The sequence below is a fragment of the Rhodococcus baikonurensis genome, assembly GCF_040489275.1.
Taxonomy (GTDB): Bacteria; Actinomycetota; Actinomycetes; order Mycobacteriales; family Mycobacteriaceae; genus Rhodococcus_F; species Rhodococcus_F baikonurensis.
Genome location: NZ_JBEUOQ010000006.1, coordinates 93,609 through 151,279 on the forward strand (window position 1 = coordinate 93,609; position 57,671 = coordinate 151,279).

Annotated in this window: 55 protein-coding genes (1 of these 55 only partly in view); 41 read left to right on the plus strand and 14 right to left on the minus strand. The window is 63.2% G+C overall.

Features of this window, described 5'->3' with window-relative positions; genetic code table 11:
• The coding region (locus ABWI03_RS15955; RefSeq protein ID WP_353804455.1) for a hypothetical protein at window positions 1-249 on the plus strand (249 nt) is incomplete at its 5' end.
• A 166-nt stretch (window positions 250-415) separates the two neighbouring features.
• Here ABWI03_RS15955 and ABWI03_RS15960 read toward each other — a convergent pair.
• The 3 genes from ABWI03_RS15960 to cofC are packed head-to-tail and all read right to left on the minus strand — an operon-like array spanning window position 416 to window position 4,404.
• Complete coding sequence (locus ABWI03_RS15960) at window positions 416-1,342, minus strand: NUDIX hydrolase (protein WP_095969214.1); 927 nt, start codon at window positions 1,340-1,342, stop codon at window positions 416-418.
• Between the two features lie 17 nt (window positions 1,343-1,359).
• Window positions 1,360-3,603, minus strand: coding sequence for an RNA degradosome polyphosphate kinase (locus tag ABWI03_RS15965; RefSeq protein ID WP_095969215.1), 2,244 nt, complete (start codon window positions 3,601-3,603; stop codon window positions 1,360-1,362).
• 51 nt (window positions 3,604-3,654) lie between these two features.
• A complete protein-coding gene (gene cofC, locus ABWI03_RS15970; RefSeq protein WP_353798997.1) occupies window positions 3,655-4,404 on the minus strand; it encodes a 2-phospho-L-lactate guanylyltransferase in 750 nt (249 codons plus the stop codon).
• Window positions 4,405-4,530: 126 nt separating this feature from the next.
• On the opposite strand from cofC, the gene ABWI03_RS15975 reads away from it, so the two are divergent.
• The 3 genes from ABWI03_RS15975 (at window position 4,531) to ABWI03_RS15985 (ending at window position 7,856) form a co-directional block, all read left to right on the plus strand.
• A complete protein-coding gene (locus ABWI03_RS15975) occupies window positions 4,531-5,529 on the plus strand; it encodes an NAD(P)H-dependent glycerol-3-phosphate dehydrogenase (RefSeq protein WP_019747941.1) in 999 nt (332 codons plus the stop codon).
• Window positions 5,526-6,677, plus strand: coding sequence for a cystathionine gamma-lyase (locus ABWI03_RS15980; RefSeq protein ID WP_298780354.1), 1,152 nt, complete (start codon window positions 5,526-5,528; stop codon window positions 6,675-6,677). Before ABWI03_RS15975 ends, ABWI03_RS15980 begins: the two co-directional genes overlap by 4 nt.
• 72 nt (window positions 6,678-6,749) lie before the next feature.
• On the plus strand, window positions 6,750-7,856 hold the full coding sequence (locus ABWI03_RS15985; RefSeq protein ID WP_298780351.1) for a D-alanine--D-alanine ligase family protein: 1,107 nt from the start codon (window positions 6,750-6,752) through the stop codon (window positions 7,854-7,856).
• Here ABWI03_RS15985 and ABWI03_RS15990 read toward each other — a convergent pair whose 3' ends face one another.
• The gene (locus ABWI03_RS15990) at window positions 7,857-8,549 is read right to left on the minus strand and encodes a DUF3515 domain-containing protein (RefSeq protein ID WP_095969219.1); all 693 of its coding nucleotides are present in this window, start codon (window positions 8,547-8,549) and stop codon (window positions 7,857-7,859) included.
• A gap of 77 nt (window positions 8,550-8,626) precedes the next feature.
• On the opposite strand from ABWI03_RS15990, the gene ABWI03_RS15995 reads away from it, so the two are divergent.
• The 3 genes from ABWI03_RS15995 to ABWI03_RS16005 are packed head-to-tail and all read left to right on the plus strand — an operon-like array spanning window position 8,627 to window position 10,878.
• Window positions 8,627-9,676 carry a thiamine-phosphate kinase gene (locus ABWI03_RS15995; protein WP_298780347.1) on the plus strand — a complete coding sequence of 350 codons (1,050 nt, stop codon included), beginning with the start codon at window positions 8,627-8,629 and terminating at the stop codon, window positions 9,674-9,676.
• Between the two features lie 9 nt (window positions 9,677-9,685).
• Window positions 9,686-10,207, plus strand: a complete 522-nt coding sequence (locus ABWI03_RS16000) for a gamma carbonic anhydrase family protein (RefSeq protein WP_007729328.1) — start codon at window positions 9,686-9,688, stop codon at window positions 10,205-10,207.
• Complete coding sequence (locus ABWI03_RS16005) at window positions 10,207-10,878, plus strand: uracil-DNA glycosylase (RefSeq protein WP_283377063.1); 672 nt, start codon at window positions 10,207-10,209, stop codon at window positions 10,876-10,878. Before ABWI03_RS16000 ends, ABWI03_RS16005 begins: the two co-directional genes overlap by 1 nt.
• A 66-nt stretch (window positions 10,879-10,944) precedes the next feature.
• Here ABWI03_RS16005 and ABWI03_RS16010 read toward each other — a convergent pair whose 3' ends face one another.
• Window positions 10,945-11,739 carry an enoyl-CoA hydratase-related protein gene (locus ABWI03_RS16010; protein WP_124566322.1) on the minus strand — a complete coding sequence of 265 codons (795 nt, stop codon included), beginning with the start codon at window positions 11,737-11,739 and terminating at the stop codon, window positions 10,945-10,947.
• 117 nt (window positions 11,740-11,856) lie between these two features.
• Entirely contained in the window at window positions 11,857-12,048 is a 192-nt protein-coding gene (gene rpmB, locus ABWI03_RS16015; protein WP_003942669.1) for a 50S ribosomal protein L28, read from the minus strand.
• Between the two features lie 347 nt (window positions 12,049-12,395).
• Here rpmB and ABWI03_RS16020 point away from each other — a divergent pair, with 347 nt between their 5' ends.
• The 24 genes from ABWI03_RS16020 (at window position 12,396) to trmD (ending at window position 40,711) form a co-directional block, all read left to right on the plus strand.
• Window positions 12,396-14,105 (plus strand): DAK2 domain-containing protein, encoded by a 1,710-nt coding sequence (locus ABWI03_RS16020; protein WP_298780337.1) that lies wholly within the window; start codon window positions 12,396-12,398, stop codon window positions 14,103-14,105.
• 73 nt (window positions 14,106-14,178) lie between these two features.
• Window positions 14,179-16,440 (plus strand): ATP-dependent DNA helicase RecG, encoded by a 2,262-nt coding sequence (gene recG, locus ABWI03_RS16025; protein ID WP_095969302.1) that lies wholly within the window; start codon window positions 14,179-14,181, stop codon window positions 16,438-16,440.
• Window positions 16,441-16,560: 120 nt separating this feature from the next.
• Window positions 16,561-19,965: a pyruvate carboxylase gene (locus ABWI03_RS16030; RefSeq protein WP_095969223.1), complete on the plus strand. Its 3,405-nt coding sequence runs from the start codon at window positions 16,561-16,563 to the stop codon at window positions 19,963-19,965.
• A complete protein-coding gene (gene rsmD / locus ABWI03_RS16035; protein WP_095969224.1) occupies window positions 19,962-20,528 on the plus strand; it encodes a 16S rRNA (guanine(966)-N(2))-methyltransferase RsmD in 567 nt (188 codons plus the stop codon). The genes ABWI03_RS16030 and rsmD overlap by 4 nt, the downstream gene beginning before the upstream one ends.
• Window positions 20,525-21,019, plus strand: coding sequence for a pantetheine-phosphate adenylyltransferase (gene coaD / locus ABWI03_RS16040; RefSeq protein WP_003942776.1), 495 nt, complete (start codon window positions 20,525-20,527; stop codon window positions 21,017-21,019). The genes rsmD and coaD overlap by 4 nt, the downstream gene beginning before the upstream one ends.
• Before the next feature lie 131 nt (window positions 21,020-21,150).
• Window positions 21,151-21,912 carry a DivIVA domain-containing protein gene (locus ABWI03_RS16045; RefSeq protein ID WP_166809806.1) on the plus strand — a complete coding sequence of 254 codons (762 nt, stop codon included), beginning with the start codon at window positions 21,151-21,153 and terminating at the stop codon, window positions 21,910-21,912.
• A 189-nt stretch (window positions 21,913-22,101) separates the two neighbouring features.
• Window positions 22,102-22,662, plus strand: coding sequence for a YceD family protein (locus ABWI03_RS16050; protein WP_007729319.1), 561 nt, complete (start codon window positions 22,102-22,104; stop codon window positions 22,660-22,662).
• A 2-nt stretch (window positions 22,663-22,664) separates the two neighbouring features.
• A complete protein-coding gene (gene rpmF / locus ABWI03_RS16055) occupies window positions 22,665-22,847 on the plus strand; it encodes a 50S ribosomal protein L32 (protein ID WP_007729318.1) in 183 nt (60 codons plus the stop codon).
• A 19-nt stretch (window positions 22,848-22,866) separates the two neighbouring features.
• Window positions 22,867-23,640, plus strand: a complete 774-nt coding sequence (rnc, locus tag ABWI03_RS16060) for a ribonuclease III (protein ID WP_124566320.1) — start codon at window positions 22,867-22,869, stop codon at window positions 23,638-23,640.
• Between the two features lie 8 nt (window positions 23,641-23,648).
• Entirely contained in the window at window positions 23,649-24,518 is an 870-nt protein-coding gene (mutM, locus tag ABWI03_RS16065; protein WP_095969227.1) for a bifunctional DNA-formamidopyrimidine glycosylase/DNA-(apurinic or apyrimidinic site) lyase, read from the plus strand.
• A 42-nt stretch (window positions 24,519-24,560) separates the two neighbouring features.
• Window positions 24,561-25,013 (plus strand): OsmC family protein, encoded by a 453-nt coding sequence (locus tag ABWI03_RS16070; RefSeq protein WP_296555437.1) that lies wholly within the window; start codon window positions 24,561-24,563, stop codon window positions 25,011-25,013.
• Window positions 25,013-25,936 carry an SMP-30/gluconolactonase/LRE family protein gene (locus ABWI03_RS16075; protein WP_298780328.1) on the plus strand — a complete coding sequence of 308 codons (924 nt, stop codon included), beginning with the start codon at window positions 25,013-25,015 and terminating at the stop codon, window positions 25,934-25,936. The genes ABWI03_RS16070 and ABWI03_RS16075 overlap by 1 nt, the downstream gene beginning before the upstream one ends.
• 5 nt (window positions 25,937-25,941) lie before the next feature.
• Window positions 25,942-26,226 (plus strand): acylphosphatase, encoded by a 285-nt coding sequence (locus tag ABWI03_RS16080; RefSeq protein ID WP_200315347.1) that lies wholly within the window; start codon window positions 25,942-25,944, stop codon window positions 26,224-26,226.
• Between the two features lie 26 nt (window positions 26,227-26,252).
• On the plus strand, window positions 26,253-29,840 hold the full coding sequence (smc, locus tag ABWI03_RS16085) for a chromosome segregation protein SMC (RefSeq protein ID WP_298780323.1): 3,588 nt from the start codon (window positions 26,253-26,255) through the stop codon (window positions 29,838-29,840).
• 42 nt (window positions 29,841-29,882) lie between these two features.
• A complete protein-coding gene (gene ftsY, locus ABWI03_RS16090) occupies window positions 29,883-31,313 on the plus strand; it encodes a signal recognition particle-docking protein FtsY (protein WP_298780320.1) in 1,431 nt (476 codons plus the stop codon).
• A 247-nt stretch (window positions 31,314-31,560) separates the two neighbouring features.
• On the plus strand, window positions 31,561-32,820 hold the full coding sequence (locus ABWI03_RS16095) for an ammonium transporter (protein WP_042450902.1): 1,260 nt from the start codon (window positions 31,561-31,563) through the stop codon (window positions 32,818-32,820).
• Window positions 32,821-32,876: 56 nt separating this feature from the next.
• A complete protein-coding gene (locus tag ABWI03_RS16100; RefSeq protein WP_003942772.1) occupies window positions 32,877-33,215 on the plus strand; it encodes a P-II family nitrogen regulator in 339 nt (112 codons plus the stop codon).
• Window positions 33,205-35,712: a [protein-PII] uridylyltransferase gene (locus ABWI03_RS16105; RefSeq protein ID WP_095969233.1), complete on the plus strand. Its 2,508-nt coding sequence runs from the start codon at window positions 33,205-33,207 to the stop codon at window positions 35,710-35,712. Before ABWI03_RS16100 ends, ABWI03_RS16105 begins: the two co-directional genes overlap by 11 nt.
• Before the next feature lie 115 nt (window positions 35,713-35,827).
• Window positions 35,828-37,405, plus strand: coding sequence for a signal recognition particle protein (gene ffh / locus ABWI03_RS16110; protein WP_003942713.1), 1,578 nt, complete (start codon window positions 35,828-35,830; stop codon window positions 37,403-37,405).
• 3 nt (window positions 37,406-37,408) lie between these two features.
• Entirely contained in the window at window positions 37,409-38,491 is a 1,083-nt protein-coding gene (locus tag ABWI03_RS16115; protein WP_298780314.1) for an amidohydrolase family protein, read from the plus strand.
• 209 nt (window positions 38,492-38,700) lie between these two features.
• On the plus strand, window positions 38,701-39,171 hold the full coding sequence (gene rpsP, locus ABWI03_RS16120; protein ID WP_298780311.1) for a 30S ribosomal protein S16: 471 nt from the start codon (window positions 38,701-38,703) through the stop codon (window positions 39,169-39,171).
• On the plus strand, window positions 39,168-39,410 hold the full coding sequence (locus ABWI03_RS16125; RefSeq protein WP_003939023.1) for an RNA-binding protein: 243 nt from the start codon (window positions 39,168-39,170) through the stop codon (window positions 39,408-39,410). The genes rpsP and ABWI03_RS16125 overlap by 4 nt, the downstream gene beginning before the upstream one ends.
• 14 nt (window positions 39,411-39,424) lie before the next feature.
• A complete protein-coding gene (gene rimM / locus ABWI03_RS16130) occupies window positions 39,425-39,997 on the plus strand; it encodes a ribosome maturation factor RimM (protein ID WP_021343908.1) in 573 nt (190 codons plus the stop codon).
• A gap of 9 nt (window positions 39,998-40,006) precedes the next feature.
• Entirely contained in the window at window positions 40,007-40,711 is a 705-nt protein-coding gene (trmD, locus tag ABWI03_RS16135) for a tRNA (guanosine(37)-N1)-methyltransferase TrmD (RefSeq protein ID WP_095969235.1), read from the plus strand.
• Here the strand turns inward: trmD and ABWI03_RS16140 are convergent.
• A complete protein-coding gene (locus ABWI03_RS16140) occupies window positions 40,708-41,283 on the minus strand; it encodes a dihydrofolate reductase family protein (protein WP_298780305.1) in 576 nt (191 codons plus the stop codon). The two genes, trmD and ABWI03_RS16140, sit on opposite strands and share 4 nt — an antisense overlap.
• A 69-nt stretch (window positions 41,284-41,352) precedes the next feature.
• On the opposite strand from ABWI03_RS16140, the gene ABWI03_RS16145 reads away from it, so the two are divergent.
• A complete protein-coding gene (locus ABWI03_RS16145; protein WP_095969237.1) occupies window positions 41,353-41,931 on the plus strand; it encodes a TetR/AcrR family transcriptional regulator in 579 nt (192 codons plus the stop codon).
• 4 nt (window positions 41,932-41,935) lie between these two features.
• Here the strand turns inward: ABWI03_RS16145 and ABWI03_RS16150 are convergent, their stop codons facing one another.
• Complete coding sequence (locus ABWI03_RS16150; RefSeq protein ID WP_095969238.1) at window positions 41,936-42,382, minus strand: GtrA family protein; 447 nt, start codon at window positions 42,380-42,382, stop codon at window positions 41,936-41,938.
• Window positions 42,379-44,577, minus strand: coding sequence for a hypothetical protein (locus ABWI03_RS16155; RefSeq protein WP_298780300.1), 2,199 nt, complete (start codon window positions 44,575-44,577; stop codon window positions 42,379-42,381). The genes ABWI03_RS16150 and ABWI03_RS16155 overlap by 4 nt, the downstream gene beginning before the upstream one ends.
• Window positions 44,578-44,749: 172 nt before the next feature.
• Between ABWI03_RS16155 and ABWI03_RS16160 the strand changes: the two genes are divergently transcribed.
• Entirely contained in the window at window positions 44,750-45,736 is a 987-nt protein-coding gene (locus ABWI03_RS16160; RefSeq protein ID WP_124566309.1) for a glycosyltransferase, read from the plus strand.
• The gene (gene rffA / locus ABWI03_RS16165; RefSeq protein ID WP_298780296.1) at window positions 45,726-46,868 is read left to right on the plus strand and encodes a dTDP-4-amino-4,6-dideoxygalactose transaminase; all 1,143 of its coding nucleotides are present in this window, start codon (window positions 45,726-45,728) and stop codon (window positions 46,866-46,868) included. The genes ABWI03_RS16160 and rffA overlap by 11 nt, the downstream gene beginning before the upstream one ends.
• A 26-nt stretch (window positions 46,869-46,894) precedes the next feature.
• On the opposite strand, the gene ABWI03_RS16170 is transcribed toward rffA, so the two are convergent.
• Window positions 46,895-47,881, minus strand: coding sequence for a serine hydrolase (locus tag ABWI03_RS16170; protein WP_166809669.1), 987 nt, complete (start codon window positions 47,879-47,881; stop codon window positions 46,895-46,897).
• Between the two features lie 75 nt (window positions 47,882-47,956).
• On the opposite strand from ABWI03_RS16170, the gene ABWI03_RS16175 reads away from it, so the two are divergent.
• The 6 genes from ABWI03_RS16175 (at window position 47,957) to ABWI03_RS16200 (ending at window position 53,652) form a co-directional block, all read left to right on the plus strand.
• Entirely contained in the window at window positions 47,957-50,296 is a 2,340-nt protein-coding gene (locus tag ABWI03_RS16175) for a Tex family protein (RefSeq protein WP_298780293.1), read from the plus strand.
• 104 nt (window positions 50,297-50,400) lie between these two features.
• A complete protein-coding gene (locus ABWI03_RS16180) occupies window positions 50,401-51,288 on the plus strand; it encodes a hypothetical protein (protein WP_003942742.1) in 888 nt (295 codons plus the stop codon).
• An 89-nt stretch (window positions 51,289-51,377) separates the two neighbouring features.
• Window positions 51,378-51,719, plus strand: coding sequence for a 50S ribosomal protein L19 (rplS, locus tag ABWI03_RS16185; protein ID WP_003942791.1), 342 nt, complete (start codon window positions 51,378-51,380; stop codon window positions 51,717-51,719).
• A gap of 55 nt (window positions 51,720-51,774) precedes the next feature.
• Window positions 51,775-52,578: a signal peptidase I gene (gene lepB / locus ABWI03_RS16190; protein ID WP_200315319.1), complete on the plus strand. Its 804-nt coding sequence runs from the start codon at window positions 51,775-51,777 to the stop codon at window positions 52,576-52,578.
• Window positions 52,579-52,628: 50 nt separating this feature from the next.
• The gene (locus tag ABWI03_RS16195; protein ID WP_095969243.1) at window positions 52,629-53,309 is read left to right on the plus strand and encodes a ribonuclease HII; all 681 of its coding nucleotides are present in this window, start codon (window positions 52,629-52,631) and stop codon (window positions 53,307-53,309) included.
• A gap of 37 nt (window positions 53,310-53,346) precedes the next feature.
• On the plus strand, window positions 53,347-53,652 hold the full coding sequence (locus ABWI03_RS16200) for a DUF2469 domain-containing protein (protein ID WP_003942715.1): 306 nt from the start codon (window positions 53,347-53,349) through the stop codon (window positions 53,650-53,652).
• An 84-nt stretch (window positions 53,653-53,736) separates the two neighbouring features.
• Here ABWI03_RS16200 and ABWI03_RS16205 read toward each other — a convergent pair whose 3' ends face one another.
• The 3 genes from ABWI03_RS16205 to ABWI03_RS16215 form a co-directional block, all read right to left on the minus strand.
• Window positions 53,737-54,918, minus strand: coding sequence for an RtcB family protein (locus ABWI03_RS16205; RefSeq protein ID WP_235171982.1), 1,182 nt, complete (start codon window positions 54,916-54,918; stop codon window positions 53,737-53,739).
• A 99-nt stretch (window positions 54,919-55,017) separates the two neighbouring features.
• Window positions 55,018-55,236, minus strand: coding sequence for a hypothetical protein (locus tag ABWI03_RS16210; RefSeq protein WP_124566304.1), 219 nt, complete (start codon window positions 55,234-55,236; stop codon window positions 55,018-55,020).
• Between the two features lie 82 nt (window positions 55,237-55,318).
• A complete protein-coding gene (locus tag ABWI03_RS16215; RefSeq protein ID WP_234036777.1) occupies window positions 55,319-56,326 on the minus strand; it encodes an iron-siderophore ABC transporter substrate-binding protein in 1,008 nt (335 codons plus the stop codon).
• A 252-nt stretch (window positions 56,327-56,578) separates the two neighbouring features.
• Here ABWI03_RS16215 and ABWI03_RS16220 point away from each other — a divergent pair, with 252 nt between their 5' ends.
• Window positions 56,579-57,286, plus strand: a complete 708-nt coding sequence (locus ABWI03_RS16220; RefSeq protein ID WP_296555472.1) for a helix-turn-helix transcriptional regulator — start codon at window positions 56,579-56,581, stop codon at window positions 57,284-57,286.
• Window positions 57,287-57,394: 108 nt separating this feature from the next.
• Here ABWI03_RS16220 and ABWI03_RS16225 read toward each other — a convergent pair whose 3' ends face one another.
• Window positions 57,395-57,671, minus strand: the 3' portion of a protein-coding gene (locus tag ABWI03_RS16225; RefSeq protein ID WP_095969306.1) for a hypothetical protein. Its footprint extends 458 nt past the window's final position; 277 of the gene's 735 nt are visible here — the last part of the coding sequence; the start codon falls outside the window, past its right edge; the stop codon is at window positions 57,395-57,397.

Here is a 57,671-nt window from a genome sequence, read left to right on the forward strand (position 1 = left end):
GCTCCCGCCAAGAAGGCTCCGGCCAAGACCGCAGCCAAGAAGACGGTTGCCACCAAGGCTCCCGCCAAGAAGGCTCCGGCCAAGACCGCAGCCAAGAAGACGGTTGCCACCAAGGCTCCCGCCAAGAAGGCTCCGGCCAAGACCGCAGCCAAGGCTCCGGCCAAGAAGGCTCCGGCCAAGAAGGCTCCCGCCAAGACCGCAGCCAAGAAGGCTCCGGCCAAGAAGGCTCCGGCCAAGCGCGCAAAGTAGTCGCGTTCGGGTGAAAAACCCGATGCCGTAAGACAAAGAGGTGCAGCCGCGGATCAGATCCGCGGCTGCACCTCTTTTTGCTGCCTGGGAGAAGTGTGAATTCTCCTGTGTTTCAGTGCTTTGCAAAACTACCGACTCGAGCTGGGTGTCGGTTGGTCCAAATCCCTCAGGAGTTGGCGACTTTGGGGAGCGGGCTGTCGAGGTGATCGGCGGCAACCAGACGGCCGTCGAGGAACGAGAGCACCCAAGTGCTCGCTTTACGGTTGCGTGCGGAGGGCAGTGTTACACCGGCCGTATCTGCCCACCAGCGCATCAAATCGGGGATGACGCCTCCTTGGCTGCAGATCACGGGAGTGCCCTCCAACGCGGCGATCTGCAGGGCACGTGCCCTGGCGGCCTCGGGATCGGCCTCGTAACCTTCTTCGGTCAGAAGAGGTTCCGTCGAAACTTCGACACCTAATGCCTCCGCCAATGGCATTACGGTGTCGACGCAGCGCGTACGGTCAGCCGCGAAAACCGAATCGGCTCCGAAGATTTTCAGCTGTTCGACCAAGGCGGCGGATTGCTCTTTGCCCTTGGCGTCGAGTGGACGCACATTGTCGTCGCCCTTGTACCGCTTACGGCTTCCAGCTTTTGCGTGGCGGACGAGCAATACCGTTTTCGTGTCCGGCCGAATGGAAACGAAGCGGCGAAGAATCATCCGATCCATCGGGTAGGAAAGGTGATCGGCGACCTCGGCGACCGGAAGCCAATAGAGAACATCTACTTCGTTGTTCGGCCCGAAATCTCCGTCTACTGCTTCGGCCGACCAGTATTCGACCCGTTTGAGTTTGCGATGTCCCGGGATCGGGTACGTCACGCCACCGAGGTGCCTTCCGAAACGTCCGGTGATCGAGGTCTCTTCGCGGACCTCGCGAACTGCCGCGGTCAAGAAGGTCTCGCCGGGATCGAGCTTTCCTTTGGGGAATGACCAGTCGTCGTACTTCGGTCGATGTACGACGGCGATCTCGATGGCGGAAGGATCCTGGGGAGCCTTCCGCCACAGAACCGCGCCTGCGGCAAAGATGTTGGCTTTGACCGGCTTGTCGCTCATTGTGTGATCCGAGCCCGTCAAGACCCGCTGGCGGTGCGGCTGCGCATCAAGGACTGTTGATGCTCACGTACGTCCTCGCCGCGTTCGGGGGCAGCGACCCAACTCCCGTCCGGATGCAGTACCCAGCAGCGAGTTCGGGGATCGAGCGCGGAGTCGAAGATGTCACCGAGCTGCTTCGACAGTTTCGGGTCCTTGACCTGCACCATGACCTCGACGCGGCGATCGAGGTTGCGGTGCATCATGTCTGCGCTGCCGATCCAGAACTCGTCGGCCGAGCGGAAATGGAACATTCGCGAGTGTTCCAGGAAGCGTCCGAGAATGGAACGTACTTCGATGTTTTCGCTGAGGCCGGGAACACCCGGCTTGAGCGCGCAGATTCCGCGGACCACGATCTCGACGGGGATACCGGCCTTGGACGCGCGGTACAACGCGTCGATGACCTGCTCGTCGACCAATGCGTTGGCTTTCAAGCGGATACCGGCCTCGCGGCCTGCGAGCTTGTGCGCGATCTCGTTGTCGATCCGCTCGATGATCCCGCGTCGAACCCCGTACGGCGCAACGAGAAGGTTGCGGTAACTCGTCTTTCGGGAGTATCCGGTCAGCGAGTTGAAGAGGTCGGTGAGGTCCGCACCGATCTCCGGTGCTGCGGTGAGCAATCCGACGTCCTCGTACATACGCGCGGTCTTCGGGTTGTAGTTGCCGGTGCCGATGTGGCAGTAACGACGAATGGTCGAGCCCTCTCGCCTGACGACGAGGCAAGTCTTGCAGTGAGTCTTGAGACCGACCAAACCGTAGACGACGTGAACGCCGGCCTGCTCGAGTTTGCGTGCCCACTTGATGTTGGCCTGCTCGTCGAAGCGCGCCTTGATCTCCACCAGCGCGACAACCTGCTTGCCGGCTTCGGCGGCGTCGATCAGTGCGTTGACGATGGGGGAGTCGCCGGAAGTGCGGTACAGGGTCTGCTTGATCGCGAGTACCTGCGGGTCGGCGGCGGCCTGTTCGATGAAGCGTTGAACGCTTGTGGAAAACGAGTCGTAAGGATGGTGGACGAGCACGTCGCCTTCGCGCAGGGTCGAGAAGACGCTCTTCGGAGTCTCGCGCTCACCGAACGCCGGATGCGTCGCCGGGACGAACGGCGCGTCCTTGAGAGCCGGGCGGTCGACGGCGTAAACCTGCCAGAGGCAGGACAAGTCGAGCAGACCGGAAACCTCGATCACGTCGGCCGGATCGACGTCGAGTTCACGCAGAAGCAGTTCGAGCATGTGCTCGGTCATGTCGTCGGCAACTTCGAGTCGAACGGGTGAACCGAAACGGCGACGCGCCAATTCACGTTCGAGTGCCTGCAGCAGATCCTCGTCCCGATCCTCTTCGACCTCGAAATCGGCGTTGCGTGTGATTCGGAAAGCGTGATGTTCGACGATTTCCATTCCGGGGAACAGCACGTCCAGATGAGCCGAAATCAGTTCTTCCATCGGGAGGAACGAATCGATGGTGGACGAAGACGTCGTGCTCTTGACTCGCACGAACCGGCCGACGTTGTCGGGAACCTTGACGCGAGCGAAGTGTTCGCCGCGGGTGACGGAGTCCTTCACCGTCACGGCGAGGTTGAGGCTCAGTCCGCTGATGTAGGGGAACGGGTGAGCGTGATCGACTGCCAACGGCGTCAGTACCGGGAAGACCTGCTCGTGGAAATGTGCCGAGAGTCGGCCGTGGTCATCGGCGCTGAGATCGGCCCACCGAACGATCGAAATGCCCTCTGCCGCCAGGGCAGGGCGGACCGAGTCGAGAAACACGTGTGCGTGCTTGTCGGCGAGTTCCTGGGTGCGACGCGCGATGAGCGCCAATTGTTCGCGTGGGGAGAGGCCGTCGGCGGACCTGACCGACAGTCCGGTCTCGTCGCGGCGCTTGAGTCCGGCGACCCGGACCATGAAAAATTCGTCGAGATTGGAAGCGAAGATGGCGAGGAACTTTGCGCGTTCGAGCAACGGCAGTGACTCGTCGGCGGCCAATGCGAGAACACGGGCATTGAAATCGAGCCAGCTGAGTTCGCGGTTGAGGTAACGATCCTCGGGGAGCCCGACGAGCAATTCGGGTAGCTCTGCCTTGGTAGCTGCAGGGGGCGCGCCCGGGATGTTGGTGGCGACCGCGACGGCCTGAGATCGCGGCGAGGTGGCCGCGCCGTTCTCGTGCCGGCCGGAGCTGTGGTCTCCGTCCGACTGGTCTTCGGAAATACGGTTTTCGAGTGCTTCGCCATTGCTCACTCGTCGATCATCCCCCACAATCGCGCGGTCCGACAATCGATGAAAGAAAATTCATCGGCTGTTCGACGGCGTGGCCTTGAGTCTGGTCAACGAAGCCGATGTCGCGGGGCCTACTCCCAGTGCTCGCACAGTGCTGAGATCGGCATGGGTGTCGACGTCGGTGCGCAGTCCCGGCCATTGGCCGTTGAGTGGACGAGCGCCTGAATTGGTATGTCCAAGTGCAGATTCCGGTCCGAATCGAGGGTCGAGCGCACTCTCTCCACACGCAAACAATGCGGAGGTGCCGGTGCCGTGATGATCGACGACGACGGAACGTCCGCCGCTTCGGGCGGCGGTCACGGCCTCCGTCAGTTCGCTTGGTTGCATGGCGGGCAAGTCGGCTTGCAGCACAACGAGGTCGACCACTCCGCGCTTGGCTCGGATATCGGCGGCCGCTGCACTCAGCGCCGCATTGAGGGTTTCTTCCGTGCGCGGTGTTGCGCCGTTCGTTCGGGCGCCGTCGGGAGCTGGATCGGCGTAGACCGTCACGCCGACGGAATATGCAAGTGCGGCAACGGTGGGGTCTGGGGTGACCACTGTAACGCTGTCGATGGCCGAGACGGCTGCGACTGTGGCGAGGGTGTCGTGAAGCATGGCCAACACCAGGTCTGCACGCGCATCCGAGTCGAGTTCGCCCGCGAGGCGGGACTTGGCCGATCTCAAGGACTTGACGGCCACTATCGCATGCATGGGGCGTTCGATCTCCGTGCGCGCATGCGGTGTCTCCACGACGTGTGGGTACGGGGGTTCCGCGCTGTCCATCCCTCGATCTTGCCAGTCATCACGCTCGGTGTCCGCGGCTGCCCACCGCAGTGCACCACAGGCGATACTCTGTGCAGACGATTTTTCTGGCGGCGACCCGCTTCGCCGGGTAGACGGGGTGAGCGTGTGAGTAAGGCAGCTGTATTGGGCGCAGGTTCGTGGGGAACGGCGTTGGCGAAGGTGATGGCCGAGGCCGGAACCGACGTGACGATGTGGGCCAGGCGTGAAGAGGTCGCGAAGCGCATCGACACCACACACGAGAACAGCGACTATCTGCCAGGCATTGCTTTGCCTTCGTCGATCCGCGCGACCCACCACCACGAGGAGGCGATGGCAGGCGCTGACTTCATCGTGCTGGCGGTTCCCTCGCAGTCGCTACGGGGAAACCTGGAGCAGTGGAAGGGCTCGATCGGACCCGATGCGACTCTGCTGAGTCTGGCCAAGGGAATCGAGACCGGGACGCTCATGCGCATGAGCCAGGTCATCGTGTCGGTGACCGGTGTGGAACCGGGGCGCGTCGCGGTGCTCTCGGGCCCGAATCTTGCACACGAGATCGCCAGCGGGCAGCCCGCGGCGACGGTGATCGCCTGCTCGGACTCCTCGCGTGCCCTCGCTCTCCAGGATGCTTGCGCTACCGGCTATTTCAGGCCGTACACCAATTCCGACGTCATCGGTTGTGAGATCGGCGGTGCGTGCAAGAACGTGATCGCACTGGCCTGTGGCATGGCCGCCGGTAGTGGGTTCGGCGACAACACGGTTGCCAGCATCATCACCCGCGGGCTCGCCGAAACAATCCGGCTCGGTGTTGCGCTCGGAGCCAAGGCGTCGACTCTCGCAGGCTTGGCGGGTGTCGGTGACCTGGTAGCGACCTGCACGTCCGAGTTGTCGCGAAACAGGACGTTCGGAGAGCGGCTCGGACGGGGCGGGTCGATGGAGTCGGCGCAGAAGGCAACCAACGGTCAGGTCGCCGAGGGCGTGAAGTCGTGCACGTCGGTACGCGCACTCGCTGCCGGATACGACGTGGAGATGCCGTTGACCGACGCGGTCCATCGGGTGTGCCACGAAGGCATGGCCGTCAGCGATGCGATCGGTCAGTTGCTCGGACGCCGGACGAAGCCGGAATGAGTGAAATTGGTATGAGTCATCGCGGGGACTACGGGGATTCGACGCGCAGCGTGAGCGCCGTCGCGCGCGAACACGCCGCGGGTCAGCCCATGCAGCTTGGGCCGATATTCGCTGCGCCGTACCAACTTTCGCCCGAGGAAGGCTCCGAGTCCGATACCTACGCTCGTGCATCGAACCCGGGTTGGCGCGGACTCGAATCAGCGCTCGCGGCGCTCGAAGGAGCGGACTACGCCCTCGTCATGGGATCGGGAATGTCCGCGATCACCGCGACCTTGCGCAGCGTGCTCGTCACCGGAGATACGGTCGTCGTGCCCTCGGACGGGTACTACCAGGTGCGGTTGTACGCGAACGAGCGCCTCGCGTCGTTGGGGATCACGGTTCGCGAAGTTTCGACTCTGCAGATGGGCGACGCGAGCTTCGCGGATCTGCTCGCCGCGTCGCCGGGCCGCGTGGTCGTCGTCGCCGAGACGCCGTCCAACCCGGTGCTGGACGTGGTCGACCTTCGCGTGCTCGCCGACGTGTGCCACCGATCGGGCGCGCTGCTGATCGTCGACAACACGACTGCGACACCGCTGGGGCAGCGCCCGCTCGAATTGGGTGCCGACATCGTCGTGGCCAGCGGTACCAAGGCCCTCAGCGGGCACAGTGACCTCCTGATGGGTTACGTCGCCACCTCCGATGCGGCTGTGAGTCAGCGAATCGAGCGTGAGCGACTACTTTCGGGAACAGTGCTCGGCCCCTTCGAGACGTGGCTTGCGCACCGCAGTCTCGGCACGGCAGGCCTGCGATTCGGACGTCAGTGCGACAACGCGCTGGCCCTGGCCGAGATGTTGGCGGGACACAAAGCGGTCCGGTCCGTTCGTTACCCGGGCCTTCGCGGTGACCCGTCCTTCGCAACGGCATCCGGTCAGATGAATCGATTCGGCGGACTGGTGAGCGTCGAACTGGATTCGGCTCAGGCATTCCACTCGTTCGTCGAAGCGAGCGCTCTCGTCACGGCCGCCACCAGCTTCGGCGGGATCCACACGACGGCGGATCGCCGTGCGCGCTGGGGCGATCCGGTCAGTGCGGGTTTTGTCCGAATCGCTTGTGGCATCGAGGACACCGCCGATCTTCTGGTCGACATCGAGCGTGCGCTCGACGCCTGAGCGGACCACGTCGATGATTTCGGGTCCGGCCCGATCGCGTGCCGAAGTCGATTCGGCGGTACGGTTTGACGCGTGAACAGCAGCCGTACCCGCGTGGCCGTGATCTTCGGTGGCCGGAGCAATGAGCATTCAGTGTCCTGTGTTTCCGCCGGAAGCGTCCTGAGCAACCTCGACCCCGATCGGTACGACGTCGTACCGATCGGCATCACCGTCGACGGTTCCTGGGTGCTCGGTTCGAGCGACCCCAACTCCCTCGCGATCAGCGGGCGCGCACTGCCGTCGGTCGACAAGGACGGAACGTCGGTGGTCCTCAGCGCGGACCCCACCCGCGAGGGCGAAGTCATCTCCTTCGACGGGTCGGACGCCGGTGCTGTGCTCGCGTCGGTCGACGTCGTGTTCCCCGTTCTGCATGGGGCTTACGGCGAAGACGGCACCATTCAGGGTCTGCTCGAACTTGCCGGGGTTCCGTACGTCGGACCCGGAGTCCTGGCCAGCGCCGCCGGCATGGACAAAGAGTTCACGAAGAAGCTTCTTGCTGCTGAAGGACTTCCCGTCGGAGTGCAGGTCGTGCTTCGACCGGGAACCGCAACGCTCACCGAAGAGCAGAAGGCTGAGTTGGGCCTTCCGGTTTTCGTGAAGCCCGCTCGTGGAGGCTCGTCCATCGGCATCACTCGGGTGAGCAATTGGGACGGTCTGGACGGGGCGATTGCTCATGCACGCCTGCACGATCCCAAGGTGATCGTCGAAGGCGCGATTATCGGCCGCGAGGTGGAATGCGGCGTCCTCGAATTCCCGAACGGCGACGTCGAGGCGAGTGTGGTCGCCGAGATCCGGATGCCGGATTCCGACGCCGATTCGGACGCGTTCTACGACTTCGACACCAAGTACCTCGACGACGTCTGTGAATTCGACATCCCTGCGAAACTCGACGAGTCGGTGAGCGACCAGATCAGGGAGCTTGCAGTCCGCGCGTTCAAGGCCCTCGATTGCCAAGGACTCTCGCGAGTCGACTTCTTCGTCACGGCCGACGGTCCGGTGATCAACGAGATCAACACGATGCCCGGGTTCACCTCCATCTCGATGTACCCGAAGATGTGGAACGCCACCGGAATCGATTACCGCACTTTGATTTCGACACTGGTCGACACCGCCATCGCTCGAGGCACCGGCCTTCGCTGATCAGGGAACCGCGACCGGTGCCGGGTCGAGAGGCTTCTGTTCGAGAGTCGCCGTGATGGTGTCGGAGATCTCCTGAATCGGCGTCGGGCCGGTCCCGTCGGGGATCGTGATACCGATGTACTCGCCGCGGTCTACGGCAAACCACGTGCTCGCCGCCAGACCGATGTCGGTTCCCGAGACCTGGAACCACTGCACGCCGTTGACGACCTGTAGCGCTGCCGCCTGATCGAACTCGGACGGACGGTCTAGTCCGCAGCGCAGCACGATCGGCTCACCTTCGCTGCGCTGCCAAGCGGCGGCTCCGACCGGAGCAGGCTCCACCAACTCGGCTTTCGTGAAGTCGTCGATCTTGTCGGGAAGCGCATCGAGAAGGGAAACGCAGGCCTCCGACTCTGCAGCCGGTGCCGGCACGGGACCGAGCGCCACGGGCGAGAGTTCGGGGTTGTTTCCCGCGACGACGGCTGCGATCACCACTCCGACGATCAGGGCCACCGGGAGCGCGATGGCGGTCGCGATCAGTGCCGGACTGCGGCGCTCGGACGGATCGTCGTCGCCGTCGGGGTCGATGTCGGTGTTGTCTGCGGTGGAAGTGTTTTCTGCCATGCTCAGTTCTTCGCTCGGGTCCTGGTCCAGTCGATCGGCGGTCTTGTCACTTCTGAGGACACGGCGGTGAATCGGTAGGATTGCCGACACACGCGTGAGCTTGCAGAAGCATTCACGACCACAGCTAGAAGGTACCGCAGGCCGCTTACGAGCGAATTGCGTCGGCATTGGAGACACTCATCGCATCATCGGAGTTCGCTGCATCATCGGAGTTCGCTGCATCATCGGGGCTCGCTGCATCATCGGAGTTCGGGTCAGAGCACACCGTCGAACAGGTGGGGGAGTTCGACGTGATCGCGCGCTCTCTCGTCGGCCGAATCCAACCGGTCACCACTGAATTGGGGCCGGGGGACGATGCCGCGATCGTGACCTCCGGTGACGGTCGCGTCGTCGTCTCGTCCGACATGCTGGTCGAGGGTCGACATTTCCGAATGGACTGGTCTTCGCCGCGGGACATCGGCCGCAAGGCGGTGGCCCAGAACGCTGCCGACGTGGTGTCGATGGGAGCGAGGCCGACGGCATTCACCGTGTCTCTGGGGTGCCCACCGTCGACTCCCGTCGACGTGGTCGACGGGATCTCGGCCGGGATCTGGGACGCGGCAACCGATCTGGGAGCCGGTGTAGTCGGCGGAGACCTCGTCCAATCACCGGTGATCGTCGTGTCGGTGACCGTCCTCGGCGATCTGGGCGGCCGTCCGGCAGTGCTGCGGTCGGGAGCGAAGGTCGGTGACAGAATCGCGGTCGCCGGGTTGTTCGGTTGCTCGGCAGCGGGTTTGGCCCTACTTCTCGACGAAGCGGAAGGTTTTCCGGATTTGCTTGCTTCTCATCGGATTCCGAATCCGCCCTATGAATCGGCTTGGGCGGCGGCAGGATCAGCACATTCGATGACCGACGTATCCGACGGATTGATCGCGGATCTCCGACATCTTGCAGAGGCATCGGACGTGCGGTTCGACATCTTCTCGGCGACGGTTCCGACCTCACCCGACGTCGCGTCGGCGTCCGAGGTCCTCGACGTCGATCCGCTGGACTGGATCCTCTCCGGTGGTGAAGATCACGGATTTGCAGCAACTTTCGGGCCGGAAGTCGAGATTCCTTCGGGGTGGACTGTGATCGGTGAGGTCGTCGGCGGGTCCGGTGTGACGGTCGACGGTTCCCTCCGCGAGAGCGGCGGAGGTTGGCACAGCTTTTCGACCACCGGCACCACCGCGGTATAGGTTGCTTTCATGGCTGTATATGCACTTGGAGACAGAGTTCCGGACATCCATCCGGACGCGTACGTCCACCCGGACGCGGTGGTGATCGGCGCCGTGACTCTCGCGGCGGGAACCTCTATCTGGCCGCAAGCGGTATTGCGTGGTGACTACGGAACCATTTCGGTGGGAATCGGATCCAACATCCAGGACGGAACTGTCATCCACTGCACCGCCATCGATGCAACCGTCATCGGCTCCGGTTGCGTCGTTGGCCACAACGCGCACATCGAGGGGTCGACCATCGAGGACCACTGCCTGATCGCATCGGGGTCAGTTGTTCTCAACGGTACGGTGATCGGGACGGGGTCGATCGTCGCCGCTGGTGCGGTGGTGGCCAACAAGATGCAGGTTCCGCCGCGCAGCATGGCACTCGGTGTGCCGGCCAAGGTCCGTGCGGGATACGAGGTTCCGCTCGGTCACCTCGACGGGAACGTCAAGATGTACGCAGCCAATGCGGCGTACTACCGCGACGCGTTGCGCAGGCTCGACTGATGGCGCCGCTTGCAGAGATCGTCGATCCAGGGTGGGCGCGGGCACTCGAACCGGTCTCGGAGCAGATCTCCGCGATGGGTAAGTTCTTGCGCGACGAGATCGCTGCGGGACGGGAGTATCTGCCTGCGGGAGAGAAAGTCTTGCGTGCATTCACGAACCCGTTCGACGACGTTCGGGTGCTGATCGTCGGTCAAGACCCCTATCCGACGCCCGGTCATGCTGTCGGGTTGAGCTTTTCGGTTGCCCCGGACGTGCGGCCGGTTCCGCGAAGCCTCGGCAACATCTACAAGGAGTATCACCAGGATCTCGGGTTGCCGATACCGCCGAACGGCGATCTGACGCCGTGGTCGAAACAAGGTGTGCTGCTTCTCAATCGCGTTCTCACCGTGCAGCCTGGGCAAGCCGCTTCTCATCGCAAGAAGGGCTGGGAACCGGTCACCGAGCAGGCTATCCGCGCTCTGGTCGCGCGGTCGTCGCCGATGGTGGCGATCTTGTGGGGTCGGGACGCGGCCACCCTCGCGCCGATGCTCGGCGACACACCGATCATCGAATCCGCGCACCCGTCACCGCTTTCGGCCTCGCGCGGTTTCTTCGGTTCGCGCCCGTTCAGTCGTGCGAACGAACTCTTGACCGGACTGGGAGCCGATCCGGTCGACTGGAATCTGGGCTGATCGAACTGCGTCTGCACTCACCTGGCATGCCGAACGTCGTGGCGCGACGTTCGGCATGCCGCTGACTTACGCCTGCTTTGCGGAAGTGAAATCGGGGCGACGCTTTTCGACGAATGCGTCGACACCTTCGCGGCCGATCGGGCTGTTCGCCGCGAGGGCGATGGACGCAGCTTCGGCGTCGAGTTGCTCGGCAAGCGAGTTCGTCCGTGACGAACGCAGCAGCGCTTTGATTCCCGAGTACGACGTGCTCGGCCCGTTGGCCAAGGCGCGGGCGAGGCGAGCCGCCTCTTCCTGAACCTCGTCGTCGCCGACGAGTCGCGTGAGAATCCCCAGGCGGACGGCTTCGTCGCCACCGATCACCGAATCGTTGAGAAGAATCTCGCGAGCGCGTGCCGCACCGACGATGCGGGGGAGCGTCCACGACATCCCGCCGTCCGGGGTGAAACCGATGGAGGGGTAGGCAGGGCGAAGCTTGGTGCCGGTTCCGCCGATCGCGACGTCCGCGAGGCAGACCAGGCTCATTCCGGCGCCGGCTGCCCATCCGTGGACTCCGGCGACCACCGGAGCGGTCGCGGCGTCGAGCGCGCGTACGAACACGTGGAAGACGCGGGCAACTTCGGCCACGTACTCGCCGCGGTCGGGGGCTGCTGCGAATGCACGGACGTTGCCGCCGGCACAGAAGTTTGCGCCCTCGCCGACCAGAAGGATGCTCCCGATGTCGTTTCCGACTGTCTCGAGCGCCTGCGCGCCCTGAACCAGTCCTTCGTCGTCGAGTGAGGTGCCGTTGGCGGCGGTGGAAATGGTGATGCGGAGTACGCCCTCGTCGAGGGTCACTTTGCTCAGGTCATCGATAGAAGTCACTCAACGCACATTACGGGTGCCTGACAGCCAAACGAAACACGGGGACACATAGATACAGCTCTGCCCCCGTCACCGAAGTGACGGGGGCAGAGCCTGCAATAGTTTGTGCTCGGGCAATCAGCCCCGAGCGACCTTGCCTGCCTTCAGGCAGGAGGTGCACACGTTGACCTTACGGGTGTTACCCGGGGCAACCTCGGTACGAACAGACTGAATGTTCGGGTTCCAGCGACGATTGGTACGCCGGTGCGAGTGCGAGACCGACTTACCGAAGCCGGGCCCCTTGGCGCATACGTCGCAGACGGCAGCCATAGTCGCGAACTCCTTGTTAGAAATGAATATTGAAGTGGTTACCCTACACGGTAGGGCAGCCAGAATTACAATCCGAATATACTCGACTTCGAACCGATCCTTGACCGCTCACTGTGCAGTCGAACGTGAAAACAGTCAATCAGCAACAAACAATGTGCAGCATTATTTCGTGTAGCCCGTTCGAGGCAACCGTGTAAGAGTAACCGCTTCCGGCCCGAATGGCCAAACCGCCCGGTAGTCACGGTTGCGCCGAAGCGTCGGACTACCCTCGACTGCACCGATCGCCGATCTCGTTTTCGTCGCGGTCAGTCAGTCGTCAGTCTTTCCGTCGTGGAAGGGAACCGTCAGTGGGGGAAGTGCAACGCGTCGCCGGTGAAGTGGAATCCGTCGCGGACGGCCATCTGCTGCGGCGCTGGGCCCGTCGGGCGGTCGACAGCCTCCAGAAACGTCGTGGAGAGATCAACAGCCTCAACGTCTTTCCCATCCCTGATTCGGATACCGGCACCAACCTGTTGTTCACGATGCGAGCTGCCCTCGATTCCGCCGAGACGATCGAGGACGACGTCCGCAGTGCCGGTCGCGTCGCCAACGCTCTGGCTCGGGGCGCGGTATCGGGTGCCAGGGGCAATTCCGGAGTGATCTTGTCCCAGGTGATCCGGGGCATTGCCGAGAGCGTCCACGGCGAGCACATCGACGGCCGCAGCTTTGCGAACTCGCTGACAACGGCGACGGCGCTGGCCTCTCGGGCTGTCTCCGATCTGGTGGAAGGCACCATCGTCACGGTTTTGCGCGCGTCGGGGGAGGCGGCGCAGGAGTGCGTCGACACCAGGACGCCGAGTGGCGAGGACCTTGCTTCCGTGGTTGCCGCCGCTGCCGATGCGGCTGCGGTCGCGTTGAACAAGACCCCGGAGCAACTGGACGTTCTGGCCTCCGCCGGTGTGGTCGATGCCGGGGGATTCGGACTCGTTCTGATTCTCGACGCATTTGTCGAGGTGGTGACCGGGAAAGCGCAGGTTCGCGAGGATCTGGGGACGCCGGACCCGAAGTCGAGCGCAGTTGTCGACGTCAGCGCTTTCGATCACGATTGGGCTCACAAGAGCCCGATCGAATGCGGTGATCACTCGGAACAGGATTTCGAGGTCATGTACCTCGTCGACGACTCGGACGACGATCGCATGACGGCGCTGCGCACGCGGCTGTCCGTCCTCGGGGATTCGACGGTCATCGTCAGCGACGGCTTCGGTGGCTGGTCGGTGCACGTGCATTGCTGCGATGCCGGCGCTGCCGTCGAGGCAGGTCTCGAGGCCGGGAAGGTACACGGTATTCGCATCAGCAGTTTTCTCGTCGACGAACGAGACCAGCTGGTGGCACGGGCGGAGAGGCGATTCCCCGGCGCCGGCGCGCGCGGCGTACTGGCTGTCGTTGCCGGTGACAGTGCGGCGGCGTTGTTCGAGAGTGAGGGCGCGACGGTTCTTCGGTGCGACGACGCGCCGGTGACACGCGCGCAACTGCTCGGCCGCATCCGTCAGATGGAGCGAAGCGAAGTTCTGGTGCTTCCGAACGGAGCTTTGACCGCTCAGGAACTGGTCGCAGTCAGTGCCGCTGCCCGCGATCCGCTTCACCAGGTTCTGCTGCTGTCGACATCGTCGATGGTCCAGGGCCTGGCGGCCCTCGCCGTTCACGACGCTCAGCGCAACGTCGCCGACGACGGCTTCACGATGTCCGAGGCCGCAGCTGCGACTCGCTGGGGATCGCTGCGCATTGCCGTCGAACGCTCGCTGACGTACGTCGGGACCTGTGACCCGGGTGACGCGATCGGTCTGATGGGGCACGAGGTGGTGCTCATCGGACCCGACGTCGCGGAGTCGAGTGCGAGACTGGTCGACCTTGCGCTCGGATCCGGTGGCGAACTCGTGACCCTACTCATGGGTGCGGACGCGCCGGACGACCTGGCCGGGCAACTCGAGGCACACGTGACCGCGCATCACCCGGGCGTCGACGTGCTCGTCTATCAGGGCGATCAGCCGGGTGACCTGTTCCAGTTGGGTGTGGAGTGATCGAACCGGGTCTGTCGGTGACTACTGATATACGAACACATGTGCTTACCGCGACACTGTGCTGGAGGAACTGATGGCGACGCTCGCCGACCCGCTCGATCGGCTGCTGGGAAAGAAGACCGCGGACGCGCTCGACGAGGCTTTCGAGATCCGGACGGTCGAGGACCTGCTGCGTCACTATCCACATCGGTACGCGTCGGCAGGCAAGGAACTTGCCGAGAAGGAGCCGCCCGAGGGTGAGCACATCACCATCATCGCGCGGGTGGCGTCGGCGGCCGTCGTGAAGATGAAGAACCGTCCGGGGCAGATGTTGCGAGTATCGCTGGCCACTGATTCGCAGACCGTCGACGTCACGTTCTTCAACCCGCAGAAGGTGCGGCACGTCATCAAGCCCGGCGTGCGGGCGATGTTCTCCGGGACGGTGAAGTACTTCCGCGGCAAGTGGTCTCTCACTCATCCGAGCTACCTGATCCTGCCGGAACCTCGTGTCGGCGAGGAGGATTCGGTGGTTCCCTTGGCGTCTATCAAGGGAGCCGGTGACCTTGCGGGCCTGGCTCGCGCAAATCAGGATCCCGGCGCCGAACTCGATCTGTCCGTCTTCGACCGCGCATTGATCCCGCTGTATCCGGCGACCCGCGAGGTCGAGAGTTGGACCATCATGCGGTGCGTGCGGCAAGTACTCGACCAACTCGATCCGATCGAGGAGCCGTTACCTGACGAGACCAGGGCGGAACACGGATTCATCGGTTTGGACGAGGCGCTGCGTACCGTTCACCTCCCGGATACCAAGGAAGACATCGAACGAGCACAGGATCGTCTGCGTTTCGACGAGGCGCTGTCTCTGCAGTTGGTCCTCGCGATGCGTCGTCACGACAACTCCGAGCGTGTGGCTCCGGCCTGCGCTCCGGTTGCCGGCGGGATCGCGGATCAGTTCGAGGAGATGCTCCCGTTCACTCTGACGGAGGGACAGCAAGCAGTCGCCGAGGAGATCTCCGGCGACCTCGCCCGCCCACACCCGATGAGCCGGCTTCTCCAAGGCGAGGTCGGGTCAGGCAAGACGATCGTGGCTCTGCGCGCGATGCTGCAGGTCGTCGATGCGGGGTATCAGTGCGCGTTGCTCGCACCCACCGAGGTCCTGGCAAACCAGCACGCGCGATCACTGCGCAAGATGATGGGCCCGCTGGCCGCAGGCGGTGAGCTCGGTTCGGCGGAACATTCCACCCGGATCGCCCTTTTGACCGGCTCGCTGCCTGTGGCTGCGAAGCGCGCAGCGCTGCTCGAAGCCGTGACCGGCGACGCCGGGATCGTCATCGGTACCCATGCACTCATTCAGGACAACGTGGAGTTCTTCAACCTCGGCATGGTTGTGGTCGACGAGCAGCACCGCTTCGGCGTCGAGCAACGTGATCAATTGCGATCACGTGCCCGCGAAGGACTGAGTCCGCATCTGCTGGTGATGACGGCAACGCCGATTCCGCGAACCATCGCCATGACGGTGCTCGGCGACCTCGAGGTATCGACCCTGCGAGAGCTTCCGCGTGGGCGAACCCCGATCAAGAGCAGTGTCGTGCCCGCGAAGCAGAAGCCGCAGTGGGTGGATCGGGCATGGGAACGAATCCGTGAGGACGTCGCGGACGGTCGTCAGGCGTATGTCGTGTGCTCGCGGATCGGCGACGGTGAGCAGGGTGCCGGTGAGGACCAGTTCACCGAGGAGAAGCAGCCGGAGACCAAGTCGGCGGTCGACGTCTTCGAGGAGCTGTCGAGCGGCCCGCTGGCCGACCTGCGAGTGGGGTTACTGCACGGTCGACTGCCTTCCGACGAAAAAGACGTCGTGATGAGCGCGTTCAACGTCGGTGACATAGACGTCCTTGTCTGTACGACCGTTGTCGAAGTCGGTGTCGACGTTCCGAACGCGACGGTGATGGTGATCGTCGACGCCGAGCGGTTCGGCGTCAGTCAGCTCCATCAGCTGCGCGGACGAGTCGGTCGAGGCAAACACCAGGGACTGTGCATCCTCGTCACCGGAAGCAATCCCGGCGGACCGGCGTACGAGCGGCTCTCGGCGGTGGCAGCGACCAACGACGGGTTCGAACTGGCTCAACTCGACCTCGCGACCAGACGTGAAGGAGACATCCTCGGTGCGGCGCAGTCGGGCACAACCTCGAATCTGCGACTGCTTTCCCTCATGGCCCACGGGGACATCCTCGAGTCCGCCAGGGAGTTCGCTCAGGGAATCGTCGACTCCGATCCGTCGCTCGAGGGTCATCCCGCCCTCGCTTCCATGGTGACCGCTGCCCTGGACTCCGACCGGATCGAGTACCTCGAGAAGTCGTGACGGGTATGACGACAAGCTGAAATCGAATAGCACGAGGACCGCCGGGTTGGTTTCTCGATTCAGTCCGAAATATGAGACTCCGCATGTAGACGCAAGATGAAATCGGGGTAGTTTTCTCGAATGTTCTCCAAAGTGCTCGTCGCGAACCGCGGCGAAATTGCGATCCGTGCCTTCCGCGCCGCCTACGAACTAGGTGCCGGAACCGTCGCGGTGTTCCCGTACGAGGATCGGAACTCGATCCACCGTCTCAAGGCAGACGAGAGCTACCAGATCGGGGAGAAGGGTCACCCCGTTCGCGCCTATCTCTCGGTCGAGGAAATCGTCGCCGCCGCCAAGAGCGCCGGAGCCGACGCCATCTACCCCGGTTACGGCTTCCTCTCCGAGAACCCGGATCTGTCGGCGGCGTGCGCCGAGGCAGGCATCAAGTTCGTCGGCCCGTCCGCCGAGATCCTCGAGTTGACTGGTAACAAGGCTCGGGCCATCGCAGCGGCAAAGGCTGCCGGCTTGCCGGTGCTCGCGTCCTCGGAGCCGTCAGCGGACATCGACGAGTTGCTCGCGGCCGCCGAGGACATGACCTTCCCGATCTTCGTCAAGGCTGTCGCAGGCGGCGGTGGACGCGGAATGCGCCGCGTTGCGGAGCGCTCACAACTCAAGGAAGCGATCGAAGCCGCAGCGCGCGAAGCGGAATCGGCCTTCGGCGATTCGACGGTCTTCCTCGAGCAGGCCGTCATCGACCCCCGCCACATCGAGGTGCAGATCCTCGCCGACGAGCAGGGCAACGTCATCCACCTCTTCGAGCGTGACTGCTCGCTGCAGCGTCGCCACCAGAAGGTGATCGAGCTCGCTCCGGCGCCCAATCTCTCGGAAGAGTTGCGCGCCAAGATCTGTGCCGACGCCGTCGCCTTCGCGAAGGAGATCGGGTACACGTGCGCGGGCACCGTCGAGTTCCTTCTCGACAAGCGCGGCAACCACGTCTTCATCGAGATGAACCCGCGAATTCAGGTGGAGCACACCGTCACCGAAGAAGTGACGGACGTGGACCTCGTCCAGTCGCAGCTCAAGATCGCGTCCGGTTCGACGCTTGCAGAACTTGGTCTGTCACAGGACACGATCAAGCTCCGCGGCGCCGCACTGCAGTGCCGCATCACGACCGAGGATCCGGCCAACGGATTCCGCCCCGACACGGGCCGCATCACCGCGTACCGCACCCCGGGCGGAGCCGGTATCCGACTCGACGGCGGCGCCACGCTCGGAGCCGAGGTCGGAGCGTACTTCGACTCGATGCTGGTCAAGCTCACCTGCCGTGGTCGCGACCTCGAAGCCGCTGTCGCGAGGGCTCGCCGCGCGGTCACCGAGTTCCGCATTCGTGGCGTCTCGACCAACATTCCGTTCCTGCAGGCGGTTCTCGACGACCCGGACTTCCGTGCCGGACGCGTGACGACCTCCTTCATCGAGGAACGTCCGCAGCTGCTGACCCTGCGTTCCTCCGCCGACCGAGGCACCAAGATCCTGACCTACCTCGCCGACGTGACGGTCAACAAGCCGCACGGTGAGCGACCCTCGGCGGTGTACCCGCAGGACAAGCTGCCCAAGATCGATCTTTCGACGCCTCCTCCTGCCGGTAGCCGTCAGCGCCTGCTCGAACTCGGACCCGAAGGTTTCGCGAAGGCACTGCGCGAACAGAAGGCCGTGGGCGTCACCGACACCACCTTCCGCGACGCGCACCAGTCGTTGTTGGCCACGCGAGTTCGAACCAGCGGACTGCTCGGAGTTGCCGGGCACGTTGCCCGGCTGACTCCGGAACTGCTCTCGATCGAAGCCTGGGGCGGCGCCACTTACGATGTGGGACTTCGCTTCCTGCACGAGGATCCGTGGTACCGGCTCGCCGCACTGCGCGAGGCGATTCCCAACATCTGCCTCCAGATGCTTCTTCGCGGTCGAAACACGGTGGGCTACACGCCGTATCCCGAAAAGGTCACGCGCGCATTCGTTCAGGAAGCCACGGACACCGGCATCGACATCTTCCGAATCTTCGACGCGCTCAACAACGTCGACCAGATGCGCCCTGCCATCGACGCGGTGCGTGAGACCGGAACGGCCCTCGCCGAGGTGGCGTTGAGCTACACCGGTGATCTGTCGGATCCGAACGAAACTCTGTACACGCTCGACTACTACCTGAAGCTGGCCGAAGAGATCGTCGACGCCGGTGCTCACGTGCTCGCGATCAAGGACATGGCAGGCCTGCTGCGTGCTCCGGCGGCTACCAAGCTGGTGACGGCTCTACGCAGCAACTTCGATCTGCCGGTTCACGTTCACACACACGACACTCCCGGTGGACAGTTGGCCACGTACTTCGCAGCATGGCAGGCGGGCGCCGACGCGGTCGACGGTGCTTCCGCGGCACTGGCCGGAACCACCAGCCAGCCTGCTCTCTCGGCCATCGTTGCCGCCGCTGCGCACTCCGAGTTCGACACCGGGCTGAACCTGCAGAACGTGTGCGACCTCGAGCCGTACTGGGAGGCGCTGCGAAAGGTGTACGCGCCGTTCGAATCCGGACTGCCGGCACCGACGGGACGCGTGTACACGCACGAGATTCCGGGCGGCCAACTCTCCAATCTCCGGACCCAGGCCGTTGCTCTGGGTCTTGGCGACCGGTTCGAAGAGGTCGAAGCCAAGTACGCCGACGCAGACCGCATGCTCGGGCACCTTGTGAAGGTGACGCCGTCGTCGAAGGTCGTCGGCGACCTCGCGCTCCATCTTGTCGGCGCCGGCGTGCCTTCGGAGGAGTTCGCCGCAGATCCGGCGAAGTTCGACATCCCCGACTCCGTGGTGGGCTTCCTGCGCGGTGAACTCGGTACGCCTCCCGGTGGCTGGCCGGAACCGTTCCGCAGCAAGGCCCTCGAAGGACGTGGCCAGGCCAAGCCGGAAGCGACGCTCTCCGCCGAGGACGAGGTGCTGCTCGAGGGCTCGTCGAAGGACCGTCAGGCGACGCTGAACCGTCTGCTGTTCCCCGGCCCGACAAAGGAATTCCTCGAGCACCGCGAGAAGTACGGTGACACGTCGCGGCTTTCGGCAAACCAGTTCTTCTACGGGTTGCGGCGCGGCGACGAGCACCGCGTCGAGTTGGCTCCCGGCGTGGAGCTGATCATCGGCCTCGAAGCGATCTCCGAGCCCGACGAGCGCGGCTACCGCACTGTCATGTGCATCCTGAACGGCCAGCTGCGCCCGGTCTCGATCCGTGATCGCTCCATTGCCAGTGATGTACCGGTGGCGGAGAAGGCCGACAAGAACAACCCGGGCCACGTGGCGGCGCCGTTCGCGGGTGTCGTGACGCTCGCGGTGAAGGAAGGCCAGAAGATCGAGGCCGGCGACACCGTGGCCACGATCGAAGCGATGAAGATGGAAGCGGCGATCACCTCGCCGCGCGCCGGCGTCGTATCGCGGATCGCGATCAGCGCCGTCCAACAGGTCGAGGGCGGAGACCTGCTGGTAGTCGTCTCGACGGGGGAGAGCGCCGCAGAGTGACACGCATCATCTCGGGACTCGCGGGCGGTCGACGCCTGCGAGTCCCGCCGAGCGGCACCCGTCCCACGTCGGATCGGGTTCGCGAGGCGCTGTTCAGTGCTCTCGAAGCGCGCATCGATCTCGAAGGGTGCGCGGTTCTCGACCTCTTCGCGGGTTCGGGTGCTCTGGGCCTCGAAGCGCTCTCGCGGGGGGCCGAGCACGTCGTTCTCGTGGAATCGGATGCCAAGGCTGCTGCCGTCATCAAGGCGAACATCGGCACTGTCGCGTTGCCGGGAGCGACGGTTCGCGCCGCTCCGGTCGCGGCCGTGGTCTCGGGTCCGAGCGCCCGTGAATACGACATCGTGATCGCGGACCCGCCGTACGCGGTGACCGACGATGCCGTCGTGTCCATGCTCACTGATCTGCAGGCCAACAAATGGGTGGGGGAGGGCACGATCGTCGTACTCGAACGTTCGTCGCGCTCGCCGGAGACCGTGTGGCCGCAGGGCTACGAGCCGATCAAGGCCAAGAACTACGGTGAAGCCCGCATCGAGCTGGCCACCTGCTACGGTCTGGACTCATGACTGGCGCCGTCTGCCCCGGATCCTTCGACCCCGTGACCAACGGTCACCTCGACGTAATCGGAAGAGTTGCTGCGCAATTCGACGAGGTCGTGGTCACCGTGCTGATCAACAAGAGCAAGCGTGGCATGTTCACGATCGACGAGCGGATCGAGATGCTCGAAGACGCGACGAGTCACCTGCCCAACGTTCGCGTCACGTCGTGGCACGGACTGCTGGTCGACTATGCGAAACAAGAAGGCCTCAGCGCGATCGTCAAGGGTCTGCGCGGCGCGAACGACTTCGATTACGAGCTGCAGATGGCTCAGATGAATCAGAAGCTCACGGGCGTCGACACACTGTTCGTCGCCACGAATCCGACGTACAGCTACCTGTCGAGTTCTCTGGTGAAGGAAGTCGCGACCTTCGGCGGCGACGTCTCCGACATGTTGCCTGCCAAGGTGCATTCTCGGCTACTCGCGCGTATCGCCGAGCGAGCAGCCGAAAACAGCTGATCCCCGACACACCGACCACGACGACACCCCGTTGGCTGTTCTTCCGGCAAACTTGGACAGGAACGGGCACAGGTCCGAGTGGACCGGTGACGATGTGGGCCGATTTCGGCCGGTAGAGATTGGGGTTGCTTGTGTACCGCGTATTCGAGGCACTGGACGAACTGGTCGCAATTGTCGAAGAGGCGCGCGGTGTTCCCATGACCGCGGGGTGTGTTGTGCCTCGCGGTGACGTACTCGAGCTGCTCGACGACGTCCGGGACGCAATTCCGAGTGAGCTGGACGACGCTCAGGACGTCCTCGATCATCGGGACAAATTGGTCGGTGACGCGCGAGCAACCGCCGAGAAGACGGTCAGCAGTGCCAATGCCGAGGCAACGTCGACTGTCGAGAATGCACGCGACGACGCCGACCGGATTCTGTCCGATGCCAAGGCTCAGGCCGATCGCATGGTTGCCGAAGCACGTGCACACGCCGATCAGTTGGTCGAGGACGCCGAGGCAGAAGCGGAACGGACCGTCACCGACGGCCGTCGTGAGTACGACGCCGTCACCGGCCGGGCGCGTGCCGAGGCCGATCGGATGATCGAGTCCGGCCAGGCATCGTACGAGCATTCGGTGGCGGAGGGAACGGCAGAGCAGGCTCGTCTGGTGTCGCAGACCGAGGTAGTCCAGTCAGCTCACGCGGAATCCGCGCGAGTGATCGATGCCGCTCACGCGGAGTCCGACAGGATGCGTTCGGAGTGTGACCTGTACGTCGACACCAAATTGGCCGAATTCGAAGAGTTCCTCACCGGAACCGTTCGATCGGTCGGGCGTGGTCGCCAACAGCTTCGTACGGGTTCGGGAGTTCCCGATTACCAGGACGACGATCGTCGTTCGGAGCGTCGTCGCTAGAGCGAACGAGACAGTCGAAGGTGGGTCGTCCGATATGGGGCGGCCCACTTTTTCGTGGACGGAATTGGGATTTGCCTTGTCGCTGCCGTATTGTGGAGTGGTTGCCCATACCAGTTTCAACAGTTAGGTGAGTTCTCTTTGTCAACGCATCGTCGTAGTTCGTCGCATCAGTCAAGTGATGCGGGATTTTTGCTGGACACGGTCAAGCTCGGTCGTCGTCCAGGGTCGATGCGTACCGTCGAGAGAACAATTCAGTCCCCGAACCGTATCGGTCTCGATCTGATCGCGATCGAAGCGGGCGCGGACATAGATCTCGATCTTCGTCTCGAAGCAGTGTCCGAAGGTGTTCTCGTCACCGGAAACGTGCATGCACCCACCAAGGGTGAATGCTCGCGGTGCCTCGAACCTTTCACCGACACCGTGGACATCTATCTCACGGAGTTGTTCGCATACCCGGACAGCACCACCGAGGAGACGACGGAAGAGGGAGAGGTCTACGCGGTCGAAGACGACGAAATCGACCTCGAACCGGTCATCGTCGATGCAGTCGGGCTGGCGCTTCCGCTCCAGCCTCTGTGCAGTGACGATTGCCTGGGATTGTGCTCAGAATGTGGCATTCGCCTGGCGATTGCGGAATCTGGGCATGGGCATGACATACTTGATCCTCGCTGGGCTGGTCTCGCGGCCAAATTTGGCGTGGAATCAAACACCAGCGAAAATCTTGTGATCACCGAAGCCGAGGAGAAGTAGAAGTGGCTGTCCCCAAGCGCAAAATGTCGCGATCCAACACGCGGTCGCGTCGTAGCCAGTGGAAGACCACTGTGCCCACCCTCGTTACCTGCCCCAACCGTGGCTGTGGCGAGCAGACCCTTCCCCACATCGCATGCCCGTCATGCGGTACTTACAAGGGCCGCCAGGTAACCGCTGCTGTCTAGTTCTCCCCGGAGAAAGACTATGACGAGCGAAAATACAGTTTCAGCCGCCGGCGGCGAGGGCAATCACGACAAGCTCCTCGCCGCTGTCGGCGTAGATATAGAGCCCGGTCTTCTGACCCTGGCTCTCACGCACCGCTCGTACGCGTACGAGAACGGCGGACTGCCCACGAACGAGCGCCTCGAGTTTCTCGGGGATTCCGTTCTCGGCGTCACGGTGACCGAAAATCTCTATCTGTCCCACCCGGACAAATCCGAAGGTGATCTGGCGAAGATTCGTGCCAGCGTGGTCAACATGCATGCACTCGCCGAGGTTGCCAGGACTCTGGGTGAAGGTGGACTCGGAGCGCACCTGCTGCTGGGTAAGGGTGAGGAAATGACGGGTGGCCGTGACAAGCCGTCCATCCTCGCCGACGGTATGGAGTCGATTCTCGGCGCCATCCACCTGCAGCACGGCATCGAGACCGCGCGACGCGTTGTTCTCGATCTGTTCGACGATCTACTTACTCGCGCACCGCTTCTGGGCGCGGGTCTGGATTGGAAGACGAGTCTGCAGGAACTGACCGCAGAACACGGTGCCGGAGTTCCCGTCTACGAGATCACCGCTACCGGACCCGATCACGACAAGGAATTCACGGCCACCGTTCTCATCAGTGGCAAGCCCTTGGGCGTCGGTGTCGGTCGTTCCAAGAAGGAAGCCGAGCAGAAGGCAGCAAGTTCGGCATGGAAGACGATGTCGGAGAATGCCGCTGCAACCGCAGTCGCTGCTGACGGCCCGTCTGATCTCGCCGGCTGAGTTCACTCTTGCCTGAACTTCCCGAAGTCGAAGTCGTTCGCCGCGGCCTACAGTCTCATGCTGTAGGTGCGGCGATCGAGGCCGTCGAGGTACTCCATCCCCGCGCGATCAGGCGCCACATTCTCGGTTCCGATGACTTGATCGGCCAACTCACCGGGCAGACCATCGCTTCGGCAGAGCGTCGCGGCAAGTATCTGTGGCTGGTTCTCGAGCCTGCCGGTGTCGGACTGGTGGTTCATCTCGGGATGAGCGGACAGATGTTGGTCCAGCCCCCGACAGTCGACTGGGAAAAGCACCTACGCATTCGGTTGGCCCTCGATTCCGGGGCTGATCTCCGATTCGTCGATCAGCGAACCTTCGGTGGCTGGTCGATTTCCCCCCTCGTCGAGGTCGACGGAACGATGCTGCCCGAGTCGGTGGCGCACATCGCTCGCGATCCCATGGATGCTGCGTTCGATCTCGAATCCGTCGTGAAAGTCCTGCGGGGCAAGCACACCGAGATCAAGCGCGCGATTCTCGACCAGACGGTGGTCTCCGGAATCGGAAACATCTACGCCGACGAATCATTGTGGCGAGCAAAGATTCACGGCAACCGAATCGCCGAAACGCTCACCAGGCCCAAACTTCGAGAACTGTTGACCGCGGCGCACTCGGTGATGGGCGAAGCGCTCGATCAGGGCGGTACGTCCTTCGACGCGCTGTACGTGAACGTCAACGGGGAGTCCGGCTACTTCGACCGGTCACTGTCGGCGTACGGGCAGGAGAATCTTCCGTGCCCGCGATGCGGCGCGCCGATCAAGCGTGAGAAGTTCATGAATCGATCGTCGTTCAGCTGCCCGCGGTGTCAGCCGACCCCGAGGGCACGGCGAATCGCCTAGGTCTCCCGCCCCGTCGGTTCGGCGGAGTGGCAAGATTGCGTCATGGCTGAACAGACTGCTGACAACGCTGCAACCGCCCCGGCTCACACGGAACTCTGGGTCGAGCGCACCGGAACCCGCCTCTACACCGGCAAGAGTTCGCGTGGCGCAGAGGTTCTCATCGGCTCCGAATCGGTGCCAGGAGTGTTCACACCCGGGGAACTTCTCAAGATCGCTCTGGCTGCCTGCACCGGTATGAGCTCCGACTTCCCGATCTCTCGCCGCCTCGGTGACAACTACGACGCGACGGTCCGAGTGTCCGGTGCCGCCGATCGTGAGAACGAGGTCTATCCGCAGCTCGACGAGGTTCTCGAACTCGACCTCAGCGAGTTGGATGCCGAAGCGCAGCAGCGCCTCATCACTCTCGTCGAGCGTTCCGTCGACAAGGTGTGCACGGTCGGGCGCACTCTCAAGGCCGGAACCAAGGTCACACTGTCGTTCGACACGGAAGCCTGATGTTCCGCGCGGGCAGCGTTGTCGCTGCGATCGCACTGGGTTCCGTTGTGGCGGTGAGTGCTCCGGCGCAGGCCTCGGTGCCGGCCGGCGGCTCACCCGGAGGTTGCGGTTCGTGGACGTCGAGCGTCGTGACGAGTGGTGCGGGCATGCTCGAGAATCTCGAGTTCGACGGAAACGGATCGATGGTGTTGTCGCAGTCCGCACTGATCGGGCCGGGTGCACTGCTGAAAGTGGCGCCGGACGGAACACGGACACCTTTGGTCGGTGACGTCACAGGGCCTGGCGGACTGGTCGCGCGTGACGGTTCCGTGTACTTCACCACGGGCAACTCGACTGTCTCGGGGCTGTTCGGAATCGCCGACGGCAACCTCCGCAAGGTCGACGTGGCAGACGGATCGGTGACAACGATTGCCGACGGACTGGTGATGCCGAACGGGCTTGTGTCGCTGGACGATAACCGCTTCCTCACTGCTCGCACACTCACCAGGCCGGGGCTCACGGTCGTCAACGGTGACGGAACGAGTTCGATCGTTCGTGAAGACCTCGGCACCGTCGACGGCCTCGCACGCTCCGGTTCGACGATCTACGTGACGACGACCTTCGACATGGTGACTGCCGTCCACGTCCTCGACGCAGACGATCTGAGCGGGCCGGTGCGAACGATCACGCTCCCCGGATTCGGTCCGGCAAACATGGCGGACGATCTGACCGTCGGACCGGACGGCGCGCTGTACGTCGCATTCAATGCCGGCGGCAAAGTTGTTCGCGTCGATCCGAATTCGGGATCTTCGTGTGAGATCGCCTCAGGTCTTCCGTTCACGTCCGCGGTGAAGTTCGGCGCCGGCCCGGGCTGGGATCCCAACTCGCTCTACACCACCGGATTCCTGGGTGAGGTTCACCGTCTCGAACGTGTGGCGGGCTGAATGTCATGACTGAGACACCGCCTGTGCGACTGACGGCGTGGGTTCACGGATACGTTCAAGGCGTCGGGTTTCGCTGGTGGACCAGGGCTCGCGCTCTCGAACTCGGATTGATCGGATATGCGTCGAACCAACGCGACGGTCGAGTGCTCGTCGTGGCAGAAGGCGAACGCACGCAGCTCGAGCGTTTGTTGGAGTTGCTGCGCTCGGGAACCACCCCGGGCTCGGTGGATCTCGTGGTCGACAGCTGGGACCCCGCAAGGGGTGACCTGACAGGGTTCGTCGAACGCTGACCTGTTTGGCGGTAAAGTTTCCCCCCATGCACCTCAAGAGTCTGACACTCAAGGGATTCAAATCCTTTGCGTCGGCAACGACTCTTCGGTTCGAGCCGGGGATCACCTGTGTCGTCGGCCCGAACGGCTCGGGTAAATCCAACGTCGTCGATGCGTTGACCTGGGTGATGGGCGAGCAGGGCGCGAAAGCCCTGCGCGGCGGCAAGATGGAAGACGTCATCTTTGCCGGCACCTCCGGTCGAGCACCGCTGGGCCGCGCCGAAGTGACCCTGACCATCGACAACGCCGACGGCGCGCTCCCGATCGAGTACTCCGAGGTGTCGATCACGCGCCGCATGTTCCGCGACGGCGCGGGGGAGTACGAGATCAATGGTTCGTCCTGCCGCCTGATGGACGTCCAGGAACTGCTCAGCGACTCGGGTATCGGCCGCGAAATGCATGTCATCGTCGGGCAGGGACGGCTCGCCGCGATCCTCGAATCCCGCCCCGAGGATCGACGCGCCTTCATCGAAGAAGCCGCGGGAGTCCTCAAACATCGCCGCCGCAAGGAAAAAGCGGTGCGCAAGCTCGATTCCATGCAGGCCAATCTCGCTCGACTCAGTGACCTCACCGCGGAACTGCGTCGGCAACTCAAACCGCTGGGACGCCAAGCCGAGGTTGCTCGGCGAGCACAGACGGTCCAGGCTGACCTGCGTGATGCAAAGATGCGGCTGGCCGCTGACGACTTGGTGACCCGTCGAATTCAACTGAACGACCAGGCGCAGGACGAGAAAGCGGCCCGTGAACAGCACAACCAGGTGGCGGCCGCGCTCGACGAGGCCAACCTCGAACTCGGGCGTCAGGAGCAAGCTCTCGCTCGACTGACTCCGGGATCGGAAGCCGCCGCGCAGAGTTGGTTCCAGCTCTCTGCGCTTGCCGAACGAGTCAACGCCACCGTGCGCATCGCCCGCGAGCGTGCACGCCATCTCGACTCCGAACCCGTCGGCAACCGCGGCCAGGACCCGGAAGAGATGGAAGCGCGAGCCGAACGTCTTGCGGCCGAGGAGGCCGAACTCCTCGAAGGCGTAGAAATCGCGCGAGCGGCGGCGGAAGCTGCTCGGGACCAGCTGGCAGCCACCGAAGATGCTGCAGCAGAAGCGGAACGGGCGCACATGGCGGAAGTTCGTGCCGTCGCCGACCGCCGTGAAGGACTTGCTCGACTCTCCGGCCAGGTCGACACTCTGCGTACCCGCGTCGAATCCGTCGACGCGGAAGTTTCTCGACTGACCGAGGCGATCGACGAGGCCCGTCTGCGTGGGGATGCCGCACAAGCCGAGTTCGACACGGTGCAGGAAAGCATCGGGGACCTCGACGCCGGTGAAGTCGGCCTCGACACCAATCATGAACGGGCAGTCGAAGCTCTCGAGATGATCGACGCACGCGTCGAAGAACTTCGCGAGGAAGAAAAGACGAGCGGGCAACGCATCGCTTCGCTCCGTGCGCGAATCGAAGCGCTGTCGATGGGCTTGCAGCGCAAGGACGGTGGCGGCTGGCTGCTCGAACACCGGCGCGGCGACGGCATTACCTCGCTTGTCGGATTGATTCACGTCGAACCCGGCTACGAAATTGCAATCGCTGCCGCGATGGGGCCGGCAGCGGACGCCGTCGTTGCGCAGTCGTTGGATTCGGCTCGCTCGGCTGTCGGGGCACTGGCCGCTCAGGACGGTGGGCGTGCGTCACTGATCGTGAGCGGTGAACCGGCGATCGAACGCGAGAGCGAGATCGCACCGGGCAGCCGTCATGCCGTCGACGTCATCGACTGCCCTGACGAGTTGCGTGCCGGATTGACCGCAATCCTCGATGGCGTCGTCCTCGTCGAAACTCTCGATGACGCGATTCGAGTTGTCGCTGACCACAAGGGAATTCGTGCAGTGACGCGTTCCGGCGATCTGCACGGCCCGGGGTGGATGATCGGCGGGTCGGATCGGCAACCGAGCACGCTGGAGGTACAGGCGGCGATCGACGCGTCAACGGCGGAGTTGACGGCCACGGAAAGCCGATCCGAAGAACTCGACGCTGCGCTGTCCGGCGCGCTGGCCGAACAGGCTGCTCGACGCGAGACCGCGGAGCAGACCTTGGCCGCGCTCAACGAATCGGACGCTGCCATGTCCGCCATCTACGAGCAGTTGGGCAGATTGGGGCAAGCCGCGCGCGTGGCCCACGCGGAATCCGAGCGATTGACCGCCCAGCGAGTGCGTGCCGAGGAGGGCCGCGGTGAGTCTCTGACGAAGCTGGCAGACCTGGAGGAACGACTCCGTGTCGCCGAAACCGACGGCAGCGCACCGGGGCACGGCGCGGAATCGACCGCTGCCGATCGTGAAATGGCCGCAGCCGCGTTGGCGGAAGTACGCATCGTCGAAATGGATGCCCGCCTTGCCGTGCGCACCGCCGAAGAGCGCGCGGAATCCGTACGCGGAAAGGCTGATTCGCTTCGCCGCGCCGCTGCTGCCGAACGAGAGGCGCGGATTCGTGCCGAACGGGCGCTGCGCGCCAGAGCGCACGCTGCGGAAGTTGCAGCTGCTGTCGCCGAATCGGGACAGCGTGTGGCGGCCGAACTCGAGACCGTCGTTGCCGCAGCTCTTGCTCACCGCGACGAGTTGGCTCGGGCACGCTCCGAGTGCACGGCGAAGCTGGATCAGGTCCGCGAGATCGTCCGGGCACTGACCGGACAGCTCGCTTCACTCACCGACGCCGTCCATCGCGACGAGGTTGCGAAGGCTCAGGCAGCGCTGCGCATCGAACAACTCGAGGAGTCGATCCTCGATCAGTACGGTATCGGCCTCGACGATCTGATCGCCGAGTACGGACCCGACGTCGAACTGCCGCCGACCGCCCTCGAAATCGAGGAGTACGAGCAGGCCAAGGAGCGCGGGGAGCAGGTCACCGCCCCCGCTCCGCTTCCGTACGACCGTGCGACTCAGGAACGGCGCGCCAAGCGGGCGGAGAAGGACCTCGCCACCCTCGGCAAGGTCAATCCGCTGGCGCTCGAGGAATTCGCAGCGCTCGAGGAGCGGTACACCTTCCTCTCCACTCAGCTCGAAGACGTCAAGACCGCACGCAAGGACCTTCTCGCCGTGGTCGCAGACGTGGACGCACGAATTCTGCAGGTGTTCACCGAGGCCTATGCCGACGTCGAGCGGGAGTTCGTGGGCGTGTTCGAGAAACTGTTTCCCGGGGGAGAAGGACGACTGGTTCTCACCGACCCGTCGGACATGCTCACCACAGGCATCGAGGTCGAAGCCCGTCCGCCCGGGAAGAAGGTCAAGCGGTTGTCGTTGCTGTCGGGCGGCGAGAAGTCGTTGACCGCGGTGGCCATGCTGGTCGCGATCTTCCGGGCACGCCCGTCCCCGTTCTACGTCATGGACGAGGTCGAGGCGGCGTTGGACGACACCAACCTGCGGCGGCTGATCGGACTCTTCGAACAATTGCGGGAGAAGTCGCAGTTGATCGTGATCACCCACCAGAAACCGACGATGGAAATCGCCGACGCGCTGTACGGCGTCAGCATGCGCGGCGACGGCATCACCACCGTGATTTCGCAGCGACTTCGCGGTCAAGACATGGCCTCTACGTAAGCCCTGCTCACTTTCCGGGTCGGAGCCTGAAACAATGGGCCGGTGACTACCCAGGCTTGGATCATCATCGCGGCTGTAGCGGCCGTACTACTCGTCGTTCTCGTTGCCGGATTCCTGCGCTACCGCAAGGGGCAGGTTTCGCTGAAGGCGCCCGAGACGAAGCCGGAGCTCGGCGCCCCCGAGAAGGACAAGTCAGGCGGCTACAAGGCCGGCGGCGGGTTCAACTTCAGTCAGGGGTCGACGGCAACAGCGCCACCTCCGGTGGTTCCGACACCTCCGTTGGCGGAGAAGCCGCCCGTCGTCGAAAAGCCGGTTGTCGAAGAACCGATCGTCGAAGAACCGGTTATCGAGGAACCAGCTGTCGCGGAACCGGTTGTCGAAGAACCTGTTGCGGAGAAGCCGGCCGTTGTCGAGGAGCCGGTAGTAGAAGAGGCACCGGTAGCAGAACCGGTTGTCGAAGAACCTGTTGTCGTTCCCGAGCCTGTTGTCGTTCCCGAACCTGTCGTCGTTCCCGAAACCGTCGAGCCAGCACCGCGCGTACTGGACGAGATCGACCCGACCGAGGGTCGGCTGGACCGACTGCGCGGGCGCCTCTCTCGCTCGCAGTCGGCAGTCGGCAAGAGCTTGCTGGGTCTGCTCGGTGGCGGCGATCTGGACGAGGATTCGTGGGAAGAAGTCGAGGACACCCTCCTCATCGCGGACCTCGGCTCCGCGACAACGGAGAAGGTCGTCACGAAGCTTCGTGAGCAGATGGCGGCCCGCAGCGTCCGGACCGAGGCTGCCGCCCGCGCCCTGCTGCGCGAGGTGTTGATCGCCGAACTGCGTCCCGAGCTGGACCGCTCCATTCGCGCCTTGCCGCACGACGATCACCCGGCTGTTCTGCTCGTCGTCGGCGTCAACGGGACGGGAAAGACCACCACAACCGGCAAGCTGGCTCGCGTGCTCGTCGCCGACGGTCGTCGCGTCGTGCTCGGTGCCGCGGACACGTTCCGCGCCGCCGCTGCTGATCAGCTCCAGACGTGGGCCGAGCGTGTCGGCGCTGAAGTTGTTCGTGGCAAGGAGGGTGGAGATCCCGCTGCGATTGCCTTCGACGCGGTCTCACGGGGCATCGCGGACGGCGTCGACGTGGTCCTCATCGACACCGCCGGCCGCCTTCACACCAAGACCGGTCTGATGGACGAGCTCGGCAAGGTCAAGCGGGTCATCGAGAAGAAGGCCTCGGTCGACGACGTTCTGCTGGTTCTCGATGCGACGGTCGGCCAGAACGGACTCGCGCAGGCACGAGTGTTCGCGGAGGTCGTGGACATCACCGGCGTCGTACTGACCAAGCTGGACGGAACTGCCAAGGGCGGAATCGTCTTCCAGGTTCAGCATGAACTGGGTGTGCCGGTGAAGTTGGTCGGTCTCGGTGAAGGCGCCGACGATCTGGCGCCGTTCGAGCCGGGTGCGTTCGTCGACGCCCTGCTGGGCTGACGCCGCGGTGCGCCTTTTCGGTAGCGCGAACCACCGAAAAGGCGCACTGGGGGCGTAGAACCCCCTGGCGAAACCTGTTTGCAACAAAGTTGGGCAATTGGTTCACGTCTGCGAAACGCGACAGCGCCATGGACGAAACACCAGCCCAGCACTCTTCTCCTTAACGACGTGCTGTCCGGCACGTGCGACTAGGAGGTAGTAAGTGAGTACCGACGATTTGTTGGCGAACTCCGGTAACGCCGCATGGATGCTGATGGCTGCATCTCTGGTCTTGCTGATGACACCCGGCCTCGCTTTCTTCTACGGCGGGATGTCTCGGTCCAAGTCCGTCCTGAACATGATGATGATGTCCTTCGGGGCAATGGCCGTCATCGGCGTCATCTACGTTCTGTGGGGATGGTCGATGTCCTACGGCACCGAGAACATCGGGGGCATTTTTGCCAACCCGTTCGAGTTCTTCGGTCTCAAGAACAGCATCACCGATGCTGACGGCAACTTCATCGCCGGCGCCTGGGGCTACCCCAACGTCATCGACATCGCGTTCCAGGTGACGTTCGCGATCATCACCACCGCCCTCATCAGTGGCGCCCTGGCCGAGCGAGTCAAGTTCGGCACCTGGCTCCTGTTCTCGGGTATCTGGGTCACCGTCGTCTACTTCCCCCTCGCACACATGGTGTGGGGCGGCGGACTCCTTTCGGGCTCCGAGGACGGCATCGCGGCAAAGCTCTTCGGCACCACGGTCAACGACGACGGAGTCACCGTCGCCAACGTCGCTCCGATCGACTTCGCCGGTGGCACAGTCGTTCACATCAACGCGGGTATGGCCGGTCTGGTCCTCGCTCTCATCGTCGGCAAGCGTCTCGGCTTCGGCAAGACCGCCTTCCGTCCGCACAACCTGCCCTTCGTGATGCTCGGCGCCGCACTGCTCTGGTTCGGTTGGTTCGGCTTCAACGCCGGCTCGGCATTCGCCGCCGACGGAAACGCCGGTCTCGCCTGGGTCAACACGACCACCGCGACGTGTGCCGCAGTCCTGGCCTGGCTCGCTACCGAGCGTATTCGTGACGGTCACGCCACCAGCCTCGGCGCAGCTTCCGGTGCGGTCGCCGGTCTGGTCGCCATCACTCCTGCTGCCGGTGCGCTCAACCCTGTCGGTTCCATCTTCCTCGGCGCCGTTGCCGGCATCCTGTCCGCTCTCGCAGTCGGCCTGAAGTTCCGTTTCGGCTTCGACGACTCGCTCGACGTCGTCGGTGTTCACCTCGTCTCCGGCCTGTGGGGCACGATCGGTATCGGATTCTTCGGCACCGCAACCGGCCTCTTCTACGGCGGCGACTACAAGCAACTGGTGGTTCAGATCGTGATCGCACTCGCAGCACTCGTCTTCACCGGCGTTCTGACGACGATCATCGGCTTCGCACTCAAGCCCCTGGGCTGGCGAATCTCGGCCGAGGACGAGGCACGCGGCATCGATGAGACCGAACACGCAGAGACCGCATACGACCTCGCGTGATCAGCACGTGATTAAAGTGAATTCAGGCACTTCAGAGTTTGGAAAGGGATGAGCACATGAAGCTGATCACAGCAATCGTCAAGCCGTTCACGCTCGAGGACGTCAAGACCGGACTCGAGCAGGCCGGAGTGCTGGGAATGACAGTCAGCGAAGTTCAGGGCTACGGCCGACAGAAGGGCCACACCGAGGTGTACCGAGGCGCGGAGTACTCCGTGGACTTCGTACCCAAGGTCCGGGTGGAGGTCGTCGTCGACGACGCGGCCGTGGACAAGGTGGTCGAGGTGATCGTCGAGGCCGCTCGAACCGGCAAGATCGGCGACGGCAAGGTGTGGGTCTCGCCAGTCGAGTCGGTCATCCGGGTTCGCACCGGGGAACGCGGTGGCGATGCACTCTGACCCGAAAGGGTCCGAGAACTTCGGCCCTGGTTCCGTCGCGAAAGCGACGGGGCCAGGGCCGGTCTCGTCAGGGGGATCCGACGAAGCTGCGGACCTGGCCCGCGCACGCAAGGCCCTACTCACCGGAGGCGTCAAGAACAGGAGGCTCGACGCCCCCTCGCTGCGACATGCACTGGTCGATCTGCACGAATTCTGGTTGACCACCAAGGGGACCGAACTGGGCATCAAACCGGATTGTGGGTTCGCCATCGTCGCCGTGGGTGGTCTGGGCCGACGCGAACTGTTGCCGTATTCCGATCTCGATCTGATTTTGCTGCACGACGACATGGACCCAGCGGTCGTGGCCCAGGTCGCGGACAGCCTGTGGTACCCGCTGTGGGACGCGCACATCAAACTCGACCACAGCGTGCGGACGCTTCCGCAGGCGCTTCAGGTTGCGGCTACCGACATGACGGCGGCACTCGGAATGCTCGAAGCACGCCACATTGCCGGCGATGTGGAACTGAGCAACCTGTTGATCAGTGGTGTCCGTCGACAGTGGCGAATGGACATCCGCAGCCGATTCGACGAACTGATCACCCAGACCCGTACGAGGTGGGAGCGCAGCGGCGAGATCGCCCATCGCGCCGAACCCGATCTCAAGAGCGGACGTGGCGGACTGCGTGACGTCCAACTGCTCAACGCCCTGTCCATCGCGCAATTGACCGACGGGATGCCGGGGCTGGGTCCCAACTCGCCCGGCGGCGGTCTGGCACTTGCGCACAGGCGGTTGCTCGACGTGCGCACCGAACTTCACCGCGTTGCCGGTCGCGCTCGCGATCAACTGCGAGCGCAGGACGCCGACGAAATCGGTGCGGCGCTGCGGATCGGTGATCGATTCGACCTGGCACGCCTTCTCAGCGAATCGGCGCGCACCATCAGCTATTCGGTGGACGTCGGTATCCGTACCGCCGGAAACTCCTTGCCCCGTCGTGGTTTGTCGCGGCTGCGTCGCGCGCCGGTGCGGCGGCCACTGGACGAGGGCGTCGTCGAGCATGCCGGCGAAGTAGTTCTGGCGCGCGACGCGAGACCGAAGAAGGATCCCGGTCTGGTGATGCGGGTCGCGGCAGCGGCGGCCACCAACGGCATGCCCATCTCCGCGTCGACTCTCAACCGCCTGGCCGACAATGCCCCGGAATTGCGCGAGCCGTGGCCGAAGAATGCGGTCAACGATCTCCTGGTCGTGCTCGGTTCGGGATCGCGTGCCGTTCCGGTGATCGAGGCGATGGACCGGACCGGGCTCTGGGGTCGACTACTGCCGGAGTGGGGCACCATTCGCGATCTTCCGCCGCGCGACGCCGTCCATACGTGGACGGTGGATCGCCACCTCGTCGAAACTGCCGCTTATGCAAGCGGATTCACCACGCGCGTCGCCCGGCCGGACCTGCTCATGCTCGGTGCGTTGATCCACGACATCGGCAAGGGGCGAGGGGGAGACCACAGCGTCGTCGGCGCCGAATTGGCCACCGCGATCGGAAATCGCTTGGGACTCTGGCCTTCCGACGTCGCGACGTTGACGGCGATGGTGCGCTATCACTTGCTGCTGCCGGAAACCGCGACCCGTCGCGACCTCGACGATCCGGCAACCGTGCAGCGAGTGGTCGACGCACTCGAAGGGGACGGGACCCTTCTCGATCTCCTGCATTCGTTGGCGGAGGCGGATTCGCTGGCCACCGGGCCTGGCGTCTGGGGCGACTGGAAGTCGTCTCTGATCGGTGAGCTCGTGCGTCGATGCCGTTTGCTGATGGCGGGGGAGGACCTCCCACAACCCGATCCACTCGCTCCCGAGCAGTTGGCCATCGCCGAGGAGGGCGGGGTTCACGTCTCGCTCGTGCCGGCCGAGAATCCGCACACCTACGTCGTGACGGTCATCGCGCCCGACGCTCCCGGGCTGCTGTCTCGGGCTGCCGGAGTTCTGGCGCTGCAGTCGTTGCGGGTGCATTCCGCATCGCTGGGGTCGCATGCGGGTTCGGCGGTCAACTCGTTTGTCGTCACGCCGAGATTCGGCACACCTCCGCAGGCGGTGTTGCTCAGGCAGGAATTGATCCGCGCTTCGGCCGGCGAGCTGAATCTGCTCGAACTTCTCGACGCCAAGGACGAGGAGGCACGGGCGGAGCAGTGGGACGACCCGATCCAGACCAACAAGGATTCGGCGGTTCCGGTGCTCTATTCGCAGGCGCCGCCGCGGGTCATCTGGTTCGACGCGCCCGGTGACGGTCACGCGATCCTCGAATTGCGTACCGAGGACCGCGTCGGCCTGCTCTGCCGACTGGCCGCAGCACTCGAACACAGTGGTGCCGACATCCGATGGGCGAAGGTCGCCACGTTGGGTTCCTCGGTGGTCGACGCGTTCTGCCTCGACTTCGGTGAGGCGGATACCCGCGCGGCGCGAGAGCGCGTCGAGGAGGCAGTGCTGGCGGTGGTTCCGGTGCCACAACCGAAGAAGAAAGAGGATTGACGGACCGGTTTCGGCAGTTACGCCCGCATCGGCTGGGATCGGTGCGGGCGTAGCGGCTAGGCTGGTGCCCGAGAATATCCACGGCTAACTCGCACGACCTTCAGGAGCGCACTCGGTGTTCGAATCCCTTTCCGACAGATTGACCGGATCTCTCAAGGATCTGCGTGGCAAGGGTCGTCTGTCCGGCGCCGATATCGACGCTACGGCCCGCGAGATCCGCCTTGCCCTGCTCGAGGCCGACGTCGCGCTTCCGGTAGTGCGTAGCTTCATCGCCAAGATCAAGGAACGCGCCAAGGGCGCCGAGGTCTCGGGTGCACTGAACCCGGCGCAGCAGGTCGTCAAGATCGTCAACGAAGAGCTGGTCGAGGTTCTCGGCGGCGAAACCCGTCGACTCCAGTTCGCCAAGACTCCGCCGACGGTCATCATGTTGGCCGGTCTACAGGGTTCCGGTAAGACCACGCTGGCCGGAAAGTTGGCCAAGTGGCTCAAGGATCAGGGGCACACACCCCTTCTCGTTGCCTGCGACCTTCAGCGTCCCGGCGCCGTCACTCAGCTCCAGATCGTCGGTGAGCGTGCAGGCGCTGCGGTCTTCGCGCCGCATCCCGGCACCTCCATCGGCGGTGGCGAGAACGCACTGGGCGTTTCCGCAGCCGACCCCGTCGAGGTCGCCCGCGCCGGTGTCGAGGAAGCCCGCAACAAGCATTACGACGTCGTGATCGTCGACACCGCCGGTCGTCTCGGCATCGACTCGGAGTTGATGGCGCAGGCCGCCGGTATCCGTGACGCCGTCAACCCGGACGAGACCATCTTCGTTCTCGACGCCATGATCGGTCAGGACGCGGTCAGCACTGCCGACGCTTTCCGTGAGGGAGTCGGCATCACCGGCGTCGTCCTCACCAAGCTCGACGGCGATGCCCGCGGTGGCGCCGCACTGAGCGTGCGCGAGGTCACCGGCCAGCCGATCCTCTTCGCGTCCACCGGCGAGAAGCTCGAAGACTTCGACGTCTTCCACCCCGATCGCATGGCCAGCCGGATCCTCGGCATGGGCGACGTCCTGAGCCTCATCGAGCAGGCCGAGCAGGTTTTCGACGCCGATCAGGCCGAAGCGACCGCAGCCAAGATCGGTTCCGGCCAGCTCACCCTCGAAGACTTCCTCGATCAGATGATGGCCGTCCGCAAGATGGGCCCGATCGGCAACCTCCTCGGTATGTTGCCGGGTGCCGGCGGCATGAAGGACGCGCTTGCCAACGTCGACGAGAAGCAACTCGATCGCATTCAGGCAATCATCCGCGGTATGACGCCCGCCGAGCGCGACGATCCGAAGATCATCAACGCCTCGCGCCGTCTGCGTATCGCGAACGGTTCGGGCGTCAAGGTTTCCGACGTCAACCAGCTGGTGGATCGCTTCTTCGAAGCTCGCAAGATGATGGCTGCCATGGCCGGCCGTATGGGCATGCCCGGCGCACGCAAGCAGGTTCGCAGCAAGAAGGGTAAGAAGGGCAAAAAGGGTGGCAAGGGCCCGACGCAGCCCAAGATGCGCGGAGGATTCCCCGGTATGGGCGGATTCCCGGGTATGCCCGGCGGAATGCCGGCCGGTATGCCCGACCTGTCGAACATGCCCAAGGGTCTCGATCAGTTGCCGCCCGGACTGGAAGGCATCGATCTCTCCCAGCTCAAGCTGCCCAAGAAGTAGTCGGTGGCTGCGCTTCATCTCCGGGGTATCGGTCTGCCCGATGCCGAGCCGATCGAATTGTGGATCGTCGACGGGCTGATTTCCTTCGAGCCGGTGTCCGGTGCGGAGACGATCGTCGAATCGAGTTGGATTACACCGGGTCTCGTGGATGCGCACTGTCACGTGGGCATCCGCTACGGCGGTGGTGGGGGCGAAACCGTCGACGGCTTGCTGGGGCAGGCGAAGACCGAACGTGACGCGGGTGTGCTGTTGCTCCGCGACGCCGGATCACCGGTCGACACCAGGTTCGTCGACGAGCGCCTCGACCTGCCGCGGATTATTCGCGCAGGCCAGCACATCGCGGCACCCAAGCGATACATCCCGGGCCTGCCGGTCGACCTGGACGACGAATCTCAGCTGCCGGCCGAGGTAGTGCGTCAGGCACGCGCCGGTGATGGTTGGGTCAAGCTCGTCGGGGACTGGATCGACCGTTCCATCGGTGACCTCGCCCCGTTGTGGAGCGACGAGATCCTGGTCGAGGCCATCGCTGCCGCCCATGCCGAGGGCGCAAAGGTCACCGCTCACGTCTTTGCCGAAGACGCCCTGCCCGGCCTGATCAACGCCGGCATCGACTGCATCGAGCACGGAACCGGATTGACGGACGCGACCATCGAGTTGATGGTCGCTCACGGCACGGCCCTGGTTCCGACGCTGATCAACATCGCTACTTTCCCCGAGATCGCGGACTCCGCCACGCGGTATCCGATCTACGCCGCGCACATGCGCGATCTGCACACGCGTCGACACCAGACGATCGGTGCCGCTCACGAGGCCGGGATTCCGATCTATGCCGGAACGGACGCAGGCGGATCGATCAGGCACGGGCGGATCGCCGACGAGATCGCCGAACTCGAAGTTGCCGGATTGACCGCTCACCAGGCGTTGGGCGCAGCGAGCTGGGACGCGCGGAGTTGGTTGGGTGCGCAGTGCATCGAGGAAGGAGCGCCCGCCGACCTGGTGGTTTACTCCGAAGATCCGCGCGGAAACCCCGATGTGCTCGCGAAGCCGACGCGTGTCATCCTCCGCGGCGCCCCCGTGAGTGGTTAGGGAGTCCCCGCACTCTCGAAGCGCGCACAGGGTGGTTTCCGAACGAGCCCACCCATCTGGCACAATGGACCATTGTTCGTCGCAACCGGTTACGTACCGCTGCGACGGTCACAGGATAGAGGCAAAACCGGGCTCACAAATCGTGTGGGTCGCTGAATTGCACGTGACATGCGCAGCACTGTTGTGCGCGCTGAAGGAGAACTGCAGCTGTGGCTGTCAAAATCAAGCTCACCCGCCTCGGCAAGATCCGCAACGCTCAGTACCGCGTTGTCATCGCCGACTCGCGCACCCGTCGTGACGGCCGTGCGATCGAGACCATCGGCAAGTACCACCCCAAGGAAGAGCCCTCGCTGATCGACATCGATTCCGAGCGCGCTCAGTACTGGCTGTCCGTGGGCGCACAGCCCACCGAGCCCGTCGAGGCACTCCTCAAGATCACCGGTGACTGGCAGAAGTTCAAGGGCCTGCCGGGCACCGAAGGCACCCTGCGCGTCAAGGAAGCCAAGCCCACCAAGCTCGAGCTCTTCCAGGCTGCGCTCGCGCAGGCCGAGAACGAGCCGGTTGCAGAAGCAATCACCCCCAAGAAGAAGAAGGCTGCAAAGGCTGACGAGGCCAAGGCAGAAGACTCCGCGGCTGACGCCGAGGCTCCCGCTGCAGACGCCGAGGCTGCTGACAAGTGAGTGCCGTCGTCGCTGATGCGGTAGAGCATCTCGTGCGTGGCATCGTCGCCAATCCCGACGATGTGCGTGTCGAGCTGATCACCGGACGTCGGGGACGGACCGTCGAGGTGCACGTGCACCCCGACGATCTCGGCAAGGTCATCGGTCGGGGTGGTCGCACGGCGACCGCTCTGCGGACCTTGGTCTCCGGCATCGGTGGCCGCGGTATCCGTGTTGATGTCGTCGACACCGATCAGTAGACGGCAGTAAACAGGTGGAACTCGTAGTCGGTCGTGTCGCGAAGTCGCATGGCATCAAAGGTGAACTGGTAGTCGAGGTTCGTACAGACGAGCCCGAGGATCGTTTTGCCGTAGGTTCCGTGCTGCGTGGCCGCAAGCCGCGCGAGTCCACACTGAAGTCGTACACAGTGGAAGCCGCCCGGGATCATTCCGGGCGGCTTTTGCTGCGCCTCGAAGGCGTCAGTGACCGCGGCGACGCAGATGCGTTGCGCGGCACACTGTTCGTCATCGACAGCTCCGAACTCGAGCCTTCGGATGATCCGGACGAGTTCTACGATCACGAACTCGAAGGGCTGAAGGTCGTCCTCACCGACGGTACCGAGGTCGGTTCGGTCATCGAGGTATTGCATTCCGCGGCAGGCGAATTGCTTTCGATTCGCCGTACCGGTGAGACGTCCGGTGAATTGCTGATCCCGTTTGTCGCCGCCATCGTCACCTCGGTGTCGATTGCCGACGGCGTCGTGGTGATCGAGCCTCCCGAGGGACTGCTCGACCCGGATTTCGGCGACAAGTCGAACAGTGACAATTCGAACTCAGACAACGACTGATCGTTTGTCATGCGTCTCGACGTCGTCACCATTTTTCCCGAGTATCTCGAACCGCTTCGTGCTGCCTTGCTGGGCAAGGCAATCGAACGTGGCTTGATCTCGGTCGACGTCCACGATCTTCGGTCGTGGACCCATGACGTACACAAAGCCGTCGACGATTCCCCGTACGGCGGCGGACCCGGCATGGTCATGAAACCCACCGTCTGGGGCCCGGCACTGGACGACGTGATCGGGCGCTCCGATTCTTCCGGCCCGGATGATGCCGAGACCATTCTGGTGGTGCCCACTCCCGCCGGCGTTCCGTTCACCCAGGAGACCGCGCACCGCTGGTCCACCGCCAAGCACCTTGTCTTCGCCTGCGGCCGATACGAAGGTATCGATCAACGGGTTTTCGACGACGCCGCCAAGCGGGTCAGGGTCGAAGAAGTCAGCATCGGTGATTACGTCCTGATCGGCGGTGAAGCAGCCGTGCTGGTGATGGTCGAGGCTGTTGTGCGACTGATGCCCGGCGTTCTCGGCAATCAGCTGTCACACCAAGAGGATTCGTTCTCCGACGGTCTTCTCGAAGGGCCTAGTTACACTCGCCCGGCTGTGTGGCGCGACCTCGAAGTTCCGCCGGTTCTGCTTTCCGGTGATCACGCGAAGATCAAGGCTTGGCGCCATGAGCAGTCGCTGCAGCGCACGGCCGAGCGTCGACCGGATCTTCTTCCTTAGGTATTTCGCTTCAACCAGGTGATGCTTGCGCCGTCGTCGAGCGATTCGGTTGCAGTCGGTGTGAACAGTGTCGGCGCGTAGTCACCTCTGATCATCGGTATGCCTGCGCTGGCGACAACCGGATACCTCTTGATGATCAACTCGTCGATCTCCGGTAGTAGTTCGCCGGCGAGAGTTCCGCCTCCGCACAGCCAGATATGCTGTCCCTCTTCTCCTTTGAGGGATTTGATCGCTGCCAGTGGGTCGGTGCGAACGATGGTGACCGCGGGATCCTCGGCGTCAGGGAGGGTGCTGGAGACGACGAACTGGCGCAGGTGTGCGAAGGGGCTCCTCACGCCGGCGGTCAGCCCGGGCTCGTAAGAGCCGCGGCCCATGATGACCGTATCGAAGGTTCTGTTGGGCGCGTCCTCGATTCCGAGAGCGGGCCGCACATGCGTTGGCACGGTCTCGGGATATCGATCGCGTATCCAGGCCGTGATCTGTTCGGATACCGGAAAGAAATCGAATTCGCCGTCTGGTCCCGCGATGTAGCCGTCGAGAGAAGCTCCCACGTAGTACACAAGCTTTCGCATCTTGACGCTCCGTTCGTAGTACTATGTTTGTAGTGGTTCAACTTAGGGTCGTGTCAGGAGTGATGTCAAGTGCGAAAGAACCCGGAACGTCGGCTTGCCCTGATCGACGCGGCAATCGAGGTGTTGGCCCGAGAGGGTGCTCGAGGCTTGACTTTTCGAGCCGTCGACACCCAGGCGGCCGTGCCGAACGGGACAGCGTCGAACTACTTTTCCAATCGCGACGACCTGCTCACCCAAGCGGGTGGCCGGATCTACGAGCGACTGATTCCGGACGACCTCGCAGGGATGATCGATCCCGTCAACGGCACCGATCGTGAGCGCCTGGTGACGCTCATGCTCGACGTGGTCGAGCGGGTCACCTCGTTCGGAACGGGTTTCCTCGCGCTCATGGAGTTGCGACTGGAGGCGACGCGTCGACCGGACCTGCGAGCGGTCTTGACCGTCCGCATCCGAGAAGACTTCGACCTCAATGTCGCCAATCACCTGGCATCCGGGGTGCCCGGCGATGCGATGACCGTTCGCCTGCTTTATTTGTCGCTGAACTGGCTCGTACTGGATCGACTCACATTGCCGAACCTGTTCGGGGAGGAAGATATTCGTACGATCGTCGAGGCGGCGGTGGATCGAGCGTTACCCCGCGAATCGTAGGAGGTCAGTGCCGTTCGGCAGGTTTGCGGCGGAACGAGAAGTATCGATGACCGAAGAAGCTCACACCGGCGACGATCAACATGACAACCGCTTGGGCGGGAAGCGGAGGGGCATGAAGAATCGACACCGCGATTGTTCCGAGTATCAGATTCAACACCAGGCCACCGGAATTGACGACGATGAACGCACCCAGGTCGCGTGCGACATGTCCGCGGACGCGGAAAACCAGAGTCCGATGCAGAACGAAAGCGATGAGCACGCTGATGGAGTACGCGCCGATCACAGCCACTTGATACAGATCCTTGTTGTCGAGGATCAGTGACCAGATCACGAAGAGCACGTATCCGATCGCCGTATTGGCCACTCCGACAATGGCAAACGCGATGGGTTGATGCTTGACCACCCGCAGCAGTGGACCGGGGTTCTCGGGTGATGCGATGTCTTCGGTCATGAAGACTCGGTCTTCACGGTCTCGATCCGGTCCTTGCGCCGGGCCCGCAGATACATCCACTCGAGCACGCCGAGGCCGAGGATTCCGGCGACCATCGAAGCGCCGCCGACCTTCCAACCCGGCGGGCGCCACGTCAGGACAAGCTCTGCGTCCTTCGTCCCGGCGGGAATGTCCACGGTGACAAAGGACTTCGCGACGACGTCGATCGGGACAGACTGACCGCCCAGGCTTGCCCGATATCCGGGCCAGCCGAGCCGTGCGAACACAACCCTGCCGCCGGTCTCCGAACTGACACGAAGGGTGCTCGACATGTTCGTTTCCCCGGTCGAAACAGCCTCGACGTCTTGGGCGTCGGCGATGCGTCCGTTGCGTGTCGAGACGGGGCCGTCGACGCGTTCGAGCACCGAGATGTAGTTCTCGTGGCCGGGGTAGTCGACCCATGTCCATCCGTCGGGAGCCGGGTTCTTGCGTGCATCGGGGTAGAGGGCGTTCTGAAGTACGACGCGGTCCACGTTCATCAGGTCGACGATGGTGCGGCCAGTGGTGGGTTCGACGGTGAATGCACGTCGGAAGGCGTCGGGGCAGACGCTCATGTCCCAGCGCATGCAGAGCAGATCACCGAAGTAGAAGTGCCCGTTGGGGGTGTAGCCGCTGGTGTAGGTCAGTTCGAGGTCTTTGGGATAGTTGCCGAAGGCCAGGGAACCGTACGCTCCGTCGAGGGTCTTGTCCCCGGGAGCGATGAGCGCACGGTCGCCCAGTTGCAGTGTCGTGCCGTCGAAGTCGGGGAAGGCCTCTTTCATCTCCGAGCGGGATTCGGGCAGGTTCCAGCTCATCGGGGTCGGTTGCGCGGCTCGAACCTGGGCGTAAGCGATGGGGGAGACCGCGGCGATTGCCAACAGACATGCGAGCGCGGTGCCCTTCGTACGGCCCAGCCAGACCATCGCGGCGCCCAGTGCGACAACGACCAGGGCTGAGATCACGTGCCATTTCGCGAGCCCGGGGGCTGCCGAGGCGGACCTGATCAGAAGCAGGCCGACGAGGATTCCCGCTGCAACGGCGCGCCCGCGCAACTTGTCGGTCGTGGCGTAACGCCCGAGCAGGATGCACACCAGAAGCAGGAGTCCGATGGCCACCATCGGAAGAACGCGCGCGGGCCACCGAAGTGGGCCGATCGTGCTCGGCCCGGCAGTCCACATGAGGACGGCGACCGTGAAGATCCCGACGGCGGTCAATTCGCGTGCCGCGGCGCGTGCCTTGCCCCAGTCTATGAACGCCAGGGCGGGTATGAGGAACCAGGCGATGTAGACCATGGGCATGGTCTGGATGTATCCCCACCACGAGGAGAATGCAGGCATGGTGCTCGGCAGGCTCGCGTTCAGCGATTCCGACCAGGGAACGGCGAGGAAAGCGTCGTTCTTGACTTCGGATGCGCCGCGCCAGGTGACGTCGGCGGTGAGCAGGCTCGGTAGATACGTCGCGAGACCGGCGAGGGCGGCACAGGCAGATACCGCCAGAAGCCGCAGCGACGGCAACCAACGCCGTTGATAGACAACTTCGCCGATTGCGACCGCGCCGATCATCAAGCCGGATTCGACTGCGGGGAAAACATATTGGACCGACATCGCGAGATACAAGAACACGAAGGTCGGGATCGGACCGCTCTTACCGCGGGCGTAGCGGATTGCCGACGCCCATGCCTGAACCATCCATGCGGTGCCGGTGAAGGCTGTCATCCAACTGGCGGAGTCGAAGAACAGGAGGAACCCGGTGAACGGAATCGAGACTCCGGCGACCGCAGCCCACATGGGCTTCGAGCCGTACTCCAGGCAGATCCGATAGACGCCCAGCGCAAGGATGATTGCGAAGAGCAACTTCACGATCGTCGCGTACAGCGCGAGGTTGTCGAAGGACGGTGCGATCAGGTCGATCAGAAGTTGCGGCGGATTGAGAAGGCCCGCTTCCTCGATCGCGTAGTTGCCCGCCATCCAGTTCTCGGGGACGAGTACCGGCAGGTGGCCGTCTCGCAGGCTACGGCCGAGCATGACCCACAGCGGCGCGTACTGGGACTCGGTGTCGTCGGTGTAGAAGTGACGAGCGTTCGCGAGTACCACGGCCAGGTAGCCGGCGATGACACCGACCGCCGTGACGGCGCCCCACTTGTACACGTCTGCCCGGGCGAGAGTGCGAGTTTCCACCACGAGTTCCAGACCTTAACAGGGCAGGTGGGGCGCACGGAGACGCGAGCGCGTCACGCGCCGTCGGCATCCGAAGTCCGGACACCTCTGCGTGTTAAAGTTCGCGACGGTGTGGGCCCGATCGTGCCTGTCTCTCGGCGCCAGTCGAGCCCCCTGAAGGGAGTGGAAGCGAGTGCACTCGATTTCCGTCGTAGTGCCCGTTTATCAGGGCGAAAAGACGATCACGGCGCTCGTCGAGGAGTTGGACGGCCTGTGCGCGCCGAGTTCGACGCCCGGTGGTGCGCAGTTCACCGTCGACGAGATCGTTCTGGTCCACGACAACGGCCCGGACCGCTCCGACGTCGTGTTACTCGAATTGGAGCGCCGTTTCGATCAGGTGCGTGTCGTGTGGCTCAGTCGCAACTACGGCCAGGACGCGGCGACTATCGCCGGTATGGCCGCTGCCCGTGGACAGTGGATCGTGACGATGGACGAGGACGGCCAGCACGACCCGGTACATATCGGGGCTTTCCTCGACACGGCGCTGACGGAGCGATCCGACCTCGTGTATTCCAAACCCACGAACACTCGCCCGCATGGATTCTTGCGGAACCTGACATCGCGCGGCGCAAAGATCGTCTTGGCGACGGTGTTCGCGTTCCCTGATTCGACGAGATTCGAAAGTTACCGCCTGATCCGAGGTGACATCGGCCGACAGTTGGCCGGCGTCGCCGCCAATGGCGTGTACCTGGACGTCGCGCTGACGTGGGTGGTCGGCAACACGGCCACGGCACCGGTGACTCTTCGAGCCGAAGGCCGGGAGGAATCCGGGTACAACTATCGGCGTTTGTTCTCGTTGTTCTGGAAGATGGTGTTGTGTAGCGGAACCCGCGGTCTGCGGTTGGTGAGTCTGCTCGGGGTCACCCTGGCGTCGGCCGGTGTGATCATGGCCGCGGTGATCTTCATCCAAGCCATGACCGGTGACAACAACGACCCGGAAGGATGGGCGTCGATCATCATGGCGCTGCTGGTCTGTTCGGGTGCGATCCTGTTTTCGCTCGGTCTCATCGCCGAATACCTCGGTGTTGCACTGCACGTCCTTGTCGGAAAGCCGCTGTATCTGACTGTCGATTCACCGCGGCCCGGAACCTCGATCGATCGGCATAGTCGTGAGCACTGATCGCATCATCTTCTCCCGCCCCTATCGGGCATCGAACGAATTGTCGAATCTGGCAACGGTTCTGGAGTCCGATCACATTCACGGTGACGGACGCTTCACCAAGTCCGCGACCGCTGCGCTCAAGGCGATCACCGGATCCACGCATGCTCTGCTGACGACTTCGTGCACTCATGCACTCGAATTGGGTGCGCTGCTCCTCGAATTGGGACCTGGCGACGAGGTGATCGTTCCGAGCTTCGCGTTCAGTTCGGCGGCGACTGCCGTCGCGTTGCGCGGCGCCACTGTTGTGTTCGTCGACATCGATCCGAGTACCGGCAATATCGATCCCGACTGCGTCGCAGCGGCGATCACGGAGCGCACCAAAGCTGTACTGGTCATGCATTACGGCGGAGTCGCCGCCGACATGGAACCTCTCCTCGACCTCGCAAAACTCCACGGCGTCGCGTTGATCGAAGACAACGCCCATGGCCTCGGCGGAAAGTGGCGTGGGCGGGCGCTCGGCACCATCGGAACTATCGGTACGCAGAGTTTTCACGACACCAAGAACGTTCATTGCGGCGAGGGCGGCGCGCTGTTGCTCTCCGACGATCAGCTGATGACCCGCGCCGAAATCATCCGTGAGAAGGGGACCGACCGTGCGCGTTTCCTACGCGGCCAGGTCGACAAGTATTCGTGGCAGGACATCGGGTCGAGTTATCTGCCCAGTGAACTCAATGCCGCTGTCCTCGACGCACAACTCTCGGAGTTCGACGCGATTCAAGCGGCCAGGCATCGCGTCTGGGATGCCTACAGCGTGAGTCTGGGCGAGTGGACGTCCGAGAACGGTGTCGTTCCCATGTCGGTCCCCGATGATCGCGAGCACACCGCGCACCTGTTCTATCTCAAGATGCCGACCGAAGAGAGTCGAGACGGGTTGATCCGGCATCTTGCCGCTGATGGAATCGTGGCGCCGTTTCACTACGTCCCGCTCGATACGAGTGCGGCCGGTGTGCGCTACGGACGAACACCGGAGCCGTGTGTGCGTAGCGCCGAATTCTCCGCGTCGATCCTTCGCCTGCCGCTGTGGCCCATGCTCACGTCCGAACAACAGGAACGGGTGATCGGTTCGGTCCTCGACTACAAGCAGGCTTGAGGACGAACACGACCGCGTGGATCGAATCAGGGCCCGGACGCTTCGGGCATCACCGAGTCCGCGGTCGTGGATGCCGCCGCCCAGTCGTCGATGCTTCCGCTCGGGAAGAGGATCTGTGTGACGCCGGTGACCGTGTCGCGAGCGTGCAGTGCGCTCTCGTCGTCGACGGCATCGGTGAACGAGGTGTCGGGATAGAAGCTGTCCTCGTCGGTGTACTGGACGTCTTCTCGTGAACCGATCGCGATGATGTATCGGTTGTCGTCGCCGACGATGCCGGTGGACAGATGGATCCACTTGTCCTCGACACAGCACATCCAGCCTTGTTTGACTCCGATGACCGGCTCGCCGAACAGGGCCTCGGGTAGGCCGAACCTCTGGTCGTAGCCGTCGGTTCCTTCGGGAGTGGATTGCCGCAGGTACTCGACGAACTGCTCGACCCGTTCAGGTCCGAGTTGGTCGGAGTCGTCGAGGATCCCGCTGTAGAAGGTGACCAGGTCACGTGTCGTGGTTTCGGTGTTCCACCACATACCGTCCCACGGCGGCGTCGTCGCGGTCAGTGCGTAACGCTCGGCGACGCGGCTGATCACCTCTTGGCCGCCGACCTCGTCCCAGAGAAGGTTGGCTGCGGTGTCGTCGGAGGATTCGAGCATCGCCGCCATGAGGGTGCGATCGTCGTCCGTGATGGGCCGCTCGCCGCGAGCGTCCTGATGGAGTAGATCCTCGGCGATGAAAAGTTTTGCCACCGAGGCGGTTTCGATCTGCTGGTCACCGGCGACGTCGAGGTATTTGTCCGAGGAGCGGTCGAGGATCGCGATGGAGACGTCCGCACCACGCCCGAGCGCCGCTACCTGAGCTTGCGCCAGGCGGCCGTCGAGGGTCTCTGCAACCGGAACGTTGGTGTCGGGAAAGGCGGGGGTCTGCATCGGATCATCCGGGTTCTGTCCGCCGCTGCACGAAGCCGCAAAAGTAACTGCGGCCACCATTGCGGCAATCCGGACGTACCGCGTACTCATCTGTTTCCCCCGGTAGCCCTGACACGGCACTGTTGCCGATCTTCTTGTCTCAGGATAGCGGTAGGGTCGGATCTCGTGATTCTCAAGACCGTGAACCAGCGCATTGCCGAGGAACTCGACGTCCGCGAAGGCCAGGTTGCAGCAGCAGTCGACCTTCTCGACGGCGGAGCCACGGTGCCCTTCATCGCCCGGTACCGCAAGGAAGTCACCGGCACGCTCGACGACGCCCAGCTGCGACTCCTGGACGAGCGGCTGCGGTATCTCCGCGAGCTCGACGACCGTCGTGACGCCGTGCTCACGGAGATCGACTCTCAGGGCAAACTCGACGACCAACTGCGCGGTCAGATCATGCTGGCCGAGACGAAAGCGCGGCTGGAGGACATCTACCTCCCCTTCAAGCCGAAGCGGCGCACCAAGGCGCAGATCGCCCGCGAAGCCGGCCACGAGCCCGTCGCGGATGCTCTCATCGGAGATCCCACCACCGATCCCGCGCAGTATTCGGACGAACAACTCGACGGCGCCCGGTCGATCCTCGTGGAGCGCTTCGCCGAGGACGCCGATCTGGTCGGTGAATTGCGCGAGCTGATGTGGAATCGCGGCCAGGTCGTCTCCTCGGTCCGCAAGGGCAAGGAAACCGATGGCTCGAAGTTTGCTGACTACTTCGAGTTCTCGGAACCGTTCTCCAAATTGCCCTCGCACCGCATCCTCGCCGTCCTGCGCGGCGAGAAGGAAGAAGTGCTGTCGCTCAACATGGCGGCCGACACCGAAGAACTCGCGGCGGGGGAGCGCACGGTCTACGAAGGCCGCATCGCGTCGCGGTTCGAGATCGCCGACCGTGGGCGGGCCGCCGACGGGTGGCTTCTCGACACTGTCAAGTGGGCCTGGAAGACGAAGTTCGTCGTCACGCTCGGTATCGACACTCGGATGCGTCTGCGGCAGTCGGCCGAAAAGGACGCCGTCGACGTTTTCGCCACCAACCTCAAGGATCTACTCCTCGCAGCTCCCGCCGGCGCCCGACCCACCATGGGACTCGACCCCGGATTCCGCACCGGAACGAAGGTTGCCGTCGTCGACGGAACCGGCAAAGTTGTTGCCTACGAGACGATTTACCCGCACCAGCCGCAGAACAAGTGGGATGCGGCTCTTGCGACGCTTGCCGGGCTGGTAGCCAAGCACGGCGTCGAACTGATCGCCATCGGCAACGGCACGGCCTCACGTGAGACCGACACGCTCGCTACCGAACTGATCAAGAAGACCGGCGCGCCCAACCTGACCAAGATCGTCGTCTCCGAGGCAGGCGCATCGGTGTACTCGGCTTCGGCCTACGCGTCGCAGGAACTTCCCGACCTCGACGTCTCGATTCGCGGTGCGGTGTCCATTGCGCGTCGCCTGCAGGATCCTTTGGCGGAGTTGGTCAAGATCGATCCCAAGTCCATCGGTGTCGGTCAGTACCAGCACGACATCACCGAATCGCTGCTCTCACGTTCCCTCGACGCCGTCGTCGAGGATGCCGTCAACTCGGTCGGCGTCGACGTCAACACCGCGTCCGTGCCGCTGCTCGCTCGGGTGTCCGGAATCGCGGGTTCTCTCGCGGAGAGCATCGTTGCGCATCGGGACCAGAACGGTCCGTTCAAATCCCGCAAGGGACTCAAGGACGTCTCCCGCCTGGGGCCCAAGGCTTTCGAACAGTGCGCAGGCTTCCTGCGGATCACCGACGGTGACGACCCGCTCGACGCGTCGAGCGTCCACCCGGAGGCATATCCGGTGGTTCGCAAGATCGTTGCGAGTGCGGGCGGGGACGTGCGCACCGTGATCGGAAACTCGCAGGCACTTCGATCGGTCAAGGCGTCCGACTACGTCGACGAGCGATTCGGTCTGCCAACCGTCACCGACATCATCTCCGAGTTGGAGAAGCCGGGACGAGATCCACGACCCGAATTCAAGACCGCGACCTTTGCCGCAGGCATCGAGAAGGTGGCGCATCTCAAGCCAGGTATGACTCTCGAAGGCGTGGTCACCAACGTCGCAGCCTTCGGCGCCTTCGTCGACATCGGAGTTCATCAGGACGGTCTGGTTCACGTCTCCGCGATGTCACACAACTTCGTCAAGGACCCACGCGAGGTCGTCAAATCCGGTGACGTCGTCAAGGTGAAGGTTCTCGAAGTGGACGAGGCACGCCAACGCATCGGGCTGACGCTTCGTCTCGACGACGAGGTGGGTGCGCCCCGCAAGTCCGAAGGCCCGCGTGGTGGGCAACCTCAGCGTCAGGGCCAGCCGCAGGGTCCGCGTCAGGGGCAGGGGCAGCAACGAGGAAATGGCGGACGCCAGGGTGGACGCGAGCAGCGACCGGACAACCGCGCGCCTGCTGCCGGGTCGATGGCCGACGCTCTGCGCAAGGCGGGCTTCGGCAAGTAAATCCGTCCGCCGGGTTTTCGAAGTCCGTATCGTCACAATCGAGTCGGTTGGCGGTATGAATCCGATCAGGGTCGGATCATGAATTCGGTGAAGGGAGGACAGCGATGCGAGAGTGGCTCGAGCGCGAGATCATCGCCCATGGCCGATTGCCGTTGCTGTTCTTCCTGCTCGGGTTCCTGTCCGCGTTCCTTTTCATCCGCCTCAGCGTTCGGATGATTCGCGCGCAAGTGAAATGGTGGCCGGGCAACATCGCGCCCGGAGGTCAGCATGTGCATCACGTCGTGTTCGGTGTGATCGCCATGATGATCTCCGGTGGTGCGTTGATCGCGGTCTACGTCGATGGTTCGCAGACCACCGGTGCCGTCCTGGCGGCGATCTTCGGTATGGGTGCGGCGTTGGTGCTCGACGAGTTCGCACTGATCTTCTATCTGAAGGATGTGTACTGGTCCGAACAAGGTCGGACATCGGTGGATGCGGTCTTTGTCGCGATCGCCGTGACCGGTCTGGTGCTGCTGGGTTTCCGCCCCCTCGAACTGCTCGACGTCGCTGGATTCCGTGAAGAACGAGATCCGTGGATCAAATTGGTCTTCGTTTTCGTCGCGTTGATCAACTTCGCCTTGGCGGCAATCGTGATTCTCAAGGGGAAGATCTGGACGGGGCTCGTCGGTCTGTTCGTCTTTCCGCTGCTGGTAATCGGCGCGGTTCGCTTGAGCCGGCCGGGTGCACCGTGGGCTCGCTGGCGATACACGCGCAAGCCGAAACGGATGAACCGCGCGCTCGAGCGTGAACGGAAGTGGCGTCGACCGGTCATCCGGGCCAAGATCTACGTCCAGGATCTCATTGCCGGATCACCGAGCGTCGAGCATGCGATGACCGCGGCCGAGCAGGAACTGGACCACACCATCCACGCGGCTCCGCCGCCACCGATTTCCCCGCTGGTGTCCGCGTCTGGCACAATGGACGGGTTGCCTGGACCAGGCAGCAGCACTTGATCTGGGCACGAACCAGACGAGCGCCGTTTCGGGAGACCGAAACGCGTGCCGCTCGGTTCCTCTGCTCCTGCGAAATACAAGGATGACATATGAACACCCTGGACTTCCTGGACAAAAAGTCGCTCCGCGACGACATCCCCGAGTTCCGTCCCGGCGACACGCTCAACGTGAACGTCAAGGTTATCGAAGGCTCCAAGGAGCGCGTGCAGGTCTTCAAGGGCGTCGTTATTCGTCGCCAGGGCGGCGGCGTTCGCGAGACCTTCACCGTCCGTAAGGTCTCCTTCGGCGTCGGCGTCGAGCGCACCTTCCCGGTTCACAGCCCCACGCTGGCCTCCATCGAGGTTCTGACCCGCGGTGACGTCCGTCGCGCCAAGCTGTACTACCTCCGTGAGCTTCGTGGCAAGAAGGCGAAGATCAAGGAAAAGCGCTGATCTTTCCGATGAGCCCGGCACCGCGTACGCGCGGTGTCGGGCTAATCTGGTTTCTGTGGCAGATTCTTCGAAGGAGCAGGCATTGTCGTCCGGACCCGAGAATCACGAGGGATCAAGCGGTTCCGCGGAACCGACCTCACATCGGCCGCAGAAGAAACAGCGATCGTTCCTGCGAGAACTCCCTGTTCTGATCGGCGTAGCGCTGGTACTCAGCATCGTCCTTCAGGCATTTGTCTTCAGAGTTTTTCTCATCCCATCCGAGTCGATGGAACCGACACTGCACGGCTGTGCAGGATGTACCGGTGACCGCATCGTGGTGGAGAAGATCGGATACCGCTTCGGCGATCCGGAACCCGGTGACGTCGTCGTCTTCAAGGGACCCGATTCGTGGAACACGAAATATGTGTCCAATCGGTCCGACAACGTTGTAGTCCGCGGCATTCAAGAAGTCGGTTCGTGGGTCGGCCTCGTTCCGCCGGACGAGAACGACTTGGTCAAGCGAGTGATCGCAACAGGTGGCCAGACCGTCGAATGCTGTGACGACCAGGGCCGAGTCCTGGTCGACGGCAAACCGCTGAACGAGCCGTACATCAAGATGGATTTCCCGTTCACTCCGGGAACACAAACGTGTGACACCGAAGTGAAGTCGGGCCGATGCTTCGGACCGATCACCGTTCCCGAGGGCCACGTGTGGGTCATGGGCGACAACCGCAGCAATTCCGCCGACTCGCGCTACCACGTGGATGACGAGTTCCAGGGAACAGTCCCGATCGACAACATCATCGGTCAAGCTCGATTCATCGTCCTTCCCCCGTCGCGAATGGGCGGCATCGATGCGCCTGACATTCAGGGCAACTGAGTTGTCGGACCGCACACATGGATTCGCGTAGTTCCGAGTAGGCAGAGACAGTGAGTAGTTGGCCCCCTCGCGTTGTCATTCGCAGATCGGCAGGTCTGCGGACGATGGAGTCTGCGTTGGCGCGAACCGGACTCGGTCCGGTCGCCGGCGTCGACGAAGCCGGGCGCGGAGCGTGCGCTGGTCCACTCGTCATTGCCGCGTGTGTCCTGGCGCCGAAACCGCAAGCGGCACTGGCGAGGCTCGACGATTCGAAGAAGTTGACCGAACGCGCGCGCGAGGAGCTTTTCCCGGCCATCAAGCGTTTGGCGTTGGCGTGGAGTGTTATTTCGGTACCCGCTGCGGAAGTCGATCAGATCGGTATCCACGTCGCCAACATCGAGGGGATGCGACGAGCAGTTGCGGGCCTCGACCTCGAACCGGGCTACGTCCTCACCGACGGGTTCCGGGTTCCGGGTTTGACGGCTCCGTCGCTGCCGGTCATCGGCGGTGACGGCGCCGCTGCATGTATCGCCGCGGCCAGCGTTCTCGCGAAGGTCACCCGAGATCGTGTGATGACGGAGATGGACAGCACTCATCCCGGATACGGTTTCGCGATTCACAAGGGATACAGCACGCCCCTGCACATGGACGCTCTCGAAGACCTGGGGCCGTGCCCCGAACACCGCATGACCTATGCCAACGTGGTGGCTGCGGGAGTCCGGTTGGAACAACGTGCAGGCCGTACGGGATGATGGAAGTTCAGACGAACTGGGAGGACTGGCTAAACCGATGAGTGCCGAGGATCTCGAGAAGTACGAAACCGAGATGGAGCTGTCGCTCTACCGTGAATACCGGGACATCGTCGGACAGTTCTCCTACGTCGTGGAGACCGAACGACGTTTCTACCTGGCCAACACGGTCGAGTTGCTGCCCCACAATTCCGACGGGGAAATCTACTTCGAGCTGCGGATGTCCGACGCCTGGGTGTGGGACATGTACCGCCCGGCGCGATTCGTGAAGTACGTGCGCGTCGTGACGTTCAAGGACGTCAACATCGAAGAGTTGGACAAGCCGGATCTGCGCCTTCCTGACTGACCTGTGCGTGCTGCACAGATCTCGACGACGAAGTGCCCCGCCGATATCGGCGGGGCACTTCGTATTTCGCTGCTTTGTGCCGGATCAGTTGCCCTTGACGTTCACGATCTGACGCAGGGTGTGTCGAATCTCGACCAAGTCCTTCGCGTCGTCCATCACGACGTCGATGTCCTTGTACGCACCCGGGATCTCGTCGAGGAACGCCGCGGAGCGCTTGTATTCGATGCCGACCATCGCTTTGTCGAGATCTTCGATGGTGAAGGTCTTGCGTGCCTGGTTACGTCCGTACACCCGACCCGCGCCGTGGGGGCTGGACTTGAACGAGGGCACGTTTCCCTTGCCGACGACGACGTAACTCGCGGTTCCCATCGAACCGGGGATGAGCCCGGGCGTGCCCTCGTCTGCCTTGATCGCACCCTTACGGCTCAACCACACTCCGCGACCCATGTGGAACTCCTTCTGGGTGAAGTTGTGGTGGCAGTTGATCCGCTCGAGCTCGTCGATGATCGCGGGTTTGCCGTCACCCATGAAATGCGCGAAGTCCTTCACGACGCGGTCCATCATCTCTTCTCGGTTGAGCAGGGCGAAATGCTGAGCCCAGTTGAGATCGGTGATGTACGAGTCGAATTCGGGTGTCTTCTCGACCAGGTAGGCAAGATCCGGATCGGGAAGGTCGATGTACCACCGCTCGCACAAGTCCTTGGCGATCTTGATGTGATGCTGTGCGAGCTTGTTTCCGATACCGCGGCTTCCCGAGTGCAGAAAAAGCCAGACGCCGTCGCTTTCGTCGAGCGTCACCTCGATGAAGTGGTTGCCAGAACCCAGCGTTCCGAGCTGAAACCTCCAGTTGTTCTTGAACTTGTCGTAGAAGGCCAGGCGATCGCCCGCCATTGCCTCGAGTTCTGCGATGCGGATGTGCGCCGTGTCGCTCAGCGTCGTGTTGTAGACACCTGCCGAGAGCGGGACGGAGCGTTCGATGCTGTGGCGAAGGACGCTCAGGTCGCGGCCTTGAAGGTCGCGTGCGCTGAACTGGGTTTTGACCGCTATCATTCCGCAGCCGATATCGACTCCGACAGCGGCGGGCATGATTGCGCCTTCCGTCGGAATGACCGAACCCACCGTCGCACCCGCACCGAGGTGCGCATCCGGCATCAATGCCAGATGTGGACGGACAAAAGGCATCTGGGACGTGCGCAGCGCTTGCTCACGAGTGTTCTCGTCGAGTATCGATGCCCAGTTCCACAGCCTCTTGGTGATCTTCTCCATCAGATTTCTCCCACATAGTTCACAGCCGAACCGATCGGTCCGACGTGTGTCGTGCAGGATTGACCATGCGCTTCGTCCGTGGTTGTGTGCAACCCCTTTTCAGGTGCGCAGGCCGTCTGCGAGTTCGTAGATTCGCCCGACATACTTCTCCTGAAAGGCTTTTCGGGCAGCATCTGCCTGTTGCCGAGCGCCCATTCGGGAGTAGAGGTACTCGAGGTGAACCAAGCTCTCGCCGATGTCGACGCGTCGCTGGTCGAGAACCGTCAACTCGTCGACCAGTCGAGCCAGATCTAACGCGGTGTCCGGTACCTCGTCCATGGCGGTCCTCGATGTTCGTGGGTGCTTCCTGGGATTGAGGCTAACACTCTTCGAACATATTTTCGATACCTGGTCCTGTTGTCTACTTCGACAAGGTAGCTGTCAGCTGGTCGATGGCATAGGGGATGCTGAGGACGGTGTTGCCGGACATTGCAGCGCCGACGGGTGGATCTGCGGTGTATCGCACGACTATCGCATTTCCGTTTTTCACAGCGGGTAACCGCTGGTAAAGAGTGTTGCCGGCGAGAGCCTTCTCGCCCTCCGGATCGGCCATCACGATCAAGCGGTCGACGGGCTCGAGGATGTCGTAGCGCTCGTTCGGGAGCCAGTCGCCGAACTGGTCGCCGACAAATGTGTCGACCGTCGGCGGGAGGGTGAATCCGAGTGACGAGAGGAAGATTCCGCGTGGGTCGTGCGACGAGAACACGTATCCCTCGGGAGTGTCGAGGTTGACGATCGTCGCGGTTTGCCCGGCGAATTCCGGGTGCGCAGCGCGAGCGGTGGCAAACGCGTTTTCGGTATCCGTGATCAATTGTCGAGCTTGTGGTTCTTTGCCGAGGGCGCGCCCGGCGGTGACCGTCATGTCGGTCCACGGCGTTGTGTATGCGTCGTAGTCCTTGCTCTGCGCGACGGTCGGCGCAATCGAGGTCAGCTTCTTGTAGGTTTCCGTGTCGATGTCGGCGTACAGCGCGAGGATCAGATCTGGTGCGAGGGAGGCGATTTGCTCGAAGTTGAAGTCTCCGCCGCTGTTGATGTACGTCGGAGTTTTCCCCTTCCAGTAGTCCTTCGTCCACGGCCAGCTTTCATCCATGCCGGACCCCCACCATTCGGCCATGCCGACGGGTTCGACTCCCAAGGCAAGCAGTGGTTCGTGATCGGTGTAGCCGAGTGTGACGACGCGCTGTGGTTCGGCGTCGATTGTCGTCGAACCCAGGGCGTGCTCGATCGTCACGGGGAATGCGTCGTTGCTCTGGGTCGCTGATGTGGTGTCGACGCCTTGCGAGGTTCCGCAGGCGGTCGAGAACCCGATGATCGCGGCCGTCGTGAGTAGGGCGGCGAGGATTCGGGTGCTACGTGAGGGCACGTACATGCTCCTTCGAAGTGGTGGGCGAGTGATCTGAGTTCCGCAGGAAAGTGCTGAACTGGTCGCATCAGCAATAAAGTGAGGCTAACCTTTGCAGAATTGTCGGTCCATCCTTCCGGATGGACTCGGATACGCCCAGGAAGACGCAAAATGTCCACTCTCGAGTACTCGACTCGCCCAAACTCCTTGCTAGCGCTCCCCGATAGTCGCGGACGGACATTCAAAGATTTTCAGGTTTACGCCAACATCGTCGACGGCGTGACCGCGTACGGAGCTCATCGACACCCGGAGCATCAGATCGCCTGGATGAGTGAAGGCACGATGCAGATCGCTGCCGGGGGCAATGTGTGGCACCTGCACAGCGAACACTTGGTCTGGCTGCCGGGCACCGTTCTCCACGACATGACACTTCTGACGGAGGGGTGCATGATCGCGGCCTATGCGCGTCCGGATCTACGCCCTGCCGGGCCGCGGTGGTCTCAGCCACGTGTTCTCGAAGTCGACGCACTGTCCGCTCAATTGTTGCGGCACCTCGCCGACCGGACCATCGACGATGCTCGGCGGTTGATGAGTCAGGAGTTGCTCTACGACATTCTTGCTTCAGCACCCGAACGGCACGACGTCCTCGCGGTTCCTCGCAACGCTGCGGCGAGTTCGGTTTCAGCCCGGATCCTCGCTGATCCGGCGGACTCACGGACGCTGGGGGAGTGGGCGGGCGAACTCGGGGTCAGTTCCAAGACCTTGATGCGAGCCTTTGTTGCCGATACGGGGATTACGTTCGGGCAGTGGAGAACTCGAGCACGCATGTACGCATCACTCGAGATGCTCGCACGGGGTGAGGGTGTCAATGACGTTGCCCCGCAGGTGGGTTACCGCACCAGCAGTGGGTTCATCGCCGCATTTCGGGAAACCTTCGGTACGACGCCGGCCCGGTACGGTGCGAAAGCTGATGCAGTGAGTCGCTGACGACCTTGACGAAATTCGTTGATGGCCAAACTTGTTTCGAAAACGTAGAAATGGGTCGAGCTGCCAGCATGTGCTGGTGGCCCGGCCCATTTACTAATCCGAACTGAGTCAGCTCATGTTGCCGAGCACATTGCCCAAGACGCCGCTGATGACATTGGTCATCGACCCCTGCGGGTCGGTCAGGGAGCCGAATACCTGGCCCGATCCGGAGTTGAGTGAGCCGAAGCCCATGTCCTCGAGGCTTCCGGCGCCCGCCTCGACGGGGTTCGGCTGCCGGATGGTGACGCAGACGCCCATCGGATTGATGTTCCAGTTTCCGCCCGCGAGCACAATGTTGGTGCCGGCGCCGCTGTCGAGCTGCGTGCCGACAACTGCGTTATCGGGA

What these genes read in the sequence shown, in the direction of transcription:
- ABWI03_RS16170 (WP_166809669.1), bottom strand. Translation starts at nt 47,881, where the DNA reads ATGAGTACGCGGTACGTCCGGATTGCCGCAATGGTGGCCGCAGTTACT.
- ABWI03_RS16140 (WP_298780305.1), bottom strand. Translation starts at nt 41,283, where the DNA reads ATGCGAAAGCTTGTGTACTACGTGGGAGCTTCTCTCGACGGCTACATC.
- ABWI03_RS16100 (WP_003942772.1), top strand. Translation starts at nt 32,877, where the DNA reads ATGAAGCTGATCACAGCAATCGTCAAGCCGTTCACGCTCGAGGACGTC.
- ABWI03_RS16205 (WP_235171982.1), bottom strand. Translation starts at nt 54,918, where the DNA reads ATGGAGAAGATCACCAAGAGGCTGTGGAACTGGGCATCGATACTCGAC.
- ABWI03_RS16150 (WP_095969238.1), bottom strand. Translation starts at nt 42,382, where the DNA reads ATGACCGAAGACATCGCATCACCCGAGAACCCCGGTCCACTGCTGCGG.
- ABWI03_RS16080 (WP_200315347.1), top strand. Translation starts at nt 25,942, where the DNA reads ATGACTGAGACACCGCCTGTGCGACTGACGGCGTGGGTTCACGGATAC.
- ABWI03_RS16000 (WP_007729328.1), top strand. Translation starts at nt 9,686, where the DNA reads ATGGCTGTATATGCACTTGGAGACAGAGTTCCGGACATCCATCCGGAC.
- ABWI03_RS15980 (WP_298780354.1), top strand. Translation starts at nt 5,526, where the DNA reads ATGAGTGAAATTGGTATGAGTCATCGCGGGGACTACGGGGATTCGACG.
- recG (WP_095969302.1), top strand. Translation starts at nt 14,179, where the DNA reads ATGGCGACGCTCGCCGACCCGCTCGATCGGCTGCTGGGAAAGAAGACC.
- rplS (WP_003942791.1), top strand. Translation starts at nt 51,378, where the DNA reads ATGAACACCCTGGACTTCCTGGACAAAAAGTCGCTCCGCGACGACATC.
- ABWI03_RS16215 (WP_234036777.1), bottom strand. Translation starts at nt 56,326, where the DNA reads ATGTACGTGCCCTCACGTAGCACCCGAATCCTCGCCGCCCTACTCACG.
- ABWI03_RS16005 (WP_283377063.1), top strand. Translation starts at nt 10,207, where the DNA reads ATGGCGCCGCTTGCAGAGATCGTCGATCCAGGGTGGGCGCGGGCACTC.
- rnc (WP_124566320.1), top strand. Translation starts at nt 22,867, where the DNA reads ATGACGAGCGAAAATACAGTTTCAGCCGCCGGCGGCGAGGGCAATCAC.
- smc (WP_298780323.1), top strand. Translation starts at nt 26,253, where the DNA reads ATGCACCTCAAGAGTCTGACACTCAAGGGATTCAAATCCTTTGCGTCG.
- ABWI03_RS16095 (WP_042450902.1), top strand. Translation starts at nt 31,561, where the DNA reads ATGCTGATGGCTGCATCTCTGGTCTTGCTGATGACACCCGGCCTCGCT.
- ABWI03_RS16070 (WP_296555437.1), top strand. Translation starts at nt 24,561, where the DNA reads ATGGCTGAACAGACTGCTGACAACGCTGCAACCGCCCCGGCTCACACG.
- ABWI03_RS16105 (WP_095969233.1), top strand. Translation starts at nt 33,205, where the DNA reads ATGCACTCTGACCCGAAAGGGTCCGAGAACTTCGGCCCTGGTTCCGTC.
- ABWI03_RS16030 (WP_095969223.1), top strand. Translation starts at nt 16,561, where the DNA reads ATGTTCTCCAAAGTGCTCGTCGCGAACCGCGGCGAAATTGCGATCCGT.
- ABWI03_RS16075 (WP_298780328.1), top strand. Translation starts at nt 25,013, where the DNA reads ATGTTCCGCGCGGGCAGCGTTGTCGCTGCGATCGCACTGGGTTCCGTT.
- ABWI03_RS16180 (WP_003942742.1), top strand. Translation starts at nt 50,401, where the DNA reads ATGCGAGAGTGGCTCGAGCGCGAGATCATCGCCCATGGCCGATTGCCG.
- ABWI03_RS16200 (WP_003942715.1), top strand. Translation starts at nt 53,347, where the DNA reads ATGAGTGCCGAGGATCTCGAGAAGTACGAAACCGAGATGGAGCTGTCG.
- rpmB (WP_003942669.1), bottom strand. Translation starts at nt 12,048, where the DNA reads ATGGCTGCCGTCTGCGACGTATGCGCCAAGGGGCCCGGCTTCGGTAAG.
- trmD (WP_095969235.1), top strand. Translation starts at nt 40,007, where the DNA reads ATGCGTCTCGACGTCGTCACCATTTTTCCCGAGTATCTCGAACCGCTT.
- cofC (WP_353798997.1), bottom strand. Translation starts at nt 4,404, where the DNA reads ATGGACAGCGCGGAACCCCCGTACCCACACGTCGTGGAGACACCGCAT.
- ABWI03_RS16210 (WP_124566304.1), bottom strand. Translation starts at nt 55,236, where the DNA reads ATGGACGAGGTACCGGACACCGCGTTAGATCTGGCTCGACTGGTCGAC.
- coaD (WP_003942776.1), top strand. Translation starts at nt 20,525, where the DNA reads ATGACTGGCGCCGTCTGCCCCGGATCCTTCGACCCCGTGACCAACGGT.
- ABWI03_RS15960 (WP_095969214.1), bottom strand. Translation starts at nt 1,342, where the DNA reads ATGAGCGACAAGCCGGTCAAAGCCAACATCTTTGCCGCAGGCGCGGTT.